This is a genomic window from Bacillus sp. FSL K6-2841 (assembly GCF_037976435.1).
Lineage (GTDB): Bacteria > Bacillota > Bacilli > Bacillales > Bacillaceae > Bacillus > Bacillus pumilus.
In genome coordinates, this window is the sequence record NZ_CP150266.1 from 3,276,810 (window position 1) to 3,334,480 (window position 57,671).

The 57,671-nt window shown below is 41.4% G+C and carries 56 protein-coding genes and 2 pseudogenes (2 of these 58 cut by a window edge); 10 read left to right on the plus strand and 48 right to left on the minus strand.

Going from position 1 to position 57,671, the window contains the following annotated elements; genetic code table 11:
• The 3 genes from MHH68_RS16805 to prfA all read right to left on the minus strand — a co-directional run.
• Positions 1–363 carry the 5' portion of a hypothetical protein gene (locus MHH68_RS16805; protein ID WP_058013472.1) on the minus strand. 117 nt of this gene lie to the left of the window's left edge, so 363 of the gene's 480 nt are visible here — the first part of the coding sequence; the start codon lies at positions 361–363; its stop codon lies off the left edge, out of view.
• A gap of 142 nt (positions 364–505) precedes the next feature.
• Positions 506–1,390 (minus strand): peptide chain release factor N(5)-glutamine methyltransferase, encoded by an 885-nt coding sequence (gene prmC / locus MHH68_RS16810; protein WP_058013471.1) that lies wholly within the window; start codon positions 1,388–1,390, stop codon positions 506–508.
• Positions 1,380–2,447 carry a peptide chain release factor 1 gene (prfA, locus tag MHH68_RS16815; protein ID WP_012011562.1) on the minus strand — a complete coding sequence of 356 codons (1,068 nt, stop codon included), beginning with the start codon at positions 2,445–2,447 and terminating at the stop codon, positions 1,380–1,382. Before prfA ends, prmC begins: the two co-directional genes overlap by 11 nt.
• Positions 2,448–2,657: 210 nt before the next feature.
• On the opposite strand from prfA, the gene racA reads away from it, so the two are divergent.
• A complete protein-coding gene (gene racA, locus MHH68_RS16820; protein ID WP_061409860.1) occupies positions 2,658–3,206 on the plus strand; it encodes a chromosome-anchoring protein RacA in 549 nt (182 codons plus the stop codon).
• A gap of 34 nt (positions 3,207–3,240) precedes the next feature.
• Here the strand turns inward: racA and MHH68_RS16825 are convergent, their stop codons facing one another.
• The 10 genes from MHH68_RS16825 to MHH68_RS16870 all read right to left on the minus strand — a co-directional run bounded on the left by MHH68_RS16825 (position 3,241) and on the right by MHH68_RS16870 (position 13,636).
• Positions 3,241–4,197: an AEC family transporter gene (locus tag MHH68_RS16825; RefSeq protein ID WP_058013469.1), complete on the minus strand. Its 957-nt coding sequence runs from the start codon at positions 4,195–4,197 to the stop codon at positions 3,241–3,243.
• A 92-nt stretch (positions 4,198–4,289) separates the two neighbouring features.
• Entirely contained in the window at positions 4,290–5,990 is a 1,701-nt protein-coding gene (malS, locus tag MHH68_RS16830; RefSeq protein WP_058013468.1) for an oxaloacetate-decarboxylating malate dehydrogenase, read from the minus strand.
• 279 nt (positions 5,991–6,269) lie between these two features.
• A complete protein-coding gene (locus tag MHH68_RS16835) occupies positions 6,270–6,872 on the minus strand; it encodes a thymidine kinase (RefSeq protein WP_058013467.1) in 603 nt (200 codons plus the stop codon).
• A gap of 87 nt (positions 6,873–6,959) precedes the next feature.
• Entirely contained in the window at positions 6,960–7,160 is a 201-nt protein-coding gene (gene rpmE / locus MHH68_RS16840; protein WP_003215407.1) for a 50S ribosomal protein L31, read from the minus strand.
• A 130-nt stretch (positions 7,161–7,290) separates the two neighbouring features.
• Complete coding sequence (gene rho, locus MHH68_RS16845) at positions 7,291–8,574, minus strand: transcription termination factor Rho (RefSeq protein ID WP_003215202.1); 1,284 nt, start codon at positions 8,572–8,574, stop codon at positions 7,291–7,293.
• Between the two features lie 365 nt (positions 8,575–8,939).
• A complete protein-coding gene (gene glpX / locus MHH68_RS16850) occupies positions 8,940–9,905 on the minus strand; it encodes a class II fructose-bisphosphatase (protein WP_058013466.1) in 966 nt (321 codons plus the stop codon).
• A gap of 32 nt (positions 9,906–9,937) precedes the next feature.
• Positions 9,938–11,227, minus strand: a complete 1,290-nt coding sequence (locus tag MHH68_RS16855; protein WP_003214820.1) for a UDP-N-acetylglucosamine 1-carboxyvinyltransferase — start codon at positions 11,225–11,227, stop codon at positions 9,938–9,940.
• A 247-nt stretch (positions 11,228–11,474) separates the two neighbouring features.
• Complete coding sequence (fsa, locus tag MHH68_RS16860; RefSeq protein WP_003215343.1) at positions 11,475–12,113, minus strand: fructose-6-phosphate aldolase; 639 nt, start codon at positions 12,111–12,113, stop codon at positions 11,475–11,477.
• Between the two features lie 112 nt (positions 12,114–12,225).
• Positions 12,226–13,083, minus strand: coding sequence for a class II fructose-bisphosphate aldolase (locus MHH68_RS16865; protein ID WP_058013465.1), 858 nt, complete (start codon positions 13,081–13,083; stop codon positions 12,226–12,228).
• A 178-nt stretch (positions 13,084–13,261) separates the two neighbouring features.
• Positions 13,262–13,636 carry a response regulator gene (locus MHH68_RS16870; RefSeq protein WP_003214681.1) on the minus strand — a complete coding sequence of 125 codons (375 nt, stop codon included), beginning with the start codon at positions 13,634–13,636 and terminating at the stop codon, positions 13,262–13,264.
• A 180-nt stretch (positions 13,637–13,816) separates the two neighbouring features.
• Here MHH68_RS16870 and MHH68_RS16875 point away from each other — a divergent pair, with 180 nt between their 5' ends.
• The gene (locus MHH68_RS16875; RefSeq protein ID WP_339164244.1) at positions 13,817–14,347 is read left to right on the plus strand and encodes a DUF2529 domain-containing protein; all 531 of its coding nucleotides are present in this window, start codon (positions 13,817–13,819) and stop codon (positions 14,345–14,347) included.
• A gap of 41 nt (positions 14,348–14,388) precedes the next feature.
• Here MHH68_RS16875 and pyrG read toward each other — a convergent pair whose 3' ends face one another.
• The 12 genes from pyrG to MHH68_RS16935 all read right to left on the minus strand — a co-directional run bounded on the left by pyrG (position 14,389) and on the right by MHH68_RS16935 (position 28,809).
• On the minus strand, positions 14,389–15,996 hold the full coding sequence (pyrG, locus tag MHH68_RS16880; protein ID WP_003215143.1) for a CTP synthase (glutamine hydrolyzing): 1,608 nt from the start codon (positions 15,994–15,996) through the stop codon (positions 14,389–14,391).
• Between the two features lie 238 nt (positions 15,997–16,234).
• Positions 16,235–16,774: a DNA-directed RNA polymerase subunit delta gene (gene rpoE / locus MHH68_RS16885; protein ID WP_058013463.1), complete on the minus strand. Its 540-nt coding sequence runs from the start codon at positions 16,772–16,774 to the stop codon at positions 16,235–16,237.
• A gap of 490 nt (positions 16,775–17,264) precedes the next feature.
• Positions 17,265–17,768: a hypothetical protein gene (locus tag MHH68_RS16890; RefSeq protein WP_339164246.1), complete on the minus strand. Its 504-nt coding sequence runs from the start codon at positions 17,766–17,768 to the stop codon at positions 17,265–17,267.
• Complete coding sequence (locus MHH68_RS16895) at positions 17,747–18,361, minus strand: ATP-binding cassette domain-containing protein (protein WP_058013461.1); 615 nt, start codon at positions 18,359–18,361, stop codon at positions 17,747–17,749. The genes MHH68_RS16890 and MHH68_RS16895 overlap by 22 nt, the downstream gene beginning before the upstream one ends.
• 30 nt (positions 18,362–18,391) lie before the next feature.
• Positions 18,392–18,922: a stage II sporulation protein M gene (locus MHH68_RS16900; RefSeq protein WP_144461644.1), complete on the minus strand. Its 531-nt coding sequence runs from the start codon at positions 18,920–18,922 to the stop codon at positions 18,392–18,394.
• A gap of 1,155 nt (positions 18,923–20,077) precedes the next feature.
• On the minus strand, positions 20,078–20,254 hold the full coding sequence (locus MHH68_RS16905; RefSeq protein ID WP_339164249.1) for a hypothetical protein: 177 nt from the start codon (positions 20,252–20,254) through the stop codon (positions 20,078–20,080).
• A gap of 159 nt (positions 20,255–20,413) precedes the next feature.
• Positions 20,414–20,704: an uberolysin/carnocyclin family circular bacteriocin gene (locus MHH68_RS16910; protein ID WP_003214902.1), complete on the minus strand. Its 291-nt coding sequence runs from the start codon at positions 20,702–20,704 to the stop codon at positions 20,414–20,416.
• A 1,549-nt stretch (positions 20,705–22,253) separates the two neighbouring features.
• Positions 22,254–23,396: an acyl-CoA dehydrogenase gene (locus MHH68_RS16915; RefSeq protein ID WP_339164252.1), complete on the minus strand. Its 1,143-nt coding sequence runs from the start codon at positions 23,394–23,396 to the stop codon at positions 22,254–22,256.
• Positions 23,397–23,412: 16 nt separating this feature from the next.
• Positions 23,413–24,525: an acyl-CoA dehydrogenase family protein gene (locus MHH68_RS16920; protein WP_339164255.1), complete on the minus strand. Its 1,113-nt coding sequence runs from the start codon at positions 24,523–24,525 to the stop codon at positions 23,413–23,415.
• 11 nt (positions 24,526–24,536) lie between these two features.
• Positions 24,537–25,400: a 3-hydroxybutyryl-CoA dehydrogenase gene (locus tag MHH68_RS16925; protein ID WP_339164258.1), complete on the minus strand. Its 864-nt coding sequence runs from the start codon at positions 25,398–25,400 to the stop codon at positions 24,537–24,539.
• 19 nt (positions 25,401–25,419) lie between these two features.
• Positions 25,420–26,595 (minus strand): acetyl-CoA C-acetyltransferase, encoded by a 1,176-nt coding sequence (locus MHH68_RS16930; protein WP_339164261.1) that lies wholly within the window; start codon positions 26,593–26,595, stop codon positions 25,420–25,422.
• 102 nt (positions 26,596–26,697) lie between these two features.
• On the minus strand, positions 26,698–28,809 hold the full coding sequence (locus MHH68_RS16935; protein ID WP_339164264.1) for a heterodisulfide reductase-related iron-sulfur binding cluster: 2,112 nt from the start codon (positions 28,807–28,809) through the stop codon (positions 26,698–26,700).
• A 143-nt stretch (positions 28,810–28,952) separates the two neighbouring features.
• Here MHH68_RS16935 and cls (MHH68_RS16940) point away from each other — a divergent pair, with 143 nt between their 5' ends.
• The 3 genes from cls (MHH68_RS16940) to MHH68_RS16950 all read left to right on the plus strand — a co-directional run bounded on the left by cls (MHH68_RS16940) (position 28,953) and on the right by MHH68_RS16950 (position 31,452).
• Positions 28,953–30,149: a cardiolipin synthase gene (gene cls, locus MHH68_RS16940; protein WP_339164267.1), complete on the plus strand. Its 1,197-nt coding sequence runs from the start codon at positions 28,953–28,955 to the stop codon at positions 30,147–30,149.
• A gap of 12 nt (positions 30,150–30,161) precedes the next feature.
• Positions 30,162–31,124 carry a UV DNA damage repair endonuclease UvsE gene (uvsE, locus tag MHH68_RS16945; RefSeq protein WP_339164269.1) on the plus strand — a complete coding sequence of 321 codons (963 nt, stop codon included), beginning with the start codon at positions 30,162–30,164 and terminating at the stop codon, positions 31,122–31,124.
• A 73-nt stretch (positions 31,125–31,197) separates the two neighbouring features.
• On the plus strand, positions 31,198–31,452 hold the full coding sequence (locus tag MHH68_RS16950) for a hypothetical protein (RefSeq protein WP_003215306.1): 255 nt from the start codon (positions 31,198–31,200) through the stop codon (positions 31,450–31,452).
• 29 nt (positions 31,453–31,481) lie between these two features.
• On the opposite strand, the gene MHH68_RS16955 is transcribed toward MHH68_RS16950, so the two are convergent.
• The 3 genes from MHH68_RS16955 to cls (MHH68_RS16965) all read right to left on the minus strand — a co-directional run bounded on the left by MHH68_RS16955 (position 31,482) and on the right by cls (MHH68_RS16965) (position 35,876).
• Positions 31,482–32,480, minus strand: a complete 999-nt coding sequence (locus MHH68_RS16955) for a S66 peptidase family protein (RefSeq protein ID WP_339164272.1) — start codon at positions 32,478–32,480, stop codon at positions 31,482–31,484.
• A gap of 72 nt (positions 32,481–32,552) precedes the next feature.
• The gene (locus MHH68_RS16960; protein ID WP_339164275.1) at positions 32,553–34,268 is read right to left on the minus strand and encodes an ABC transporter ATP-binding protein; all 1,716 of its coding nucleotides are present in this window, start codon (positions 34,266–34,268) and stop codon (positions 32,553–32,555) included.
• Positions 34,269–34,373: 105 nt separating this feature from the next.
• Entirely contained in the window at positions 34,374–35,876 is a 1,503-nt protein-coding gene (gene cls / locus MHH68_RS16965; RefSeq protein WP_339164277.1) for a cardiolipin synthase, read from the minus strand.
• 156 nt (positions 35,877–36,032) lie between these two features.
• On the opposite strand from cls (MHH68_RS16965), the gene MHH68_RS16970 reads away from it, so the two are divergent.
• Positions 36,033–37,004, plus strand: coding sequence for a S66 peptidase family protein (locus MHH68_RS16970; protein ID WP_339164280.1), 972 nt, complete (start codon positions 36,033–36,035; stop codon positions 37,002–37,004).
• Positions 37,005–37,298: 294 nt separating this feature from the next.
• Here MHH68_RS16970 and argS read toward each other — a convergent pair whose 3' ends face one another.
• The 5 genes from argS to speE all read right to left on the minus strand — a co-directional run bounded on the left by argS (position 37,299) and on the right by speE (position 41,716).
• Positions 37,299–38,972: an arginine--tRNA ligase gene (argS, locus tag MHH68_RS16975; RefSeq protein ID WP_339164283.1), complete on the minus strand. Its 1,674-nt coding sequence runs from the start codon at positions 38,970–38,972 to the stop codon at positions 37,299–37,301.
• Positions 38,969–39,391 carry a DUF1934 family protein gene (locus MHH68_RS16980; protein WP_058013446.1) on the minus strand — a complete coding sequence of 141 codons (423 nt, stop codon included), beginning with the start codon at positions 39,389–39,391 and terminating at the stop codon, positions 38,969–38,971. Before MHH68_RS16980 ends, argS begins: the two co-directional genes overlap by 4 nt.
• Before the next feature lie 124 nt (positions 39,392–39,515).
• Entirely contained in the window at positions 39,516–39,863 is a 348-nt protein-coding gene (locus MHH68_RS16985) for a hypothetical protein (RefSeq protein ID WP_058013445.1), read from the minus strand.
• Between the two features lie 80 nt (positions 39,864–39,943).
• Positions 39,944–40,816 carry an agmatinase gene (gene speB / locus MHH68_RS16990; protein WP_003214818.1) on the minus strand — a complete coding sequence of 291 codons (873 nt, stop codon included), beginning with the start codon at positions 40,814–40,816 and terminating at the stop codon, positions 39,944–39,946.
• A 69-nt stretch (positions 40,817–40,885) separates the two neighbouring features.
• Positions 40,886–41,716 (minus strand): spermidine synthase, encoded by an 831-nt coding sequence (gene speE / locus MHH68_RS16995; RefSeq protein WP_339164288.1) that lies wholly within the window; start codon positions 41,714–41,716, stop codon positions 40,886–40,888.
• 223 nt (positions 41,717–41,939) lie between these two features.
• On the opposite strand from speE, the gene MHH68_RS17000 reads away from it, so the two are divergent.
• Complete coding sequence (locus MHH68_RS17000; protein WP_339164291.1) at positions 41,940–44,009, plus strand: transglycosylase domain-containing protein; 2,070 nt, start codon at positions 41,940–41,942, stop codon at positions 44,007–44,009.
• A gap of 125 nt (positions 44,010–44,134) precedes the next feature.
• Here the strand turns inward: MHH68_RS17000 and MHH68_RS17005 are convergent, their stop codons facing one another.
• Together MHH68_RS17005 and MHH68_RS17010 are read right to left on the minus strand one after the other, a co-directional pair.
• Positions 44,135–44,653: a YwhD family protein gene (locus MHH68_RS17005; RefSeq protein ID WP_339164294.1), complete on the minus strand. Its 519-nt coding sequence runs from the start codon at positions 44,651–44,653 to the stop codon at positions 44,135–44,137.
• A gap of 12 nt (positions 44,654–44,665) precedes the next feature.
• Entirely contained in the window at positions 44,666–45,328 is a 663-nt protein-coding gene (locus MHH68_RS17010) for a site-2 protease family protein (RefSeq protein WP_058013441.1), read from the minus strand.
• Between the two features lie 107 nt (positions 45,329–45,435).
• Here MHH68_RS17010 and MHH68_RS17015 point away from each other — a divergent pair, with 107 nt between their 5' ends.
• Entirely contained in the window at positions 45,436–45,621 is a 186-nt protein-coding gene (locus MHH68_RS17015) for a 2-hydroxymuconate tautomerase (RefSeq protein WP_003214939.1), read from the plus strand.
• Positions 45,622–45,670: 49 nt separating this feature from the next.
• On the opposite strand, the gene MHH68_RS17020 is transcribed toward MHH68_RS17015, so the two are convergent.
• The 4 genes from MHH68_RS17020 to MHH68_RS17035 all read right to left on the minus strand — a co-directional run bounded on the left by MHH68_RS17020 (position 45,671) and on the right by MHH68_RS17035 (position 48,932).
• Positions 45,671–46,483, minus strand: coding sequence for a zinc-dependent metalloprotease (locus MHH68_RS17020; RefSeq protein WP_339164298.1), 813 nt, complete (start codon positions 46,481–46,483; stop codon positions 45,671–45,673).
• Positions 46,484–46,707: 224 nt separating this feature from the next.
• The gene (locus MHH68_RS17025) at positions 46,708–47,208 is read right to left on the minus strand and encodes a YwgA family protein (RefSeq protein ID WP_058013439.1); all 501 of its coding nucleotides are present in this window, start codon (positions 47,206–47,208) and stop codon (positions 46,708–46,710) included.
• Between the two features lie 30 nt (positions 47,209–47,238).
• Complete coding sequence (locus MHH68_RS17030) at positions 47,239–48,540, minus strand: HD domain-containing protein (RefSeq protein WP_007497716.1); 1,302 nt, start codon at positions 48,538–48,540, stop codon at positions 47,239–47,241.
• A 170-nt stretch (positions 48,541–48,710) separates the two neighbouring features.
• Positions 48,711–48,932 (minus strand): DUF1450 domain-containing protein, encoded by a 222-nt coding sequence (locus MHH68_RS17035; protein WP_003215259.1) that lies wholly within the window; start codon positions 48,930–48,932, stop codon positions 48,711–48,713.
• Between the two features lie 238 nt (positions 48,933–49,170).
• Here MHH68_RS17035 and MHH68_RS17040 point away from each other — a divergent pair, with 238 nt between their 5' ends.
• On the plus strand, positions 49,171–49,971 hold the full coding sequence (locus tag MHH68_RS17040; protein WP_339164300.1) for an RsfA family transcriptional regulator: 801 nt from the start codon (positions 49,171–49,173) through the stop codon (positions 49,969–49,971).
• Between the two features lie 34 nt (positions 49,972–50,005).
• Here MHH68_RS17040 and MHH68_RS17045 read toward each other — a convergent pair whose 3' ends face one another.
• The 3 genes and pseudogenes from MHH68_RS17045 to MHH68_RS17055 all read right to left on the minus strand — a co-directional run.
• A complete protein-coding gene (locus MHH68_RS17045; RefSeq protein ID WP_058013437.1) occupies positions 50,006–50,239 on the minus strand; it encodes a DUF5970 family protein in 234 nt (77 codons plus the stop codon).
• The gene (locus MHH68_RS17050; protein WP_339164303.1) at positions 50,236–52,512 is read right to left on the minus strand and encodes a glycosyltransferase; all 2,277 of its coding nucleotides are present in this window, start codon (positions 52,510–52,512) and stop codon (positions 50,236–50,238) included. Before MHH68_RS17050 ends, MHH68_RS17045 begins: the two co-directional genes overlap by 4 nt.
• Positions 52,513–52,631: 119 nt before the next feature.
• Positions 52,632–52,928: pseudogene (locus MHH68_RS17055) on the minus strand (hypothetical protein); the annotation flags it as partial.
• Positions 52,929–53,403: 475 nt separating this feature from the next.
• Here MHH68_RS17055 and MHH68_RS17060 point away from each other — a divergent pair.
• A complete protein-coding gene (locus tag MHH68_RS17060; protein ID WP_339164306.1) occupies positions 53,404–54,249 on the plus strand; it encodes a hypothetical protein in 846 nt (281 codons plus the stop codon).
• 73 nt (positions 54,250–54,322) lie between these two features.
• Here MHH68_RS17060 and MHH68_RS17065 read toward each other — a convergent pair whose 3' ends face one another.
• The 6 genes and pseudogenes from MHH68_RS17065 to MHH68_RS17090 all read right to left on the minus strand — a co-directional run.
• Entirely contained in the window at positions 54,323–55,168 is an 846-nt protein-coding gene (locus tag MHH68_RS17065) for a lipoate--protein ligase family protein (protein ID WP_339164308.1), read from the minus strand.
• Between the two features lie 167 nt (positions 55,169–55,335).
• Complete coding sequence (locus MHH68_RS17070) at positions 55,336–55,728, minus strand: SMI1/KNR4 family protein (RefSeq protein ID WP_339164311.1); 393 nt, start codon at positions 55,726–55,728, stop codon at positions 55,336–55,338.
• Between the two features lie 160 nt (positions 55,729–55,888).
• Positions 55,889–56,332, minus strand: coding sequence for an SMI1/KNR4 family protein (locus MHH68_RS17075; protein WP_339164315.1), 444 nt, complete (start codon positions 56,330–56,332; stop codon positions 55,889–55,891).
• Positions 56,332–56,529: pseudogene (locus MHH68_RS17080) on the minus strand (transposase); the annotation flags it as partial. The pseudogene MHH68_RS17080 and the gene MHH68_RS17075, both read right to left, overlap by 1 nt.
• A gap of 84 nt (positions 56,530–56,613) precedes the next feature.
• Positions 56,614–57,009 (minus strand): hypothetical protein, encoded by a 396-nt coding sequence (locus tag MHH68_RS17085; protein WP_339164318.1) that lies wholly within the window; start codon positions 57,007–57,009, stop codon positions 56,614–56,616.
• Positions 57,010–57,020: 11 nt separating this feature from the next.
• Positions 57,021–57,671, minus strand: the 3' end of a protein-coding gene (locus tag MHH68_RS17090; protein ID WP_339164321.1) for a T7SS effector LXG polymorphic toxin. It continues 885 nt past the right edge of the window; 651 of the gene's 1,536 nt are visible here — the last part of the coding sequence; the start codon falls outside the window, past its right edge; its stop codon occupies positions 57,021–57,023.

Below are 57,671 nucleotides of genomic sequence, written 5' to 3' on the forward strand. Positions count from 1 at the left end.
GATTTCTTTTTTGACTTTTCCTTTTTGATTAATAAATTGAATCACCATTTCATAATTAAATTCAATTCTGTCATCGCTTTCATCTGAAGGCGTAAATGTAATTTTCTTCAGCTTAATTTGACAATCTTGGTCCTTTGCTGCTTCTAACACGCTCGGGAACATGCTGTCTTGTGTATATTCTTGATATTCATGCTCGGTTAAATAAGACTTCAGCTTCTCCTTCATATCAGTTAGGTCATCTGTTCGATTCACTGTGTATTGTGCTTTTTTATAGCTTTCTCCAAATGCTGCTGCTTCTTTTTTAAAGCTCGGTTTGCCACAAGCACTCACAATCAATAGTACACTGACGATGACCAACACCATCGCATACCTTCTGTTCACACCATTCGCTCCTTCAAAACAAATTTATGTAAAAAAATCATGATCAGAATGTTCATTCTTCTATATATACGTTTCTCTTTTACCATAAGTTTCATCTTTACATAATAAAATAGTCCGACTTTATTCAGCCGGACTTTCCGTTTTGAATGTGTGCGCAAACAGCTCGGTCTTTCCCGTTAATATCCTTGACGATGCGGACATCTGCCGCGGGAAATGACTGCAAGAGAAGTGCTTTTACATCTTGCCCTTGCGTATGTCCAATTTCAAAGACAACGACCGCCTGCTCATGAAGTACATGGTGAAGATCACGAATGAGGCGCTTATAAAACCACAGGCCATCACGTCCATCTGTCAGTGCATTGACTGGCTCATGCTTCGTAACCACCTCTGACAAACTGTCCATTTCTTCTGCCGCAATATAAGGCGGATTGGAAATAAACAGATCCACTTTGATGCCTTGATCCTTGATAGGTTCGAGTAAGTCCCCTTGTAAAAAATGGACATCTGCACCTAGCGCTTGTTGATTCCGCTTTGCTACCTCAAGTGCTTCATGTGAAATATCCGTTGCTGTGACAGATAGTGTTTCTTTTTCAAGAGCGAGCGTAATCGCAATTGCCCCGCTTCCGGTGCCAACGTCCACTGCTTTGAGCGGCGGATCGTGCGGGAAGATGTCACTCATCAAATTCAGCGCCGCCAAAACGACTTCTTCCGTTTCAGGGCGAGGGATGAGAACATGTTTGTTCACCTCGAAGGGACGGCCGTAAAAGAATTCAATACCTGTTAGATGTTGAACAGGCACGCCTTTCTTGTGCTGCGTGACAAACTCGCTGAATAACCGATCTTTCTCCTCTGGCAGCTGATCATGAAAACGTGCAAGAAGTTCACTTCTGCTTAGGTCCAGTACATGCATCAAAAGGAGCTCTGCTGCGTTTTGGTCTCTACCGGCTTCTGTTAACAAAGAAGAAGCCCATTTAAGGGCTTCAAAGATGGTTCGCTGATTATTTTGCATTTTGAAGCTTTCTTGCTTGGTCTTCCATAATTAATGCATCAATGACCTCGTCAAGTTTTCCTTCTAAAATTTGATCAAGCTTTTGAATCGTTAATCCGATGCGGTGGTCTGTTACACGGTTTTGTGGGAAGTTGTACGTACGGATACGCTCTGAACGATCCCCTGTTCCAACAGCAGATTTACGCGTTTGATCATACTCAGCCTGTGCTTCACGCTGGAATTTATCATAAATTCTCGCACGTAATACTTTCATGGCTTTTTCTTTGTTTTTGATTTGTGATTTCTCATCCTGACAGGAAACAACCACCCCTGTTGGAAGGTGAGTTAATCGAACAGCAGACATGGTTGTGTTAACACTTTGTCCACCAGGTCCGCTCGATGTGAAAGTATCTACACGAATATCTTTTTCGTGGATATCAATTTCAACTTCTTCAGCCTCAGGCAAGACAGCAACTGTCGCTGTTGATGTATGAATCCGTCCGCCTGATTCCGTTTCTGGAACACGCTGCACGCGGTGTGCACCGTTTTCAAACTTTAGTTTGGAATATGCGCCTTTCCCGCTGATCATAAAGATAATCTCTTTATAACCGCCAGTTCCAGTCACACTCGCTTCCATTACTTCTGTTTTCCAGCCCTGCATTTCAGCATAACGGCTGTACATACGATAAAGGTTTCCAGCAAAAAGCGCAGCCTCTTCTCCTCCTGCTGCACCACGAACCTCCACAATAACGTTTTTGTTGTCATTCGGATCTTTCGGGATCAGCAAGATTTTCAGCTCGTCTTCTAAACGTTCTGTTTCCTCTGTGAGCTCTGAAATTTCTTCTTTGACCATGTCGCGCATCTCGGCATCCAGCTTATCTTCCAGCATTGCTTTCGCTTCGCTTAACTGGTCGTATGCCGCACGATATTGTCTATATACCTCAACAGTTTCTTGAATATCAGATTGTTCCTTCGAATATTCACGAAGCTTCGTAGGGTCGTTCACCACTTCAGGGTCACTTAAATATTCATTTAGCTTTTCATAGCGTTCTTCAATTGATTTTAAACGGTCTAACATGGTCTTCACCTCTGTTTTGTGCGTAACAGTCTAATTATAGTATAGCGGGGTATGACAGTCAAAAAAATTTCCAAAACAATTGATTTTCTGCAATTTTCCGCTAGAAAACACGATCTTTGGCGATTAATTACTTGTTTTGTCTAACGTGAAGGAACAGTTCCTCCTTGAAGAGAATGGTACTTATAATTGAAAAAAGGGAGGGCATTTGGTTTGAATACAAATGAGGTTGCAAAAGAAATTGGCGTTTCTTCAAAAACGATTCAGCGTTGGGTCAAACAGCTCAACATCCCTGTCGCCCGGAATGAACTTGGACATTATGAATTTCATGAAGATATTGTACAGCTGCTCAAAGAAGTCAAACACCAAATGAGTGAGGGTGTGATCCTTCAAGACATTCGACTGCCAATCCACGCAGAAACCGTTCAACAGTTATCGCCTGCTGCAGAAACTGATGCCTCCACAAAGCGGATTGAAGCATTAGAAGAGCAAGTGAATCAGCTCATTCAGCAGCAATTGCACAGCACTGATGTAGAAAAACGACTGCAAGAACTCGAACGGAAACTGGCTAAAAAAGCAGATGAAGGTGTATCATACCAGCTGCTCCAGCACCGCAGAGAAATTGAAGATCTCAACACTAAACTTGAGCGTCTTACCGAAAGATTAAAACAACCCTCTCAAATAGAAGAAAAAAAGGAAATCACGCACACTGACATCAAAAAAAAGCGTGCGCTCTTTCCTCTATTTCATTCATTTCGTTAAGAAAGGCTGCCTCATGAGGCAGCCTTCTACTATATTATACGGTAAGCGCAATAATGATCGGTAATGTAATGAGTGACATGATGGCACTGATCACAAATGCGGATGCAGTTTCTGCCTCTTGTTTCTCAAATCGTGTGGCGATCATCGCTGCAACAGCTGAACCTGGGAAGGCAACAAGTAATACAGCTTTTGTAATTTCATCCGCCGAAAGACCCATAAGAATGGCGATAAGATACATAAGCAACGGTTGAACAGCTACTTTTAATAGTGCAATACTGAAAGCTGGTAAGCTCAGTTTAATTTTTCGAATACCTACAGTGACACCGACTGCGAATAATGCAACCCCTGACGTCACACTTCCGATTTCCTCTAGCATTTCATGTCCAATTGCAGGAAGTTTAAATCCTAAAAGAACAAGAATGATACTTGCTAGCGGTGCAAGTGCAAGTGGCTCTGATAAACCGTGCAAAATTGCTTTTGTCGTCATTTTTAGGAAACTTTCGCCGTCTTTGGCTTTTCCTTTTGTTTTTTCACCGACAGTTGACACAATTATAGCAATTGGATCAAGCAATGCATTTACAACTATTCCGGTAATAGCAATCGGAATTGCAACTTCTTGAGCCCCAAATAAACTGCCCAAGACCGGAATCCCCATAAATGCAAAGGTCGGTTGTGCTGAGTTTAATGAAAAAACAGATGAATCTGTTAAATCATATTTAAAAGCAAATTTCGTAACTAAAAGGATAATGATATAAAAACCAACGATTCCGAAAATCAATGCAACGAAAAATGGAATTTGACTATAGAATTTATCTTTTGGTGTTGACAGAATGCTGGCGATAAAGTGCGCTGGCAAAGCATACTTTGTAACAAGTGTACTTACACCTTTTGCAGATTTAGCGTCATAGCTGCCGAAGTTCCCTGCGAACCAACCCAGCGCGATAACGAAAAAAATCGGTGCTAGGAGGATCAAAATATTTAAAAAGTCCATCTTACTATTCCTCCTTGAATCCTTTACATGTTTCTTTATTTGATTGCGGCATTGCTTAGATTACCCGAAACAATGCCGCGTTACACATTTTATTATGCTCTTACAATTTTTTTATATTCAGGAATCCACATTGCATCTTTCACAGCTTGTTCGATGTCGTCAGGTGTTTTTCTTGCGACACCATCTTTAATTGCTGCTTTAGCCACTTCAATAGCCACTTTGATAGAAACTTCTTGTAACTTATCAATGCTTGGAAGTAGACCAGCACCTGGTTTATCATGATCAACCATTTCAGCAATCGCATCTGCAGAAGCAACGAACATGCCTTTTGTGATGATTTTTGATTCCGTTACGATTGAGCCAAGACCAAGTCCAGGGAAAACGAACGCATTGTTTGATTGTCCAATTTCATGTTCAATTCCGTTATACTCAACATTTTCGAACGGGCTTCCTGTTGCAACAAGTGCACGGCCGTCTGTCCATTTGAATAGATCTTCTGGAACTGCTTCCGCAAGTGGTGTTGGGTTAGACATTGGCATGATCACTGGACGCTCTGTATGAGCTGCGATTTCTTTAATGATTTCTTCAGTGAATGCGCCGCCTTGACCTGATGTACCAATCAGAATCGTTGGCTTCACCCTGCGAACAGCTTCAGCAAATGAGATTTGTCCTTTGTCATCACGTGCCCAGCCTTCTACTTCATCAGAAGAACGAAGGTATGGTTTTTGGAAATCAAATACTTCATCTTCAAATTGATCTGTCAGTAGACCTCTGTAGTCTAATGTCCAGAAAGCATTGTTTGCTTCTTCTTCACTTAGACCTTCAAGAACCATTGTGTCACGCATTTGATCTGCGATTCCGATTCCAGCTGATCCAGCTCCGAAGATCATCACACGGTGATCTTTCAATTGAGTACCAGTTTTCTTGACAGCTGCAAGAACACCCGCTAAAGTAATGGCACCAGTACCTTGGATATCATCATTGAATGTTAAGATGTTATCATTGTATTTTTTCATGATGTTACGCGCGTTTTTGTTTCCAAGGTCTTCCCAGTGAAGCAATGCTTTAGGGAAGAATTTAAGCGCTGCTTTTACATAAGCATCAATGAATTCCTCGTATTTTTCACCTTGTACACGTTTGTGATGGTTTCCGATGTATAATGGATCATTCAATAATTTTTCATTGTTTGTTCCAACATCTAATACGACTGGAATCACGCGGCTTGGATCAATACCTGCAGCAGCCGTGTAAACAGCTAATTTACCGATTGCGATGTTGATACCACCGACACCCCAGTCACCAATTCCTAGAATGCTCTCAGAGTCAGTTGCTACGATAAGATCAATATCGCCTGCTGTTGCATGTAAGTTTTCAAATGCTTTCTCAATGCCGTCAATGTTGTCGATTGAAAGATAGACACCATGAGGTCTTCTGTATTCATGGCTGTATTCCTGAATCGCTTCACCAACAGTTGGTGTGTACACAACAGGAAGCATTTCGCGAAGCTTGTCTGATATAAGCTTATAGAACAATACTTCGTTACGGTTTTGCAAATCACTTAAGTATACGTTTTGACGAAGACGATCTGGCTGTGCTAGGAACTGCTTGTACGCTCTCTCCGCTTGTTGTTCTAAAGTGAGAACAGTTGGAGGAAGTAAGCCTTCTAGTCCAAGCTCTTGTCTTTCTTCTTCAGAGAAAGCAACGCCTTTGTTCAACGTTGGAATCGATAATACATCTTTACCTGTCAAAGTGGTTTCGAGGTACCCTTCTTTTGTTTTCTTCACGTTGTTCATCAAAAACTACCCTCTTTCTAAAATATAAATAAAGTGAACTATTAATTTAAAGAACGATTAAGGAGAATAATCCTTAATCAAAAAAATTATGACAAGAAATCGAACTTTTCGTAAAAATGCTTTACACTACAGTTAGTCATTTTATGCCTGCTTATGCTAAAACGCAAGCGTTGAAAATTAGATAATTTTTTCGTATCGTTATTTAATTTATTTAAGTACAAATGATGGGTGTTCAGCCAAAATCTCGAAAAACGAAACACAGCGGCATTTGCTATTTTTTTAATTGTCAAGTGTTGTACCAACGTCAAGTCTTGGTACTTCATGGTGATGTCTGCATCGTGCTTCGTATGATTCCTGCGCACCTACTAAAATAATGGGATCATCATAGGAGGCGGGTTTACCGTCGATCAAGCGTTGTGTTCTACTCGCTGGGGAGCCGCATACCGAACAAACTGCTTGAAGTTTTGTTACAAGCTCTGCACATGCCATTAAATGCGGAACAACACCAAATGGCTCTCCTCTGAAGTCTTGATCAAGGCCTGCAACAATGACTCGGTAACCTTTATCAGCCAATTGAGTGACAATGTCAATGATTGTCTCATCAAAAAATTGCACCTCATCAATGCCAATGACATCGGTTCTTTCTGATATGTGCGTTATTATGTCTTTTGGTGAGGCTACTGCAATCCCATCGACCGATGAACCGTTATGTGAAACAACTGAGTTTGTATGATATCGGTTATCAATCGCTGGTTTGAATATTTTTACTTCTTGTTTGGCAAAGGTGGCCCTTTTGGCTCTCCGAATCAATTCTTCCGACTTTCCAGAAAACATACTTCCGCAGATGACTTCAAGCCAACCGCTTTGTTTCATCACATACATAAGGTCTTCTCCCCCGTTTTAAAGTTCCATCAATCCACGTAAAAAAACAGGCAAGAACGGATTCCTGCCTGTTTATTGTATCTATTATTACTTAAGACCGTATTTTTTGTTAAAGCGGTCAACACGTCCATCAGCAGAAGCGAATTTTTGACGGCCTGTATAGAAAGGATGGCACTCAGAGCAAATCTCGATGCGTACCTCTTCTTTTACTGATCCAGTTTCAAACTCATTTCCACAAGCGCATTTGACTGTAGCTTTTTTGTAGTTAGGATGAATTCCTGTTTTCATCTACTGTCATCTCCTTCCGCCCTGAATCCAATTCGGAAACAGAGTTAATATCTCAGAATAAATTCTGAAACGCACATGATGAAATTATAACAGTGTGAGTCTATGATTGCAAATGTATTTTTTCAACAAGCTATCTTCTTGATGCAGACATGTTCGCTTGTTTCCATTCTTGCGTTAAAATATCGAAAAATTCTTGGTTTGTCTTTGTTTTTCTCATTTTGCGCATGAACTTCTCAGCAAAATCAGGTGTATCTGACATCGATTTTCTCATCGCCCATAAACGATCAAGATGCTCTTTTGGTACAAGCAATTCTTCTTTTCTCGTACCAGAACGACGAATGTCGATTGCTGGGAAAATTCTTCTTTCTGCAAGAGAGCGGTCTAAATGAAGCTCCATGTTCCCCGTTCCCTTAAATTCTTCATAAATCACATCATCCATACGTGATCCCGTATCAACAAGCGCAGTGGCCAAAATCGTCAAGCTTCCGCCTTCTTCAATGTTACGCGCAGCACCAAAGAAGCGTTTTGGACGGTGGAAAGCCGCTGGATCAATACCGCCAGATAGCGTTCGGCCGCTTGGCGGGATGACAAGGTTGTATGCACGAGCAAGCCTTGTGATGCTGTCCATTAAGATGATGACATCTTTCTTATGTTCAACAAGACGCATGGCACGCTCTAATACAAGCTCTGCTACTTTAATGTGGTTTTCCGGTACTTCGTCAAAGGTTGAACTAACAACATCCCCTGCAACAGAACGTTCGATATCTGTTACTTCCTCTGGACGTTCGTCAATTAAAAGGACAATCAGCTCTGACTCCGGGTGATTTTCAGAGATGCTGTTGGCAATTTCTTTGAGCAAAATGGTTTTCCCAGCCTTAGGCGGTGCAACAATTAAACCACGCTGCCCAAACCCAACTGGCGCCATCATATCCATAATTCTAGTAGACAGGTGATTAGGCTGTGTTTCAAGAATCATTTGACGATCAGGGAATAGCGGCGTGAGTGCAGGAAAGTGAACACGTTCCTTAGCTGATTCTGGGTCGTCCCCATTTACCGCTTCGACATGAAGGAGGCCATAGTAGCGTTCATTCTCTTTTGGAGGTCGTACCTTTCCAGACACCTTATCTCCGTTTCGCAAATCAAAGCGTCTGATTTGTGAAGCTGAAATATAAATGTCTTCAGAACTTGGGGAGTAGTTAATTGGTCTTAAGAAACCAAATCCCTCAGACTGAATTATTTCAAGAACCCCTTCCATAAATAAGAGATCCTCTTGCTCAGCATTCGCCTTTAAGATGGCAAAAATTAATTCTTTTTTTGTTAGTTTGCTGTAATAAGAGATTTTGTACTTTTTTGCTAACTCATACAGCTCTTTTAATTTCATATTTTCCAAAGATGAAATCGAAACATCTTTCAATATGGACACCACACTTTTCTAGTCAATGTATTTTCATTACAAATGCATGACCATTGTATTTGATTAGCTTTTAATTCCGTTTTTGTTGGAATGACCTCGCTCTCATGGTAACGCTCCCACTCGTTTTATCGTAAAGATAGGAACAATGTGAAATTGAGCTTTGTCAACATAGAGAAGGATAATGAGTATATCGTCATGATGCGGCAGTATTTAAACTTGTTGAAGCTTAAAAGAAGTAAATTCGCAGAAAATTTCGCAGCACTCTTTAGTTTTACCTCATTTGCAGAGAATATTCAACTTTAAAAAGAAAATGATATACATTTGACACCTATATGAAAAGCGGGTAATGAATACCCGCTTTCAGATTACGGACGAATGACAAGATTCGGTTTTTTCTTTAAGCTGTGTCTGCCGTCTACGAAACGAACTGTACCTGATTTCGCACGCATAACAACACTATGTGTTGTTCCAACAGAGCCTTTGAATTGAACACCTTTTAATAGTTCACCGTCTGTTACACCAGTTGCTGCAAAAATGGCGTCGTCGCCTTTCACGAGGTCTTCCATTCTTAAGACTTTGCCAACATCCAGCCCCATTTTCTCACAGCGTCTCAGTTCTTCTTCACTTTGAGGAAGAAGCTTTCCGTGGATTTCACCACCAAGTGCCTTTAACGCAACAGCAGAAAGGACACCTTCTGGCGCGCCGCCTGAACCAAATAGAATATCAACACCTGTATGATCAAATGCTGTATTAATGGCTCCCGCAACGTCACCATCATCGATCAGTTTGATTCTTGCTCCTGCTGCTCTCAGTTCAGCAATGATTTTCTCATGTCGATCTCTGTTTAAAATCGTTGCAACCACATCTTCAATATCTTTGTTTTTTGCTTTTGCTACAGCACGAAGATTGTCAATGACAGGCGCTTCAATGTCGATGCAGCCTACCGCTTCTGGACCTACTGCGATCTTATCCATGTACATATCAGGTGCATTCAGCAAGTTGCCATGATCTGCAACCGCAATAACAGCTAAGGCATTCCAGCCGCCGCTTGCCACAATGTTTGTTCCTTCTAATGGATCAACAGCTACATCCACGCGAGGTCCGTATCCATTCCCAAGCTTTTCCCCAATATAAAGCATTGGTGCTTCGTCCATTTCCCCCTCGCCAATGACCACTGTTCCTTTCATCGGAATGGTATCAAATACATCACGCATTGCACTTGTTGCAGCATCATCCGCTTCGTCTTTTAGTCCTCTTCCCATCCAACGAGCAGATTTTAATGCGGCTGCTTCTGTCACCCGTACTAGTTCCATCGATAAACTTCTTTCCATTTTTGTCCAAATCTCCTCTCACAGTCAAAGCCTTATGAATTTTGAAGTTCTTCTATTTCTTGGTCACTCAGCTTTTCACGCCAGATGGTTGCACCCAAGCCTTCAAGCTTCTTCTCAAGCAAACTATATCCTCTGTCTATATGTTCAAGCCCTGTGATTTCGGTCACACCGTCTGCCATTAGCCCTGCAACAACGAGACAAGCACCTGCACGCAGGTCACTCGCTTTCACCTTTGCTCCTTGAAGCTGCGTTTGTCCAGTGATAATGGCAGATCTTCCTTCGACCTTCATGTTTGCACCCATTCGACGCAATTCGTCAATGTGCTTAAAGCGGGCAGAGTAGATCGTATCTGTGACCACACTCGTGCCTTTCGCCTTTGTTAACAGCGCCGTCATCGGCTGCTGAAGGTCCGTCGGAAAGCCCGGATACACAAGGGTTTTGATATCGACAGGCTTGAGTCCTTCGTTTCTGCCAACGATCAGCATTTGATCGTTGCTCGTTTCAATGGTGAACCCCATCTCTCTAAGTTTCGCCGTAATTGATTCTAAATGAGTTGGGATCACATTATCAAGTACAACTTCATCTCCCATCGCAGCACCAGCAATTAAAAATGTGCCTGCTTCTATACGGTCAGGGATGATGGAATGCTTACAGCCATGAAGAGATTCTACACCTTCGATTCGAATCACATCAGTACCCGCACCTTTGATTTTGGCTCCCATGCTTGCAAGCAGTGTCGCTACATCAATAATTTCGGGTTCTTTTGCGGCATTTTCAATGACCGTTTTTCCTTCAGCCAGTACCGCTGCCAGCATGATATTGATGGTCGCACCTACACTGACCACGTCAAGGTAAATACGGGCTCCGACTAATTTTTCAGCGCGCAAATAAATGGCACCCTGCTCGTTTGTCACCTCGGCTCCGAGTGCTTCAAAGCCTTTGATATGCTGATCGATCGGCCTAGGTCCTAAGTGGCATCCTCCTGGCAGCCCAATGACAGCCTGCTTGAATCTTCCTAGCATAGCGCCCATTAAATAATAAGACGCACGCAGTTTCTTCACTTTTCCATTAGGAAGCGGCATACTGATCATGGAAGCAGGATTGACGACCATTTCACCTTTTTCAAACGTGACCTTTCCGCCAATCTCTTCTAACAGATCTCGTAATGTGTCAATATCTGAAATATGCGGAAGGCCCTCAATCGTTACTGGAGAATCAGCGAGAATCGTGGCAGGAATCAGTGCCACTGCACTATTTTTCGCACCACTAATATGTACGGTCCCGCGTAAGGGGTCACCGCCGGCAATGTTTAACTTTTCCATATTTGTCTCCCTTCTTAAAGAAGATCACTGTTGGAGTTATACTGTTTGTGGATGTCGCGCTTTAAAAGGTCTTGTCCAAAATTTAGCCAATATCAAGAGAAAGAATACAGGTTAAACGAAATTTGTCGGAAGAAAAATAATCGAAGCTTTGCGAGGCTGTGATGTTCTCTTCTTTGCACAAAACATTTCTTAGCGTTTTTAAGGAAAACTGCGGCAAACAGGAGACAATCCCGCCTGCCACAATCACTTATTTATTCCAGTCTGCTAAAAATTGCTCAATGCCCGCATCCGTTAATGGGTGTTTCGTCAGCTGCTTGATGACTTTCAGCGGCATTGTGCCGATATGAGCACCTCTAAGCGCAGCTTCTGTCACGTGCTGCGGATGACGAATAGATGCAGCAATGATTTGTGTATCTAAGCCATGAACATCAAAAATGGTTTTAACTTCGCTGATGAGATCGAGACCATTTTGGCCAATGTCATCTAAGCGGCCGAGGAATGGAGAAACATACGTTGCACCAGCTCTAGCTGCAAGCAATGCCTGGTTTGCACTAAAAATCAAAGTGACGTTTGTTTTAATTCCAAGGTCTGTTAACGCTTTGACAGCTTTAAGACCATCTGTTGTCATTGGAATTTTAACCGTGATATTTGGTGCAATAGCAGCAAGCTCTTTTCCTTCTTCAATCATTTCTTCAGCTTTGAGGGAAATGACCTCTGCACTGACAGAACCTGATACCACGTCAGTGATTTCGCGAAGACGGTCGTGGAATGATACGTCCTTTTCTTTCGCTACTAAACTAGGGTTTGTTGTGACGCCTGCTAAAATGCCAAGCTCGTGCGCCTCTTTGATGTCTGCGATATTCGCTGTATCTACGAAAAATAACATAATCGTGCCACTCTCCTATCAATAAATTGTCTGAAATGTAAATTTTGATTGCGCTTTCTCAAGATATGGAGAAAACCGCCTGTGACTCAGGCGGCTTTCGGTTCTCATCAAATTATCCTTGGTTAGAAGAACCAAATTCACGCATTTTGCCGATAACAGTCGCTTTAATTGCGTCACGAGCTGGTCCAAGATATTTACGTGGATCATACTCTTCTGTTTTTGCAGCAAGTGTTTCGCGTACTGCTTTCGCAGAAGCAATTTGGTTTTCAGTGTTTACATTGATTTTTGCTGTACCAAGTGAAATTGAGCGCTTGATGTCAGCAGTTGGGATACCTGTTCCGCCATGAAGAACAAGTGGAAGACCTGTCATTTTACCAATTTCTTCCATTTCAGCGAAACCAAGGTTTGGTTCACCTTTGTATGGACCATGAACTGAACCTAATGCAGGTGCAAGGCAGTCAATACCAGTGCGTTCTACAAGCTCTTGGCACTCTTTTGGATCAGCATAAATAACGCCCTCAGCGATGACGTCATCTTCTTGTCCGCCAACAGTTCCAAGCTCAGCTTCAACAGATACACCGTGGAAATGTGCAAGCTCAACTACTTTCGCAGTTGTTGCTACGTTCTCTTCGAATGGATGGTGAGAAGCGTCGATCATGACAGAAGTAAATCCTGCATGGATTGCTTTTGCACAAGATTCAAAGCTTGAACCGTGATCTAAATGAATCGCAACAGGAACTGTTACATTATATTCTTCGATTAACGCTTTAACCATTGCGACAACTGTTTTGAAGCCGCCCATGTAGCGTCCTGCTCCTTCAGATACTCCCAAGATAACTGGAGATTTCTCTTCTTCAGCAGCTTGTAAAATCGCTTGCGTGAATTCTAAATTATTTAAGTTAAACTGTCCAACAGCGTAACCTTTTTCCTTTGCGTCTTTCAACATTTCTGTCATTGAAACTAAAGGCATGATGAAAAATCCTCCCTATGTAGCTAATTTGCTTACTAAAAAAAGCTCTCCACCCTAGCATGACCAGAATTTCTCGCCATATGTAAACTTTCAAAGTCAGATCGCTTTCTTCTTCTTATCTAGGATACCAATTATTCGACAAATCGGCAACAGAATGACTCGATTCAATCATTTCCATCTAACCGTTTGTTTCGAGCGGTAAGTATTCTTTGACAGCATCTCGGATCTCATCAATATCAAAAGGTTTTGCAAAGTGCGTCAAAGCACCGAGTTCTTTGGATTCTTGAATCATGTCTAATTCGCCATAGGCTGTCATAATGATGACACGGATGTCTTCATCAATTAATTTCATGCGTTTTAAAATTTCAATTCCATCCATTCCGGGAATCTTCATATCAAGCAACACAAGGTTTGGTCTATGATTTTTCACAATATCTAACGCCTGTAGTCCATTGGCTGCTTGGAAGGTTTGATAGCCTTCTTTATGAAACACTTCATTCAATAATATTCTAATACCATATTGATCATCGACAATTAATATTTTCTCATTCATCTGTTACACCCCATTGCTTTCATTTTTCGCCATAAAAAGAGCTGTTGTTAAATAATTCTGTTTGATTTTCACATTTCCTTTATTTATAATAGTTTACTTTACGACATTTTCTGAGCATTTTTCCTAATATTCTCTTTATATTCTATTATAAAATGATCTGACCGAAGGAGGAAATCCGTCTTGTTAAAAATTTTCACGACCCAGTTATCAGGTATTTTTTCACGTATTGGAGAAAAGCAGGCTGAAGCAATCGAAGATGGTGCACGCCTTCTTGCACAAGCCGTTGTCAGTGGACATGGTGTTTATTTTCACGGAAAGAATGAACTGGCTGCTGTAGCCTTAGAGGCAACTGAAAGCAAGGAGCCATTTCCAGGTTCGAAAGTACTGCAGCTTGATCAAACGGAGCGCAGCTTGCTTCATCCAAGCGATAGAGTGCTGCTATTTTATTCAGACCCAGAAGACGAGGAGATTCAATCTCTTGTAAAAGAGCTGCACGCGCAAGGGACGCCCGTTGTAGGTGTCGGGCCGGCACAAAAGGAGCCGTCTATGATTGAAGAGCATTGTGATGTCCATATTGATTTTCAGCTCAAAAAACCGCTTGTGCCTGCTGATGACGGAACAAGGTTCGGTTATCCTGCTTTAATGACATGCTTATACGTCTACCACGCTCTATCGTTTACGGTGAAAGAAATCGTTGAGGAATATGAATAAAAAAACTGCCGAGAAGATGATATTCTCGGCAGTTTTTTGTTTTATTTTGATTCAGATGCTTGCAGTGAAGCACCAACGAAATCTCTAAATAATGGCTGAGGTCTTGTCGGTCTTGAGACGAATTCTGGGTGGAATTGAGAAGCAAGGAACCAAGGATGATCCTTCAGCTCGATAATTTCAACAAGACGTCCGTCTGGGCTTGTACCAGAGAAGACAAATCCTGCAGCTTCCATTTGCTGTCTGAATTCATTATTAAACTCATAGCGATGGCGGTGGCGTTCGTAGACCACTTCATCGTTGTATGCAGCAAATGCTTTGGAGTCTTCATTTAATTTACATGGATAAAGACCAAGACGAAGTGTTCCGCCAAGATCATCTACATCCTTCTGTTCTGGAAGAAGGTCAATAATTGGGAATGCTGTTTCAGGATCAATTTCCGCTGAATGAGCTCCTTCAAGGCCTAGGACGTTTCGTGCATATTCGATTGACGCAACTTGCATTCCTAAGCAAATTCCGAAGAATGGCACTTTGTTTTCACGGGCATATTGTGTAGCAATGATTTTCCCTTCCACTCCGCGGTCTCCGAAGCCTCCAGGAACGATGATGCCATCGACATCTTGCGCGAAATCAGCCATATTTTCTGCTGTCACTTCTTCTGCATTGATCCATTTGATTTGAACGTCTGCATCAAATGCATAACCAGCATGGCGAAGTGATTCAACGACAGAAATGTATGCATCTTGCAATTCAACATATTTTCCTACTAGACCAATTGTGACTTGTTTTGAGAGGTTTTGCACTTTATCGACTAGCGCTGTCCACTCTGTCATGTCTGCATCTTGGCAATCAAGTTTCATATGTTCACATACAAGCTTGTCCAGTCCTTGTTTTTGTAAATCAAGCGGAATAGAGTACAGCGTGTCTGCATCCTGACATTCGATAACAGCTTTTGTATCAATATCACAGAATAACGCAATTTTGTCCTTCATGTCCTGGGTCATTGGCATTTCAGTTCTGACCACAATAACGTTTGGCTGAATACCAAGGCTGCGAAGTTCTTTTACACTATGCTGTGTTGGTTTTGTTTTCAGTTCACCTGCTGCCCGGATGTAAGGAACAAGGGTACAATGAATGTACATGACGTTTTCACGGCCAATGTCACTCTTCATTTGACGAATCGCTTCTAGGAATGGAAGGGATTCGATGTCTCCTACTGTTCCGCCGATTTCTGTGATGACCACATCTGCACCTGTTTCTTTTCCGGCACGGTACACGCGGTCTTTAATTTCATTTGTAATATGGGGAATAACCTGTACAGTTCCGCCTAAATAGTCGCCGCGGCGCTCTTTCTTCAGAACAGTAGAGTAGATTTTACCTGTTGTGACGTTGCTGTACTTATTTAAGTTAATATCAATGAAGCGCTCATAGTGACCTAAATCAAGGTCTGTTTCAGCACCGTCATCTGTGACGAAAACCTCACCGTGCTGATATGGACTCATCGTCCCTGGGTCTACGTTGATATATGGATCGAATTTTTGAATGGTGACATCCATCCCTCTATTTTTCAGAAGGCGGCCTAACGAGGCAGCCGTGATCCCTTTTCCAAGTGAGGAAACAACTCCTCCTGTTACAAAAATATACTTTGTCATTTCGTATGCTCCTCTCTTTTTTACCCTTGCATGTCTAGCCATGCACAGCTTCATCCTTTTTAGAGTGTATCCCTAAATCTCTTGAAAAATAAGAAAGCTCCCTTTCAAATAAATGAAAGGGAGCGTAAATGAACGTATCTTTACGTACTCTTTTTAGAGAGCCCAAAATACATACTACATAGTTCGCTCTCGAAAGTCAAGACGGTTTTGTCCTGTTTTGAGGACCGGTTTGTGAGGGTTATTTCTCTTCCTCATTATCGTCTAAATCGTCTTCGGCAATTTCTGTTAAGCCGTCATCATCTTCGTCATCATCTTCGTCGAAGTCTTCTATATCTTCCTCGATTTCCTCATCATCGTCTAGGTCGAGATCATCGTCGTCTTCAACAAGATCAAGGTCTTCTTCAAGCTCTTCGATTTCCTCTTCCTCTTCAATTTCATCGAAGTCTTCTTCAACGACAGCTGCTTTTGTTTTTTTCTTTTTCGCTTTTGTTTTCACAGCTGGCTGAACTTCTTCTTCGATTTGATCAACTGGATACCAGCTGCGAAGTCCCCATCTCTGATCACCTAACGAAATAAAGCGGCCATCTATATTTAAGTCTGTATAAAATTGAGCAAGGCGATCATCAAGATCAGATTTTTGTATTCCTTGTAAACGGACCATTTCATCTATTAACTCGGAAAACGTAATTGGTGTTTTGCTGTCTCTGAAAATTTCATAAGCAAGTTCAACTAAAGACATGTGCTTGAGCTGCTCCTGTGAGTATTCTTTCAAACTCAAGGTCAGACACTCCCTTTCTATTACATGTATGTATCCATTTATCAGTGAAATAATAAGTGTTTACCCCTTATTTTTACGACAAACCATACCTCTCATTATAAACAAATTAGGGGAGTTTATGCCACCTTTAATCATGTTAATTTTTGATTTTTTCTCAAGGGGAGCAACTATTGGTTCATCATTTAGGTGAAATAGGTCTAGCTTTTGTGTCCAGCATGCATTTTGTAAACCGTTTTATTTATTCCAAACGGAAAAATGGGAACAATCAGAGGCAGCAATGGTGAATGAATAAATTTTGGCTATCATTCGAACGAAGTGATTGTCCATTTTTTATAAAGCGTATAAAAAGGTACACGTCAACGGGTTCGGTTTACGTGTACCTATAATGAAATAAATTGTATAACTCCTTTTTTCTCGAGTAACCTTGAATTCACTTTTATGTGAATACCGTTACTTCTTTTCGCAAGAGTTCATGCTCTATTATTATTCATTACAGTACAGCGACTATTTCTTTTCCTAAGGAAATGAAAGCATCTATAATAAATGGTGCCGCAAAGAGAATCGATGCTTTCCAGTTCGCTTTTTTGTATTGAAAAAAGAACAAGATCAACACTGCTCCTATGAGTGCCGTGAAAAGGTACAGCCATAAGCTTTGTATTTGCAAGATCCCCATACATATGACATTAATAAACATAATGACAATCTTAGGAATTAGAGCATAAAACAAATGACCCTTAACCTCTGGAGCAAAGATGATTAATAGGAATTTTGCGATGAGATACTGAACTAATAGGCTGATGGTGGTTAGAATTGTTGTAATGACAACAATTAGATTCAGCATCGTTTCATAGGACATATCCTCTAACAAAGCTTTTAAATCATCTAGTTGCGAAATGTAGCCATTCAACTCAATAGCAAAAGTAACGAAATAATAATTGGCCATAATAAAAATGACCAATGATATCAATGATGTTATTCTTGGACGTTGTTCCATAATAGCCTCCCATCCCCTATACTCACAATGCTTGAATGATCGTTTAAGCGTTTATTCACCATGCTATGGGATACATATATGATGGTTGAAATTTTTTTAATAGAGAGATTCACTAGCCTCTCAGATAGCATCTCTATACTCTCTGAATCTAGAGATGACATGGTTTCATCAATTAGTATGGTTTCCCAATCCTTTACGAATAATAAAGATAGTCCTACCTTCGCTTTCATACCCGTAGATGCTCTGCTATACGAACCATCTAGGTTACCATCGAAAAATTCATTCACTTTCCCCATTTGTTCTTCAGTCGGCACAATTTTAAACGTATTCCACAGAATCTCTAGATTTTCTCTAATTGTAAATGGGTGAATACCAATAGGATCCACATTTAAATAAAGAGTCGATTCTTTGTTTGCCTCTATATCTCCAGAGTATCTCTTATCTAAACCAGCTATCATTTTAAGGAGAGTGCTTTTACCTGCACCATTTCTCCCCACTAAATGAAAGAGACCTGTTGGAATTGAAAAATTCACTTTATCTAGTATGGTATTGTTTTTGAACTTCTTCGTACATTCTACAAATTCTAATCCCACTTGAATCCCCTTCTCTGTCTTATAGAGTCTTCAATAAAACCATCTATGATTGATCATGATAGAAAATAATAAAGAATCATACCCTTCAATAAAAGCAGCGATTATTAGGATGACTAACGATAGTAGATAATAAGGAATCATTTTTTTCATGACACCTAAAGCGGCTTTAATTGATTTCGTATAAATTAGTGTAAAAAGCACATACTGGCTTATTCCTTGATAAAACAACATATTTGGGAATTCTAATAGCCCATGAGGAATTAGTTTACCTAAAGCTTCTTGTGCTCCTAGCGTTCTAAAACCCATCGTAATGACGAAGGACGAACCTCCAAAATCCATTATTTGAAATAAAGGCGACAACAAGAACCCTAGTAAATACATTGCAAAGTTCGTTAAGTTATGTGTTAGGACTACAGACATAAATTCCTGGCCCGATGTTGGTGGTGCTGCTTCAAATAAATCTTTGTTGACGATATTCCCTAGATAAATCCCTGTACCTATCAGCAATATACAGTAGATAGCGTAATACCACAGAAAATATTTCAATCTTTTATGTATCATTTTCCTCCTCTTTTCATGAAGTAATCGTGAAAATTGTAATGCATATGAGTAATAAAATCGGCAAAGATAGCTTCAGTAACTTATGTTCATAATCGTTGATTAATAGTTCAGTTTTTCTGAAATATACGACCCCAATAAAGATGATTAAAGGCAGCGATAACGTATTTTTAAGAATAATTGAGATATCGGACGTGTTTATCATTACTCCGACTATTCCACACACACTGACAAAAATCAGTACGAGACATAGTAAATAAATCGTACTGGATTTAAACCTCTCGTACGGACTCACAATCAAAGAGGCTTGCAACGTCTCGATTCTTGCCCTATCAAGCACAATCTCTTCCTTCTTCGACCCTATTAAGATTTCTAAGATCGTAATAAAGTTGATATAGACTAAAATGAGGGCAGGCAGATTTTCTATTTTCGTTAAAAAGGATTGGGCGAAATAAGTAAGTACTGATACTAAGGCGCCTATTAAAATGATTAATATTTTATTACTAGTGATATAAGACAAAAATAAATACAGAATATTTCCAGACCTATATTGCTTATTCGCACTTTTTAAGAAGGAAAGTCCAGTTGTCAAAGGTATCCTATGAGAATTACTTATGTAAATGTAAATAAGAAGAAACTGTACTATTTGCAGTAGCAAAACTGCTTCAAAAACGGACGTTATAATATACCAAAATTGCAACAAAAGGAGTATTCTGTTGATGATATTGAATAGACCTGACAATAATTGAGATGCAAAAGAAAGCAGCACGACAATAAATGCTAGTATCATAATGAAATATTGATTTTCTACTAACAAAAAGGTTAAAGCAATGAAACAAGCCAAAAGTAATTGAACTGAATATCCTTTTTTAATCGTAAAGAATAAATGTTTCAACAACAATTGTTTGGAGACAAAGACCACGCCTGGCTGCTGTCTTCTATACGGTAATACACAACGATTAATATTAGCTGTGGCTACAATGTATATTGAAATAAAAACAAAGCTGTTTAGGTACGTGCCGGGAATCTCACCCCGATAGAAAATCAACGCTACCATTACAATGAAAGAAAAAAGAATCATCCCAATATAATTGAGGTACCCCATTATACTTTGATCATATATTTTAAATAGTTTATTAGTTTTATGCATAAGTCATTTTAAAAAGCAGCTGCTTTGGCTTTTCCTTGTTTTTTAATTACAAACAAAATAGCAGCAACTCCAGTACTAACACCTAGATTGGCTACTGCCAAAGAACCATTTCCAACGATTAAAGATGCCATTGTAATTGCAAATAACAATAGTGAGAATAAGCCAAGATTTTTTGCTTTTATCATAAAATTTCCTCCTAATTAATGTTTTATTACAAGCCACATGGGCATAAAACGTTAAATTAGTTTTTAAGACACTGTCTATAGAAAGTTGTTTCATCTGATATCAATACACTTTTGGAAAAAAAATCATCTCAATAAAGATTGAGATGATTTTTTTTTAGATTAAAAAGCAGCAGCTTTCGCTTTTCCTTCTTTTTTAAGAATAGCCAAGATAGCAGCAGCTACACCTGAACTAATTGTGCCTACGCCAGTGAAAACACCAACAATTGTAATGACAGTCGCTACTGAGGACCAAGTATCTAAGAAATTCACTACTGTTGCCGCAGTTGCAGTACTAACACCCAGATTTGCTGCAATCAAAGAACCATTACCAATCACTAAAGCTACTAATGTTACCGCAAGAAGTGACAGCGATAATAAAGCATAAAACTTAGAATCTGTTGCTTTCGTCATAATATGACCTCCTTCGATTATTTACTACTTCTTTAGTCTAGCAAGAAGTAAATGACATTTCAATATTTTTTTGGAAAATTTGTAATATTTATTTAATTAACGGTATTTGTAATCAGTTTTTATCAGGATTTACGTTCATTTTCCATTTTTACAGGGAACTTATGTAATAGCATAAAATGCTCTGATTCATTTAAATCTAGTCAGAATTTCTGATAAACACTATCAAAAAATCAATTCGTTTCAAATCTTCAGTGCCTTCTCTTAGAGGCAGGTAAGCTTTTATGATGAATTTTTTAAGAGATGCTCGTTTCCTGCTTGTAGTACTTCAATTATTACTGAGGTATTCATCAACAATCGGATATCATCCCGTTAAAAACAGAGCCCTAGATCAAAAATTCTCTGAATGATCATGTTATGGATGTGAAAAAAGAGTGGATTTTATTTTGAATTCAAGAGAAATGATGGATGGAATGGGAAGTACAGTTATACACATTGACCCTAAGGAGAGAAGAACCGTATCCTGTATTAGGAAGCGATTCATTTTTGGAAATATATCAGGTATCTTTATACATTTCAGTTCCTATCATAGCTTTTGAAAAATTGTAACATTTAGAAAATGTGATAAACATACTATTCTCTAAAACACAACATAAGTCCCTGCAAATCGGAGTCAAAAAAGGGGTAAATGGATTAAATTACCTAGTTAAATTGAATCAATTTCCTCAAATCCAAAAAAAATCGAGACACTCATATTGAGTTGTCTCGACTTCGATTTGATATCAAAATAGATACCCATTATTCAAATCTTTGAACGTATGATGAAAAATAATGGCTGCTTTTTGCATGAATCGTCTGTATAGTCATTTCTTTATTTTCTTTAGATCCAGATATTTATGTAGGCAGAATCATAACCATCACGTTAGAAATGAAGCTGAGCCCTGACATTTCTGCAAAGTTTAAACACATTGGTGAATGAGATGAACTTGTTATATAGTTCTCAAGCATTGAAATATGCTCTCATAACGATACACTTTTATCGTTTATTTTAAGGCTAGAGATTCTGAAGTAATGAGATGACTACTGCTATGGTCAATATGATGCCTGCAAGCATTAAAACAATTAATTTTCTACGGCTATTTTCTTTTTCGTTGTGATCTTTCTTTGAAGACTTCGAAAGTTCTGCGGAAACCATGATCCATATCACCAAAGTTACAATTGCTAAAATGGTAGTAGTTGTGGTCATAATAACCTCCCATATTTTTATTTTCTCAATTTTAACATAATGCTAATATAATATGGCTCTATACTGGAAATCATCTTAAATTCAGGAAAACCTGACTATTACCTTGTATGTGGGTTATCGCTATATTATTCTTGAGGTCTAATTCTTTAGTAGGTATATTGCCAATTCACATGTACCAATAATCACTACTTCATCAGTTACAAATCACTCATACGTTAATGTGAAATTTGGATGATGCTGTGCAAAAACACTTCATGAACCAAACCAAAACAGACCACCTCACATCAAGTGGTCTTTGCTTTGGTTCTAAATATCTATCAGTTTGCGCGAGATGACTAGGCGCTGGATTTCCTGTGTGCCTTCATAAATTTGGGTGATTTTCGCATCACGCATGTATCGTTCGACTGGGTAATCCTTTGTATACCCGTAGCCGCCGAAGATTTGGACGGCTTCTGTTGTTACCTTCATGGCTGTATCTCCAGCAAAGAGCTTGGACATAGCTGATTCCTTTCCATACGGGAGCCCTTTCGTTTCGAGCCATGCTGCCTGATAAGTGAGCAGCCTGGATGCTTCAATTGCGGTTGCCATATCTGCGAGCTTAAAAGCAATTCCTTGCTGCTGAATGATTGGTTTGCCGAATTGCTTGCGCTCCTTCGCATAATCGACTGCCGCATCAAGAGCGCCTTGTGCAATCCCAACAGCCTGTGCAGCAATACCGTTTCTGCCGCCATCGAGGGTCATCATCGCTATTTTAAAGCCTTCTCCTTCTTTTCCGAGACGGTTCCTTTCATGTATCCGGCAATCTTCAAATCGAATTTCAGTCGTTGGCGATGAGCGAATGCCCAGTTTGCTTTCCTTTTTGCCAACAAAGAATCCCGGTGTCTCTTTTTCTACAATAAAGGCGGTCGTATTTCGAGATGCAGCTTCTTGGTCTGTCACAGCAAACACAATATAATAATCCGCAATACCTCCATTTGTAATAAAGATTTTCGCACCGTTCAGGACGTATTCACTGCCAGCCTTTACTGCCGTTGTCTTCATTCCGCCGGCATCTGAACCCGAACCGCTCTCAGTGAGTGCATATGCCCCTACCTTCTGTCCTTCTGCAAGTGGCTTTAAATAGGTTTCCTTTTGTTCATCTGTTCCGAAGGTATAGATGGGCCACGAGGCGAGAGAGGTGTGGGCGGAGAGGGTGACGCCTGTAGAGGCGCACACTCTTGAAAGCTCCTCCACTGCGATGACGTAGGCTAAATAATCACTACCGATTCCGCCCACCTCTTCCGGCCAAGGAATGCCCGTTAAACCGAGCTCCGCCATTTGGCGAAAAATAGCTGGATCATACGTTTCTGTCTCGTCCCGCTCTGCTGCTGTTGGCTCTACTTCATTTTTCGCAAAATCTCTCACCATTTTTTGAATCATTTCATGTTCATCACTTAATTGAAATTGCATCATGAGCCACCTCGTTTCATATTAGCTGTTTACAAATGACCAGCCTTTGAATTTCACTTGTTCCTTCATAGATCTCACAAACTTTCGCATCACGAAAGTAACGTTCTGCTCGATAGCGATTCGTATAACCGTCCATGCCGAGTAAATGGATCGCTTCTGTACTGATCTCAACCGCCGTTTTTGACGCAAATAGCTTTGCCATGGATGCTTCCTTTGTCACCGGACGATTCGCCTCTTTATAAAAAGCCGCTTGATAGACTAATAGCTTGGCAGCTTCAAGCTTCGCCGCCAAATCACCCAGCCGAATGGTCGTTTCTAGACCTGCCGGGTGCTGCTTTAAATACGTCACTGCCTCCGTTAAAGCAGCTTCAGCTATACCGAGACTTTGAGCCGCGATACCGATTCTCCCCGCATTTAAACTAGACATGGCTATGTGAAAGCCCTCTCCTTCTGCACCGAGCAGCTGCTGTTTTGGAATCCGTACAGCATCAAAATGAAGCGTGACAGTTTTTGAGCCGTGCAGTCCCATCTTTTTCTCATCTTTTCCGATCGTAAATCCTGGTGTACCTTTCTCAACAATGAATGCCGATATATTTTTTTTCGCAGAAGCAGGATCTGTCACGGCAAAGACAAGATACAGTTCTGCTTCCCCGCCGCTTGTGATAAACATTTTTGTACCATTTAACACATAGTGGTCGTCTGCCCGCTTTGCCCTTAACTGAATACTGGAGGCATCTGAGCCTGCCTTCGGTTCAGTCAGGCAAAATGCTCCCAGTTTCTGCCCAGATGCAAGCAGCGGAACATAGGACTCTTTTTGCTCTTTCGTTCCAAAAGCCAAAATAGGCATCGTCACAACAGATGTATGAACGGACACAATGACACCGATGGTCGCACTCACTTTGGATAACTCATGGATAGTGATGATATACGTTGTAAAATCTGCTCCTAAGCCTTGATACGCAGCTGGTATTGGAATCCCCAGAAAGCCTTGTCGTCCCATTTCAGTTAAAAGTGCTCTTGGGAACTGACCTTGTTCCATGGCTTCCACTTCAGGGAATACACGCTGTCTTGCAAATTCTGCTGCCTGTTCTCTCCAGAGACGCTGTTGATCCGTAAGCAAAACATCCATCTTGACTCCCCCTATGAGTGGTCGTGGTATGTGTAAAAACCTCTCTTTGTCTTTTTGCCCAGCCAGCCTGCATTCACGTATTTTTTCAAAAGAGGACAAGGCCGATATTTGCTATCCCCAAGTCCCTCATGAAGGGTATTCATAATAAATAAACATGTATCTAGTCCGATGAAATCAGCGAGACGAAGCGGCCCCATTGGGTGATTCATTCCAAGCGTCATAACACCATCAATGCTTTCTGCATCTGCCACACCTTCATAAAGGGTGTAAATGGCTTCATTGATCATTGGCATCAATATGCGGTTTGATACAAACCCTGGGAAGTCTTCCACTTCAATTGGGGTTTTGTTTAAATTCTTTGCTGTTTCACAAACGATTTGATACGTGTCGTCACTCGTTTGCAGCGCTCGAATGACCTCAACGAGTTTCATAACAGGGACAGGATTCATAAAGTGCATGCCAATCACTTGCTCCGGTCTCCCCGTAACTGCTGCTAATTCTGTGATTGACAAGGAAGATGTGTTTGTTGCAAATATCGTTTTCGCCTCTGCAAATTGATCAAGTGTTTCAAAGATTTGTTTTTTTACACTCATTTGTTCAGATGCAGCTTCAATCACTAAGTGAGCCTGCTGCACGTCCTTTAAATCTGTAGATACAGCAAGCCGCTGCGTAATATCTCGGACTGCCTGATGGGCTAGCTTTCCTTTTTCTGCCCGTTTCGTCAGTTGTTTGGTCATGGAGGAAATGGCCCGATGAATCTGCTTTTCAGATGCATCACGCAGCAGGACTGTGTAGCCAGACTGAGCAAAAACTTGGGCAATGCCTGATCCCATTTGACCAGCTCCAACGACCATGACGGTTTCTTCTGTACTCATGACGATGAACGCCTCCCTTTTAATCTACCTTTATCATGATGGCATCTCCTTGACCGCCTCCACTGCAAATCGCCGCAATGCCAATACCGCCGCCTCTTTGTTTCAATGCATGAATCAAGGTCAATATGATTCGTGTTCCGCTTGCCCCAATGGGATGACCAAGCGCCACTGCCCCACCGTTGATATTCATTTTGCGCCGGTCCAGCCCGGTTATTTTTTCACATGCTAGCGCCACTGCTGAGAAGGCTTCATTGATTTCAAATAGATCGATATCCTCTAGATGCTTACCTGTTTTTTGTAAAATTTTCTCGATAGCAAAGGCTGGTGTTTTCGGAAAATCCTTTGCCTCTACAGCTACCTGCGTATGACCAAGCACGACTGCCAATGGCTTGACGTCATGCTGCTCCGCATATGTGTCTTTCATTAAAAGAAGCGCACTTGCTCCATCATTGACACCTGGTGCATTCCCAGCGGTAATGGTACCCGTTTGATCAAACACAGGCATGAGCTTTGACAGCCGTTCATATGACGTATCACGCCGCGGAGATTCATCTTCTGTGATCAGCCGCTTTCCCGTTTTCGTCTTGACGGGGACGGGGGTGATTTCATGCTGGAAAAAGCCGTTTTTCTGCGCTTCGATCGCCCGTTCATGACTTCTTAATGCCCAAAGGTCTTGCTCTTCCCTCGTGATACCGAGCTCCTTCGCAGCCATGCTCCCATACTCACCCATATGAACGCCTGTAAATGAACAGGTTAATCCATCTAAAATCATCGCATCTTGTACCGCACCATCTCCCATTTTGTAGCCCCATCGCGCTTTTTTTAGCAAATAAGGGGCGTGTGACATGGATTCCATACCGCCCGCTACGATGACCTCAGCATCTCCAGCTCGGATGATTTGATCTGCTGTGCTCACACTGCGCATTCCTGATGCACAGACTTTATTGATGGTTTGCGTCGGAACGGACCACGGAAGATCAGCATGTCTTGCTGCTTGTCTTGAAGGAATCTGACCTTGTCCTCCCTGCAAAACACTTCCCATGATGACCTCATCCACATGATGTGAACCCGGCACTCTTTCAAGCGCAGCCTTGATTGCCACTCCGCCTAGTTCTGCGGCAGTCAGCCCACTGAAAGCACCGCCTAGTTTTCCAAATGGTGTTCTTGCTCCAGATACAATGACCGTCTTACTCATGTATGTCCCCTCCTGTTTGTTACCGCTTACATATTATCTAATCAACTGATGTACAGCGCCATGTATAAGCCGATGAACATTCTATTCATCGGCCTGTTTTGTTTACGAAACCTGCTTTCCAGCCTCGCCAAACACTGATTTTTCAAGAAGCTCTGCGACATCAAATGTACCTACCTGCTCCTCTACTTCCTTCGCCTTCGTCCCATCTCCCAGCATCGTTAAGCAATAAGGACACCCTGAGCTGATGATGGACGGCTGCACCTGTAACGCCTGCTCCGTTCGGGCAGTGTTAATTCTGGTACCTGTCTCTTCTTCCATCCACATTAAGCCCCCGCCTGCTCCGCAGCACATGCCGGTTTCACGATGACGTTCCATTTCTTTCAGCGTCACACCAGGGATGGCTTTTAAAATGTCTCTCGGCGGATCATATACTTCGTTATATCTGCCTAGGTAGCAAGAGTCGTGGAAGGTGATGATCTCGTTTACTTCATGTACAGGCGTTAGTTTCCCTTCTTTCACTAGCTCTGCCAGTAATTCTGTATGATGATACACTTCTGCCTCAAGTCCGAAGTCTGGATACTCATTTTTAAACAAATTGTAGGCGTGCGGATCAATCGTGACGATCTTTGTGACATCGTTTTTCTGGAATTCTTCAATGTTTTTTGCAGCAAGCTCTTGGAATAAAAATTCGTTTCCAAGCCTTCTTGGTGTATCGCCAGAGTTTTTCTCCTTATTGCCTAGGATGGCAAAGGAGACTCCTGCTTCGTTGAGAAGTTTTGCAAAGGCAAGCGCAATTTTTTGACTTCGATTGTCGTATGCCCCCATTGAACCAACCCAGAATAAATAATCGAAGGTTTGCTCTGCTTTTTTCAGCTCTTTTACTGTCGGCACGTGCACATCTTCTCTCAATTCACGCCAATTTTCTCTTTCTTTCCGGTTCAATCCCCACGGGTTCCCTTGGCGCTCTATACTTGTCATGGCACGCTGTGCATCTGCATCCATTTTCCCTTCAGTCAGCACAAGATATCTGCGCATATCAATAATTTTGTCGACGTGTTCATTCATGACAGGGCATTGGTCTTCACAGTTTCGGCACGTCGTACATGCCCAAATTTCTTCCTCTGTAATGACTTCACCAATAAGAGAAGGATGATACATCGAGCTGGCAGCCGATTCCTCTGCACCTGCTCCTCTCGCCTGAAGCGCCAGCTGATTTCCTGTTGTCTGCCTGAAGGCAAGCTGCGGTACCCACGGCGTCTTCGAAGTAATGGCGGCCCCTTTATTGGTTAAATGATCCCTTAACCTTAAAATCAAATCCATAGGAGACAGCATTTTCCCTGTCCCTGTTGCTGGGCACATATTTGTGCAGCGCCCGCATTCCACACAAGCGTAAAGGTCGATCAGCTGTGACTGACGAAAGTCTTCAATTTTCCCCACACCGAACGTCTCTTGTGTCTCATCTTCAAAATCAATTTTTTGCAGCTTGCCTGGCGGGTCTAATCTGCTGGCAAATACGTTCACTGGTCCTGCAATGAGGTGAGCATGCTTTGACTGCGGGACATACACTAAGAATGTCAGCAAAATCAGAAGATGCACCCACCATGCGACATAAAAAACGACTGTTGCCGCAAGAGGTGAAATACCGCCCAGCAAGAAAGCAATACTGGATGCGATTGGCTCAGTTGGTGATAAAGAGTGTCCATGCCAGATGATATTCATCCCGTTCCCAAGTAAAACGGTCAGCATCAAGCCGCCAATAAATAAAAGCACTAGACCTGATTTAAAGCCACGCTTTAAACGGACAAGCTTCTCCACATACCTTCTATGGAACGCCCAAACAACGGCTACTAAAATGAGAAGTGTGACCACCTCTTGGAAAAAGGTAAAGACACCATAAAGCGGACCTAAAGGGAGTCCGCTATCTGGAACGAGTCCCTTCATAATAAAATCAAGGGCTCCAAACTGTACAAGGATAAATCCGTAGAAAAACAGCACATGAATGATGCCGCTCTTCTTGTCCTTTAACAGCTTCTTTTGGCCAAATACATTGACCCAAACACGCTCTAAGCGTTTTTTCATGTCTTGTTGAAACTCTTCTTTTTTACCAAGACGAATATAAGCTGCTCGTGTTCGAATGAGATAAATAAACAAATACACAGCGTAAGCGGTCACCGCCGCAAATGCAATCATGTTCATGATAAAAAGGCTATTCATCTTGCTCCCCCTTTCATTCCCCAAAACCTACTTTGTTCCGTTTCCATGTTGTACCTCTATCATAAATAATGAATGAGTGTTCAGTCAATATTTTTTACTCGTTTGGGTACACTATTGAAATATGCAAAAAAGGAGGAAGATTCATGATCGCATTGATCATCCTACTCGTACTCATTGTCATCGTTTGTCTCATATTGTTAGACCTTTATATGGGAAAGAAATATTTTTCTACCCGCGCTTTTGAACGATCTTTTGACCAAACAAGCGGTGATGCCGTCTTTTATCATGATGGCGAACCATTTTTTGATCAGCTGCTCGCGGATATTCAACAGGCCTCTTCTTCTATTCATATGATGTTCTTTATTGTAAAGAACGACAAGATTGGTCAAAGGGTCTTACAAGCACTGAAAGCCAAAGCGGAACAAGGGGTTTCAGTCTTTTTGCTGACCGATCGACTAGGGTCCTATCCGTTTGATCAAAATTCAATTGATATGCTGGAAAAAAGCGGCATCCAATTTTACTTTTTAAATAAGCCTCGTTTCCCTTTTTTGATTTATCGGTTAAACATGAGAAATCATCGTAAAATCACAGTGATTGATGGAAAGATTGGCTATATTGGCGGGTTTAATGTCGGTGATGAATATGTTGGGAAAAAGGGTCGGTTTGGCATTTGGAAGGATTATCATTTGCGCATGACGGGGCAAGTTGTCGCAGATCTTCAGCATGTGTTTTTGAATGATTTATACCGGACATCTGGCATTCATCAGCTGCAATATGAAGTTTTTCCTGCTTTGGAACCGGGTACACTACAATGCACAACACGTGCGACTGCTGGTTTTTCTTTAGAAGCTTTGTTCCTCAAAGATATTCAGCAGGCGAGGAAACAGATCATCATCTGTACACCTTACTTTATTCCATCTGCTCCTCTTCTGAGTGCACTGCTTGATGCACGAAAGCGAGGCGTCACGGTTGAAATCATCATCCCAATGAAAGCAGATCATCCACTTGTCAAAGAGGCTGGATTTCATTATTTGAAGGACCTCATTGCCTCTGGCTGCCTTATTTATCGTTTTTATAAAGGATTTTATCATGCGAAAGCCATTCTAATTGACCAGAGACGCTGTATGATCAGTACGGCAAATTTTGATAAACGCAGCTTGTTTCTAAACGAGGAAGTTGATGTCGCCATTGACGATGCCGCCTTTACTGCACACGTAGAGGAAAAGATTCGGGAGCACATGGAAGTGTCTGAGCTTATGACAGAGGAGAAATTGGCACAGCGTTCGCTTCTGTCACGTCCGCTGGAATGGCTTGGCGCCATGTTCTCGTACTTTTTATAAAGGAGATGACCTATGCGTTATCGATTTGGTTATGTATCCAATGCCGTCACCTTGTGGGAGGCTTCTCCTGCCAAGTCGCTGACCTTTGCAAGATACAGCAAGCTCTCAAAGGAAGAGAGAAAAGAGGCGTTATTACGAACAACAAAGGCCAATCTCATGAATACATTAAGAACGCTTTATTTCGCCATTGCTCATGATATCCCGCTTTACCGTTTTTCGAGTTCGATCGTCCCGCTTGCGACCCACCCCGAGGTACGCTGGGACTTTGTGACACCTTTTCAAAAGGAGTTTCTTGAAATTGGCGAGTTGGTAAAACGGCATGGGCTTCGTGTGAGCTTTCACCCAAATCAATTCACCTTGTTTACTAGCCCTAAGCCTTCAATCACAGAAAATGCCGTGATCGATATGACGTACCATTATCAAATGCTTGAGGCGATGAAGCTCGAAAAGGAAGGCTATATGAACATTCATGTGGGCGGCGCGTATGGTGATAAGGAATCGGCACTTCAACGTTTTGATGAAAATATCAAACAGCTTCCGGCGCATATCAAGGCGAGGATGACGCTTGAGAATGATGACAAAACGTATACGTCGTTAGAAACGCTTGGTGTATGTGAAAAGCACGGTATTCCCTTTGTTTTTGATTACCATCATCACGTAGCCAATAAAGATGACGATGCCGTGCTTGAAGACATCCTGCCAAGAATGTTCGACACTTGGACGAGCACTGGCATTCCGCCTAAAATTCATTTATCCTCACCGAAATCAGAAAAAGCCATACGCAGTCATGCGGATGGTGTAGATATGTCCTTTGTCTTACCGCTTTTTCATGCATTAAAACCGTATGGGCGTAACGTAGATTTTATGATTGAGGCGAAGTTAAAGGATCAGGCCCTGCTCAGACTCGTCGAAGAGCTGTCTGCAATAAGAGGCAACAAGCGAACGGGCGGAGGAACCATTGAGTGGAAATCATAGAGAAAGGTTTATCTCTGTGCAAACGGGGGTAACAAAGCTATTGTGAGAAAGTAATCAACAGGAGGATATGAAGATGTCTCAGATCTATTCAATCCAAATCGCTGCGAAAGCATTGAATTTACATAAGCTTATTTCTCTTTATGAAAAATGCCACCAGGCTCAACATCGTCTATATGTGTATTCTAAAAAAACAATGTGTAACATCAAGAACATCGTAGAGCTTGAAACCTTCAGGCTCACTCATTTAGAATCTGACTACTTAATTGTCGTAGAGGGGAAAAAAGCACAAGACCTCTTGCAGCCATTTGAAAAAGAGAAGGTTTCATAAAAAAGAGCAGCTGCTGGCTGCTCTTTTTGTTAGATCCACTCTTTCGTCAACCACACTTGTTTTGAAGCTGCATCCATTTTCACTTGTGCACCGATCGGCATCGTGAGCATCGGATGTGTATGGGCACAGTCAAAATCTGCGATAAGCGGTCTCTTTGTCTCTCCAAGCACTTCAAGTAAAATCTCGTAAGGTTCTTTGCCCGTTCCCTCATCATCAAACAGCTCATGTTTCCCCAATAGAATTCCTGATACCCGCTCAAACACTCCATTTACTTTCAATAAAGAGAAGTTTTTTTCTACAACTGAAGCGGTTTTCATGCAATCTTCAATGAGGAGAATATCTCCTGTTTGGATTGCAGGCATGAATTCACTGCCCCATATGCCGTACATTGCATTCAGGTTCCCACCGATTAACCGGCCTTCTGCCTGTCCTTCTATGACGCAGAGCCAATCATTCGGACGCTGCTTTTTATCACGCGTCTTTTCTTCCCAATTGATTCGTTCATCCGTCCAAAAAGGTGGTTTTTTAATCTGATAAGGAATGGGTTGAGGCTGCATCAGGATGTCTTCGAACGACTGATATGTATAAGCAACGAACGGTTCAAACTCGCCAAAGGATGGGACAAGCGCCGGCCCGTAGAATACAGGCAGTCCTGTTTTTTCGTAAGCGGCTAAAAGAATTGCTGTTGCATCTGAATAACCGATCATGATTTTCGGATGATGATTCAGCAGCTCAAAATCGAGATAAGGCAGCAAACTATTTGAATTTGTCCCGCCAATCATTGACATGACGCACGCCAAGTCTTCTCGTGCCATTAGCTCATTCAACTCATTGGCTCGTTCTTGAATTGTACCTGAACGGTAGTGATCCTCTTTCCCTGTTAATAATCCTGGTACCACAATGAATCCTTTTTGCTCAAGCCACTTCTTCGCCCGCTCATACCTAAGTGGCGAGGTCGCTGATGCAGGACTTGAAGGTGAAAAAATACCGATCTTATCTCCCTTTTGTAATCGCCGAAGCCCCTTCATTCCATCAGATCCCTCCTACACGAGTTTTTTCTATCCTAACAAAAAAAGCCCTTGATCAAAAGGGCTTTCTCTTTAATGACCAAACTGCGCTTCATGCAGTCTGCTGTATACGCCGCCCATTTGAATTAAATCTTGGTGGCGGCCTTGTTCTTCAATGCCTTCCTCTGTCACGACAATGATACGGTCGGCGTGTTTAATTGTTGCAAGGCGGTGGGCGATGACGAGTGTTGTCCTGCCGACTGCCAGTTCACTCAGCGCATCCTGTATGGCTTTTTCTGTTTCTGTATCCAGTGCTGATGTGGCTTCATCTAGGATGAGTATAGAAGGGTTTTTCAGGAACATTCGTGCAATTGACAAGCGCTGCTTTTGACCGCCTGACAGTTTGACGCCGCGCTCACCTATCACCGTATTCAATCCTTCTGGGAAACGCTGGACAAGTTCCTCTAAATGCGCACGCCTGACAGCCTCCCAAACCTCTGCATCGTTGGCTTCTAGGTTGCCGTACGCAATGTTTTCACGAATGGTGCCTGAGAATAAAAAGACATCCTGCTGCACAATACCGATCTGCTGCCTTAAAGAAGACAATGTCATAGACTTTGTGCTTACACCGTCTATCGTGATCTCCCCTTCATCCACATCATAAAAACGAGGCAGCAGACTGCAAATCGTCGATTTCCCCGCTCCTGAAGGCCCGACAAACGCAACCGTTTCTCCTTGTTTGATCTTCAAATCGATATTCTTTAACACATGACTGTGTTCATCGTAGCCAAATGTTACGTTTCGATATTCAATCTCACCTTTCAATCCGTAAACATCACGTGCTTCCTCTGTATCCTTCACATCCGGCTCTGTTTCTAGCAAATCCACATAGCTTTTAAAGCCTGCAATGCCTTTTGGATACATTTCAATGACCGTGTTGATTTTATCAATTGGTCTAAATAAAACATTCGTAATCAGAACAAATGCGATAAAGCCACCTGCCGTTAATTGGCCTTGCAGGACAAACCATGTACCTGCGAGAAGGACAAACAGTGTCACAAGACGTGTCAGAATATAGCTGATCGATCCATTGACCGACATAATTTTATAGGAAAGAAGCTTCGCTTTCCGAAAACGGTTGTTGTTTTCAGCAAAACGCTTTTTCTCAAAATGCTCATTGGCAAAGGCTTGAACAAGACGTATGCCGCCGATATTGTTTTCAACCCTTGCATGAAAGTCTCCAATGTCATTGTTGAGCTGTGTAATCGCCTTCGTCATCTTCTTATTAAAATGAAGGGCGAGCCAAATGATGACAGGCATGATGAGGAAGGTTAAAATAGCCAGCTGCCAGTTAATCATCAGCATGACTGCAAAGGCACCAAGAATCGTCATAATCGCTATAAACAAATCTTCAGGACCATGATGCGCCACCTCTCCAATGTACATGAGGTCGTTTGTCATCCGTGACATAAGCTTACCCGTTTTGTTGTTGTCAAAAAACTTAAAGGATAGGCGCTGAAAGTGATCAAACAGCTTTTTCCTCATATCTGTTTCAATATTGATGCCAAGCATGTGCCCCCAATATGACACAATAAATTGCATCACCGAGCTGAGGGCATAAATGACAAACAGCGCAAGTGCTGTCCAGACAATGACCGTCCAGTTCCCTGTTGGCAACAAAGTATCAATGAAGTAGTTCACGATAAGCGGAAATCCCAGTTCCATCAATCCAACGGCAACAGCACAAAAGAAATCTAAAAAGAAAAGACCTCGATAAGGCCTGTAATAGGCGAAAAAGCGTTTTAGCATATGTAAAAGAACCTCATTTCCTCTATAATTGATAATCATTTTCAATTATAGAGGAATCCTCTTCAAAATACTAGATGAGGAAATGATTTCTTCGACTGGAAAGCCTCATAGCACGCCAGAAAATAACCGAGCAAATGATTCCTTTAAGCGCTCTTTTAAGCCTCTTTTATAAAAATGAACAGGCCCCATTTGCTCACATTCTTTCATATCCTCTTCATAATGGGTCATCAGCTGCTCAATGGGCTTTTTCGCGGCCGTAAAGACATTGACCTCAAAATTGAGCTGAAAGCTTCTCATATCCACATTTGCGGTACCGACAGAGGCAAGTTCTCCATCTGCGATCATCACTTTTTGATGCATGAAGCCTTTTTGATAGTGATACACTTTGATGCCCTCTTTTAGGAGCTCAGAAAAATACGATCGTGTGGCGTATTGTGTGAGAAAGCCATCATTGATCTCCGGAACCATCACCCGGACATCCACCCCTCTTGTCGCAGCAATTTTCAACGCCGTACGAATGGATTCATTTGGGACAAAATAAGGTGTCGCAATCCAGACAAATTGTTTCGCATTTGAGATGAGTGCATCATATAAATCACTCATACTTTCTTTCATATCAGGTCCAGTTGGTACAACCTGAATGACATCCTCTCCCGTCACAGGATGCGGCATATGATATTTCGGATCATCAATTAATACTTCATCTGATACATACTCCCAGTCGAGCATAAAAACAGAGTGAAGGGTTTGGACAGCCTCACCCTTTAACATGGTATGCGTATCACGCCAAAACCCGATATTTTCATCACGTCCTACATATTCTTTTCCGACATTTAAGCCGCCGACAAATCCTGTCTTCCCATCAATGATCACGATTTTTCGGTGATTACGGAAATTGAATTTTTGATTAAAGAAACCATATTTTAAAGGCAGAAAAGGAGCAACCTTGACACCCGCCTGCTTCAAGCGTTTAATATCTTTCCGAGAAAAGCGAATGCTGCCAGCCGCATCATAGATGAAGCGAACCTCTACCCCTTCTTTCACTTTTTCTATCAGAATCTCCATCATCCGGTGCCCGAGGAAATCTGATTTGAACATGTAGTATTCTATATGGATGAACGATTTTGCCTTTTTTAATTCTTCAAAAATACGAGGAAACGTCTCCTCCCCATTTTTTAAAATGTCCATGTCACTATTTGTGTTCACATGCATGCCTGTTGCTTTTTCTGTGTAATGAAAAAAAGTCCGCTGATTTTCGGTTAGACTTGATTCATCCGGCTTGCTCTCAAGCTCAGATATTCTGCGTAGTTTTTCACGGTTGTACATTCTCTTTGATTTGAATAAATGACCTTTCACATAGAGCTGTCCCGAGAACAAATAAAACATATAGCCAATGATCGGGAAAAAGATCAGCACATACATCCATAAGAGTGTGTGCTGTGATGTACGGTTCTCTAGCATGAGTGAGATGATACTAAATAAAATAATGGCGATATAAACTGCTGCGTACAGCTGAACACTCCACGCTGGCACCGGCCACCAATACACCACATATGCCCCGAATATCATAAAATATAAAAATAAAAATTCCAGTCTCCTCTTTTTCACATTCTCCGCCCTCATTCGTTTCTGTCTTTTCTCTTCCATACCCTTTGCACAGCTTGTATGAAACGCACGATCCTTTCCTTTTTCCTAGCCTTTACAGACTTGCGCTATTTGATCCGATATAATGGAGAAATATGTGATGGAAAGGAAGATTTGTTTATGCGTACACCCTCTCCTTTAAAAAAAGGCAGCCATCTTCGTGTCATTGCTCCAAGCCGAAGTGCCAGCATTTTATCAAAAGAAGGAATCGCTCAAGCAAAAAAGCGTTTAGAGATGTTAGGTTTCACTGTTTCTTTTGGACAGCACGTGTTTGAATGTGATCTTCATTCCTCATCATCTATTGAACACCGCTTGTCTGATCTGCATGAGGCGTTCGTAGATGATGAGGTCGATGGTATTTTGACATCCATCGGAGGCTTTAACTGCAATGAGCTTCTGCCTTATATTGATTACGACTTGATCCGTCAGCATCCTAAAGTCCTTTGCGGCTATAGTGACATTACTGCACTTGCCAGCGCCATTACAGCGAAATGTGATATGGTGACATATTCTGGTCCCCATTTCTCAAGCTTTCAAATGGAGCAGGGACAGGAGGAGCAGACCGCTATGTTTCAAGCTTGCTTGATGAACGGCGGCGAACCGTTTGATGTGATTCCTTCGACGAAATGGAGTGATGATGCGTGGTATCTTGATCAAGCGAACAGGCAATTTCATCCGGCAAAATGGGGAATCTATCAGGAGGGAACAGCCGAAGGCACCTTGTATGGTGGAAACCTTTGTACACTGAACTTACTACAAGGGACATCGTTTATGCCTCAAATCAAAGATGCCATCTTATTTGTGGAGGATGATGAGTTGGTGTTCCCTGAAATGTTCGCCAGAGACCTTACCTCCCTCTTGCAGCATGCACAATCAATTAAAGGATTGATCATCGGACGCTTTCAGAAGAAATCCAAGATGACAGAGGAACATTTGGGGTTCATTTTAGATAAACACCCGATGCTTAAACACATTCCCGTGATCTACGATGTCGATATCGGACATACGCAACCGGTTTTCACCTTACCGATTGGCGGAAACGTTCAGTTAGCGTGTGAAAATGGAGACGTGAAGCTGCGCATTCATTCATAACTAATAAAGGCAAAAAAGCACCCGAATATGTGGTGCTTTTTTCTATGCCACCATCTTTTTTAAAATTTTTTTAGAAAAAGTGATCCAACCCTCCATCCCCTTCGTTAAGTAGATGTAAAAAGAAAAGAGAGGAGGCAAAAATATGTTCTCTGATGTACTTAGCCAATTATTTGATTCTATTTCTAACATTATTAATACGCTTGGGTAATGTTCAACATCCGCTGTCCTTAAAAGATAGCGGGTTTTTTTATATCAAAAAGCCCCACTCCTATAGTAGAGCGGGGCTTTTTTGTATTACATCTTTTCCGGAGCCGATACACCGATTAGTTTTAATGCATTCGCCAGCGTAATTTGTGTTGCTTTCATAAGTGAAAGACGTGCTGTTGTTTTTGTTTCGTTTTCTACATCAATGACCTTCTCGGCATTGTAGAAGCTGTGAAGGGCTGATGCAAGGTCATAAATATAGTTCGTCACGCGGTGCGGAATACGCTTTTCAGCTGCTTCTGCTACAACTTCTGGGAAGCTGCCAATGATTTTGAGAAGATCGTATTCTTTTTCCGATTGAATGTGAGAGAAATCTGCTTTTTCAAGGTTTGGCTCGTAGCCTTTTTCTTCACCTTGACGCAGCATGCTGCAAATTCTCGCATGGGCATATTGTGCGTAGTACACAGGGTTTTCGTTAGACGTAGAAATCGCTAAGTCTAGGTCAAAGTCCATATGTGTCGCCGCACTTCTCATCGCGAAGAAATAACGAGTGGCATCTAGGCCTACTTCTTCAATCAGATCACGCATGGTGACGGCTTTTCCTGTACGCTTACTCATCTTCATCTTTTCACCGTTTTTGTAAAGGTGAACGAGCTGAATGATTTCTACTTCAAGCTTGCCAGCAGGATATCCAAGTGCTTGGATCGCCGCCTTCATTCGAGGGATATAGCCATGATGGTCCGCTCCCCAAATGTTAATGAGTTGATCAAAGCCTCTGTCTAGCTTGTCTTTATGATATGCGATATCTGGAAGCAAGTAAGTGAAGCTGCCGTCTTTTTTAATGAGCACACGGTCCTTGTCATCACCAAAATCAGTTGAACGCAGCCATGTTGCGCCATCTTCTTCAAAGACATAGCCTTTAGCGCGAAGGGTTTCCAGCGCTGGTTCGATTTTTCCGTTTTCATATAAAGACGTTTCTGAATACCATACATCAAATGGGACACGGAAATTCTCAAGGTCTACGCGTAATTTCTCTAATTCGTATTTTAAGCCGTATTCACGGAAGAACTTCATACGCTCTTCTTCTGGCTCATGCACGAAACGGTCACCAAATTCATCTGCCAGCTTTTGCCCGATGCCTTTGATGTCTTCTCCTCTATAGCCGTCTTCAGGCATCTCTTTTTCAAGACCGAGCGCCTCAAAGTAACGTACCTCTACAGATAAAGCGAGGTTATTGATCTGATTTCCTGCATCGTTGATATAGTATTCACGGCTCACATCGAAGCCTGCTTTATCAAGGATGTTGCAAAGAGAATCACCTACAGCTGCTCCGCGGGCATGTCCAAGGTGAAGGTCACCTGTCGGGTTGGCTGAGACGAATTCAACTTGCACCTTTTGGCCACCGCCTGTATTCGTTTCACCATATGCCTCTTTTGCTTCAAGGACAGCTGGGATTAGCTTTGTTAAATACTGATTGTTCATATAAAAGTTAATAAATCCTGGACCTGCGATATCCAGTTTTTCAATAGATGCTTTCCCTTTATCAAACGCTTTGACAATGTCCTCTGCGATTTGACGAGGTGCTTTTTTTGCAATGCGGGCAAGCTGCATCGCCATGTTCGTGGAGTAATCACCGTGAGTTTTGTCTTTCGGCACTTCTAAAAGGACATCTGGTACCTGGCTTTCATCAGCAAGTCCTGCTTTGACGACTGCCGCGATAATTTCTTCTTTTAACGCATCTTTGACCTGTTCTGCGATATTCATGAACGTAAATCCTCCTTATACGAAATCGATAATGTATGTAAATGCTTTTGATCTTCCCCTGTCAGCATATCGTACGTAATGTGCAGCAGTCCCTTGTCCACATCGAGATCAATGCCATGTGTGTGTACATCAAGCTGTAGTGTACCGAATGGCATCGTGTAATGTGTAATGGTCGTTTCTCCGATGAGAAAGCGCTGCTTCATTTGAATGGCCCCTGATCTCATGACAAAAATTTCTTTTTCACTCATTTTCACAACGGTTTTTACTTGACCCATTTCATGTTCTTCATGGTAAGTGAGATACGTTTTGTCATTCTTTTCTTGATACGTTCCAGTCGTGCGGAATTCGATCGTTTCAGCCGGCTCCGTCTCTGGTTTCATCACTGACTTTACATGAATTGAAATTTGGTTTTGTGTCATTTTGCACTTCCTTTGCTAAGACCCGTTTAACTAAAATAGTATACCATATTCATGATCGCCTATCATCCCATCATTTCTCTTCTTCACGGTGATTAAACTTCGTTTTCGATCTTACGCCATCCCTTTAGAAAAAAAGAAACAGGAAACTCACTAATACTACCAATCCGGCCTTTACGCCCCTGTCTTTTCTTTTGATGAAATAAAAAAGAGCTTGTACGCCTGAACTTGTCAAAAATGCCTGAAAAAAATCAAATGGCACGATCTGCGACTGCTTAAATACCACCTGCATGAATAACGCAATGGCTGTCAGATAGAAAAAGCCTCGATCCTGAAACAGCCCCAACATCTCTTCCTTTGCTTCCTTTTTCGAAGCAAAAACAGGCGGCTCAGCTGCGAGCTCTCGTTTCAGTGTGAGAAAGCCTGCCCCTAACACACATAAAGCGAGAAGCACCATCAATAATGACGAAAACATGAGCTGCCTCCTTTATTTTTTGACCAATGTAAAAAAAAAGAGCTTGTCCACATGAGATGACAAGCTCCTCTATCAAGTTATTATTTCACAAACCCAAGCAGCATTTCACGTAAAAGCTTGCTCGCTGTATTCGCTGTTTGGTCGGAATGATCGTATACAGGTGCTACCTCTACAAGGTCTGCACCAACTACTTGAACCTCAGATCCTGCAATGGCATGAATGGAAGCAAGCAGCTCTTTTGATGTAATACCACCAGCATCCACCGTGCCTGTACCAGGTGCATGAGCTGGGTCGAGTACATCAATGTCGATCGTCACATAAACTGGACGCCCCTTCAGTTTTGGCAATACTTGCTTCAACGGCTCCAGCACTTCAAATTTAGAAATATGCATGCCCGCTTCTTTTGCCCATTCAAATTCTTCCTTCATCCCAGAACGAATCCCAAAAGAGAATACATTTTCAGGTCCAATAAGTCCTGCTACTTTACGAATCGGTGTTGAATGAGACAGCGGCTCACCCTCGTATTCCTCACGAAGATCCGTATGTGCGTCCATATGGATAATCGCCAAATCAGGATATTTCTTATGCATCGCGCGGAAAACAGGCCAAGACACAAGATGCTCGCCTCCCATTCCTAATGGAAACTTCCCTTTTTCTAAAATGCTGTCGACATACTCTTCAATTAAGTCTAAGCTTTTCTGTGCATTTCCAAAAGGAAGCGGTATGTCACCGGCATCAAAGAATGGTACCTCGTGCAGCTCACGATCTAAATAAGGGCTGTATTCCTCTAATCCAATCGACACTTCACGAATACGGTTTGGGCCAAAACGTGAGCCTGGTCTATAACTGACAGTCCAATCCATCGGCATCCCGTATAAAATGACTTTTGCATCTTCCCATGTCGGATGACTTCCAATAAACACTTTTCCTGAATAAGCCTCGTCGAATCTCATGCAAGATTCCTCCTTTTACGCTTCAAAAAATGCGCAAACTGTTATTTGCGCATTTCCACTTCGCTTGATTTATTTGATTAAGTCGCTCACAAATTTCGGCAGAACGAATGCCGCTTTGTGCAATTCTTTTGTGTAATATTTCGTGTCAATATCAAAGAAACGGCTGTCTTCTACAGCAAGTGGGTCATATTTTTTTGAACCGATGGTAAATGTCCAAAGACCACTTGGATACGTTGGAATATTTGCTGTGTAAAGCTTCGTGATTGGGAAAATCTCTTTCACATCACGCTGTACATTTGTAATCAGCTCAGGTGTGAACCAAGGGTTGTCCGTTTGTGCCACGAAAATACCGTCTTCTTTGAGTGCTTTTGAAATCCCTGCGTAAAAGCCTTTAGAGAACAGGTTCACAGCTGGCCCAACTGGTTCTGTTGAATCCACCATGATGACATCATACTCATCGTCAGCTTCAGCAATGTGCATAAAGCCATCTCCGACTTTGACATCTACACGAGGATCGTCTAGTTTTCCAGCAATCGAAGGAAGGAATTTCTTCGAGTATTCGATGACTTTGCCATCAATATCAACAAGTGTCGCTTTTTTCACACTTGGATGCTTCAGGATTTCACGAATGACACCGCCGTCTCCTCCGCCTACGACAAGAACATTTTCCGGGTTTGGATGAGTGAAAAGAGGAACATGTGCCACCATTTCGTGGTATACAAACTCATCTTTCTCTGATGTCATCACCATACCGTCTAAAAACAGCATATTGCCAAACTCTTCTGTTTCCACCATTTCTAAATGCTGAAAATCTGTTTGTTCTGTATGAAGGGTTTTGTTCACCTTCAATGTAATACCAAAATTCTTCGTTTGCTTCTCTGTATACCAAAGTTCGCTCATTGTCCATCTTCCTCTCATCCAATAATAAACAAACATCTATTGTTAGCGCCTTTACGGCTATGACTATATCGATTGTCCAAGAAAAAAGTATAGTGGATTCATATCAAATTGTAAAGAACCGCATGAGTTCTCTTCAATTTTCATGAATGCTCTTGCAATCATTTGTTTAAAACGGTTTTCTTTGTTCCATACTGATAAAAAACCGTCAAAATGGGGGCTTTGCATGGACACAATCATGAGTAATAAAAAAATCCGCATGACCGTGAAAACGATTCGAGCCTGTTTTTTTATTGGCTTGTTCGCTTTTCTATTTGCAGGCACTGTCTTTTTGACGATTCTTTTAATAGCCAAATGGCAAGGTGCCCCCTCTGTTCAAGTTCCCCAATCTACGACGATTTATGCAGCCGATGGTTCAAAGCTTGGAGAATCCAGCTTTGGAGAAAAGAGATATTGGGTGCCCTTAAAGGACATGTCCCCTCATATCAGACAGGCAGCTGTAGCTGTTGAGGATAAAACCTTTTATGAGCATCATGGCTTTGATGTGAAACGGATGGCGGGTGCTGCAGTGGCGGATATTCGTGCTATGGCTAAGGTACAAGGCGCCAGCACGATCACCCAGCAATATGCACGAAATCTGTATTTAGATCATGATAAAACGTGGAAGCGGAAGTGGAATGAAGCCTTTTACACGATCCGCTTAGAGCAAAACTATACAAAAGATGAGATTTTAGAAGGATACTTGAACACCATTTATTATGGTCACGGAGCTTACGGCGTGGAAGCGGCGTCCCGTCTGTATTTCGGGAAAAAAGCGAAGAATTTGACCCTCGCTGAATCTGCCTTACTTGCCGGTATCCCAAAGGGCCCTTCTCTCTACTCCCCTTATGTGAATGAAGAGAAAGCCGGCGCAAGAAAGAATATGATTTTGAGACACATGCAAGAGGACGGCATGATTACGAAAAAGGCAGCCGCTGAAGCCGCGAAAGGAAAACTGTCCTATCGCCCTTTGCAGAAGAAGCAGCTGCAAGCAAAGCAAGCCCCGTATTTTTATGATGATGTGATTCGTGAGTTGAAACAAAGCTTGGGGTTAACTGAGGAACAGATCGAAACTTATGGCCTTCATATCCAAACGACTTTAAATCCAGAGTTACAGAAAATGGCTGAGAAGATGTTACAAAACACAATCTATTCGAAATCAGACATCCAAATCGGCTTTACTGCTATCCATCCCCAAACAGGTCATGTACTCGCCCTCATCGGAGGAAGAGATTATGAGAAAAGTCCATTCAACCGGGTCACACAAGCGAAAAGACAGCCCGGTTCAACAATGAAGCCTCTTCTCTATTACATTGCCTTGCAAAATGGGTTTACACCAGCAACCGTCATGCGCAGTGAAGAAACGGTTTTTGAGCTCGATGATCAAGGAAGCGGTGCTGCTTATTCACCAAGCAATTATCATGGCTATTACGCCAATGACGGCATTACCATGCTTCAAGCCTTGGCGCTGTCTGATAATATTTATGCTGTGAAAACCCATCTTTTTTTAGGAATGGAGCAGCTCGTACGTGCCGGCAAAACATTTGGCATCAACGAAAAACTAGATCAAGTGCCGTCACTTGCTCTAGGCACGTCCCCTGTCAAACCAATTGAAATGACCAATGCTTACGCAATGCTTGTCAATGGCGGAAAACGAGTCAAACCCACCTTTATTACAAAAGTAACGGATGCAAAAGGTAACGTGCTTTTTGAAGAAAAACAAAAACGAGAGCAAGTCTTAGATGAAAAGGCAGCCTTTGTCACCACCGACATGATGTCAGGAATGTTCAATGATCAGTTAAACGGCTATACGAGTGTCACTGGCCGCACCATTATGAAGGATCTCACACGAACATACGGAGGGAAATCGGGAACGACAGGAGCCGACAGCTGGATGATCGGCTTCTCTCCCCAGCTCGTCACAGGTGTGTGGACTGGCTATGATAAAGGGCGTACCATTGACTCGGTCGAAGAAACAGCCTATGCAAAAAAGATATGGGCATCCTTTATGGAATCAGCCCTCTCCAAACAGCCAGCGTCCTCCTTCATGCCGCCAGACGGTGTAAAAGGTGTGTATATCAATCCAAAAACCGGCGATCTCGCGGGTCCAGGATGTGAATCAAAGGTATTCACCTATTTTATAGAAGGAACGGAGCCGACAGGTGTGTGCTACGGTGCTGAGGATAAATCTTCTGAGGAAGATCCGGTTCAAGATCAAAGGCCAAAGAAATGGTGGGAAAAGTGGCTGAAACGTTAAAAAAAGACATGAAAAACCCCGAGATTTGCATCTCGGGATTCTCCATGTCCTAGCTTTAACACCAGTTTACTCAAAAATCAGCTGGAATTGGTAGCAATTCGCCATTCTTCACAAAAATTTCACAATTATTCAGGGACAGACAATCCTTCTTTTAATTCTTCTGTAGATGCTTCCCATAGTGCTTCATTATGACTCTTCAAGAAATCAGCCAGTACCTTTTTCGATACATCATCCATATGACTGACGACGATTTTTCGCTTCATTGATTTATCCATTAAATTCACATGCTCTGGAAGCGACTTATACCCGCGGCGGATTGAACGGTCGACGGTCATTTCGCAAGCCGTCACACCCGCATAATAAGGACCTACTTCTCTGCGGTCAATGGTTACCCATACGAGCCAATACGGCTTTCCGTTCGGTACCTCTTCTTTGCTTTTCAAGAATTTAATCCCTTTTTCCACGGCACTTCTTGCATGCATTGCACCAATATCAATGACAGCTTCCTTTTCCTCTACATCAATGATCACTGGCGAAATGTTATCTAGGCTGAGTGCACCCGCACCAAAGCCTCCGTGTCCGTCAGTTGCGTCTGTTTTTTTAATGATATTAAAACCAATTGGTTTCTTCTTTTTACCTTCCATTCATTAAACCTCCTAAAGCAGCGGCTTCATAATAAGTTCAAACCATTGAATGATTTGATCCCGCATTCCGATCAATGGACCAAAAATAAATTGTCCAAGCGGAGTGATCACAAATATCAGAAAAATGATAATCCCATATTGTTCAAATTGCGTCATTTTCGCCCGGATACGGGGGCTGACGACGTCCTCAATAATACGATACCCATCCAGCGGCGGAATTGGCAATAGGTTAAATAGGAACAAAATGACGTTCAAGTTTATAAAGATTCGGAAGAAATAATCCACTCCAGGCTCAAAGCGCATGAGCGACTCCCCGCCAAATTTCTGAAGAAGCACGTACACGAAAAAGCCTAGAAACGCCAACACCAAGTTACTTAAAGGACCAGCAATCGAGACGCAGATTCCTGCTAAGCGCGGGTTTTTAAAATGGTATCGATTCACCGGCACAGGCCTCGCCCAGCCAAAACCAGCGACAAAGATCAAAATCGTCCCAAATACATCAAGATGCTTCAGTGGATTTAATGTGAGTCTCCCTTGGTTCTTAGCTGTCGGGTCTCCGAAACGATACGCAACATATGCATGCGCCAGCTCGTGCATCGTAAATGCAACAACAAGCGTAATGGCGACATATGGAATCAGTTCTAATGGATACACAAGAAATTGGTTCAAAGGCATGAATCCCTCTTTCTTTCTATACAATGATTTACTTCATTCAGTATACTATAAGAAGTCCCTTAAACTAAAGGGAAGCGTAGCATTAAAGGAAAAAGGAGGTTTTTGCATTGCCGATTGTTACCGTACAAATGCTTGAAGGAAGAACAGACGAGCAGAAACGAGCTCTTGTGGAGAAAGTCACTGATGCTGTTGTTGAAACAACAGGCGCAGGTGCAGAAAAAGTCTCTGTCATTATTGAAGAAATGAAAAAAGAACACTATGCCGTAGCAGGAAAACGCATGAGCGACCTGTAAGCATAAAAAAAGGACAAGCACATAGGTGTTTGTCCTTTTGTCTCTTATTTTATCTGTACCACGCTTTGTTACGGTTCACTTGATTTTTATGAGCCGCATCAAAGAAATCGACTGTGTAGGAATAATCATAGTTCATTAGGCAGACAATGCCGCTGCCTTGAGGGTCATGCGGTAAGCCAAAGTTATGACCATATTCATGCGTAGCCGCTTTTGCGGTGTTCGCTGTTCCTTGATCAAGGTTAACGGCGAATGCACTTCCGCTCGGTGCACTATTGTATACATAAGCGATTCCGCCTGCATCAAAGTTTGGATTTGCTGTAAATCCAGTGACAAAATCGTATCCTCTGCCATCAAAGCTGCGCTGAAGGTTGGACAGAATTTGCGATGAATTTGATCCAGAAGACGTCCAAGATCCTACTGCTTGTACGACAAAGTCCACATCATGATCACGGTTAAAGGTCACGTCCGCTTGCTCGATGATGCTGACAATTCGCGACTGCCAGTCACTATATTTCGCACGATACTGTGCATCTGCTACAGCATAGACCGTTACTTTTTGACTGCCTGTACTTGCCTTTGTTGAAATAGAATCTCCTGTATTCGCCTTAAAGGTTCTAGAGCCCACCTGCTTACCAGACTCATCTAATACCTTTGTTGTCACATCTCGTTCAATTGGAGGTGCTTTCGTCAAATCTTTAAAATCGTTTGCCTTTGGCAACCCCTCACTAATATGTGTTTCGAATGGCGCATGACCATGATCATGCCCATGACCAGCACTCGCGACTGGTGCTGAAGCTGAACTTACTCCCGGTAACAAACTACCTACCAATAAAAATGACAAAAAGACTGAACGCTTTTTCATTCCTATCCCTCCTTTGATTTTCACAAAGTTATATATTCACTGAAAATTCACCATTTTCCTTCTATTCAGTCAAAAACAGGAAATTAGATGCACGAGAAGAAAGTCGGAATATGTCATTTTCACTAATTTTCTGAATCGTTCAGTACACATTTCATTGAAAATTAGCGCTTTTGTTCCAGGTCTTACAAAATAAAAAAAGCCCTGAATACTGGGCTTTTGTGAAACTAGTTCAATTTCTTCAATTGATCAATATAAGCAAGAGCATCCTCAAATTCTTCGTCCGTATAGCGCTGCTTGCTTTTAATGGTGAAGACCTTTTCCTTTACCTCATCTTCTGGCAGATCATCAAAGTATAAAATCGTAGAGACGAGCTCTAGAAAACGTGACGACTGCTCGTTCATCTGCTGCGTCAGCACTTTGAGGTCAGGCATGTCCACTTCACACTGATCGAGAAACTCTTTCCCATTGTCCGTCAGCGAATAGCGATATTGATAGTATCCGCCTTTTTTTTCCTTCATTTCGTCCAAGAATCCAAGGTTGCACAGCTCTTCAATTCTGAGCGTCAACTCCTCTGAATAGGGGCCATAAAAGTGAAAATCGTATTTCTCGTAAAAAGGCAAATCTAGCTTTTTTGCTATGTAAATCATCTTTTGCAGCTTCTTCCGTCCAACGATTTCCCCAGATTCAGAGAATACCTTCATCAACTTTGCATGCTCTTTCAACAAATTCCCGACATCTCCTTTTTCAGTACTTCCTTATCCCAATCCAAGCAGCTTCATGATCGCCTTCTTTTCTTCAGCTTTTTCCGACATATCTACAATTAAGTCCATCGGGAAATAAAGTTTATGATCGGTTCTTCGTTTACCGGAAATGGCATCAACAATATCTGACTGTCTCGACAGCTCTTTAATATGACCACTTTGCGTCAAAAGATGGATCGGCAGTCTCTCTTCTTCCTCCCCTGGTCTGTAGAAGTCGTAGGGCAAGTCAGAAGAAGAGTCGACGACTAAATAATAGTCAGGATCAATGCCTGCCTCCTTGAACAAGGCGGTCAGCTTGAAATATTTCGTCATTTCTTCATTCGGATTAAACTCTGTATATTGGAACAATCGGCGGTTCATAAAACGGCGGCACAAATCAGCCAGCACGTGATCTTCTTCATCTTCCCACGCCTGAAAATAAAATAAGACAATGGATTCATCCAGTTTAATATAGTCCTCTGTGGTGACATTCCCCTCAAAAATCGAATAAAAATGAACAGGGGCATGTGTGAAAATATAGCCCGTTTCATGCAGCTCTTTTGCACGATGGAGAATTTTCGTTAAAATGACTTCCGCACTGCGTGTCACTGGGTGGAAATAGACTTGCCAGTACATTTGATAGCGGCTCATAATATAATCCTCGACCGCATGCATCCCGCTCTGCTTCATCACAATCTGATCTTCTCTAGGACGCATTACGCGCAAAATACGCTCCATATCAAAATGGCCATAGCTGACGCCTGTATAGTAGGCATCACGCTGCAAATAGTCCATACGGTCGGCATCAATTTGACTTGAGATCAAACTGACCACCTGTTTGTTTTGATACGTTTTGGCAATAACTTCTGCCACATGCTTCGGGAAATCATCACTCACCCGGCGAAGCACTTCATTGACTTCGGTTTGCCCTAAAATAATATCTCTTGTAAACGATTCATGATCTAAGTGGAAGACCTTTTCAAAGGAATGAGAAAATGGTCCATGTCCGAGGTCATGAAGCAAGGCCGCACTCAGGACAAGCTCGCGTTCTCCCTCATCCCATTCCGGCCGTCCTTTGAAAACATCATCTACAATCCGTCTCACAATCTCGTATACACCGAGTGAATGATTGAAACGGCTGTGTTCTGCACCATGAAACGTTAAGTAAGTGGTTCCTAGCTGTTTAATTCGGCGCAGGCGCTGAAATTCTCTTGTTCCTATTAAATCCCATATTAATGCGTCCCGTACGTGAACATAACGGTGCACAGGATCTTTAAATACCTTTTCCTCAGATAATTTCCCTTTTGGATACGCCATCGTTTCGTCCCTCTTTTTTTAAGACGTGTTTCTATTATATCGGGTAACTTTTCCCGAAAACATCCTTGAATTTGCTCGTGAATGTGTTCTCAAAGATTGCACGGACGTAAAAAGCCCGACCTGACAGGGACGGACCTCTTTTTAGGTCGACTGAACACATTCAGTGACATTTATTTGACTTTTTTTTGAACCTTTTCGAGTAACTCATCTTCTGTTGGTGCGGATAATGGGCGATTGTTCACAAACGCAAAAGCCTTTTTTCGTCCTGGACCACAATAGGATTGACAGCCGATTTCAATTTTTGCATCAGGGTCAACCGATTTGAGTCGAGGCAACAACGTCTTTAGGTTCGTCGCATCGCAATCGTCACATACGCGAAACTCATTAGCCATGGTCTTACGCTTCCTTTCAATGATGAACTTCATTTTATATAAAACAGTTGGACAACCAAGAGTCATAATATACCACCCAACATTGTACATCGAAGCGGCTGGACTTGCAAGACGCACGATAATCGCTGAGACGCGCTCATATAAAAGCTAGTATTTTCCACTATCCTTTTAGCAAACTTGTATAAACCTTCTTGAATTTGGCTAATCTAATACCATCAAATCATATGGGGGTTTAAACATGTCAAAACAAAGACAAGATGCTTGGTCAGAGGAAGATGATCTTCTTTTGGCAGAAACCGTCTTACGTCACGTGAGAGAGGGCAGCACACAGCTAAATGCGTTTGAAGAAGTAGGAGACAAGCTAAATCGCACCTCAGCGGCATGCGGTTTTAGATGGAATGCTGTTGTAAGGCATCAATATGAAAAAGCGCTAGCCCTTGCCAAAAAACAAAGAAAACAACGGATGCGTGCTCTTGGCAATGGCCAGCCTGCAAAGAAACGATTACTCTATCAGCCGCAAGTAGAAGAAACAGTCACGCAAGAGGAATTCTCACAGGAGCTGGAATCAGCGCAGGAAGAAACGTTTGCACCAGCATCTGAAACAGCCGAGCAGCTCCAGTTTGTAGACCAAAGCTACAATGAAGAGTTAGCTAGTTTATCACATTTATTGTCACAGGCTTCACATGTCGTAGAGAAAAAGCCAGAAGCCAATCCTTTTAGGCAGCAACAGGAGTTAACCATTGAAGATGTCATTCATTTCTTGCGCCGCTATGAAGGCGATGGACAGCAATCCTCTGCATTACGCATGGAAAACAGCCGGTTAAAACAAGAAAATAACGAACTTTCACATAAAGTCACGCAGCTAGAAGCAGAAGTGAAAAAGCTTGAGAAGGATCAGCTCACGATTCAAGAAGATTATGAAACACTCGTCAAAATCATGAACCGTGCAAGAAAACTAGTTTTGTTTGAAGAGGATGACACTGCCGCTCCAACCTTTAAAATGGACCGAAACGGCAACCTCGAAAAAATGGCAGAATAACAAAAAGTGCTCCCCATCTGCGGGAAGCACTTTTTTAAATGCCTAAAAATAGCATCACACTAAAAAGGACATTCATCAAAAAGACAAACATAAAAATATACCTGACTTGTCTCACCTGAAAATCACCAAATATAAAAATATAAAGACCTGCGATGCCAAGTGTCAGGACAGGCTGAAGAAACGGCACCAAAAGCGAAATGCCGTAGCCGGCTCCTATGATGACAGGAAGCCATAGTAAATAGAGGTAACTGCCGTTTTTTGATTTCAAGAAACCACTCCCTCTCTTTCTTCTATCTGCTTGATTTCAGGTTGAACAAATTTGAGTCCGACCATTGTACGTCCGCGTCTTTTTGAAGTCCAAACGGCAATCGCCGGCTGATCTGTCAGAGATTCTGCGTCAATGGTGATCCGCACTTTCTCATGTAATTCAATACCAGCTTCAGACTCGATTTTACACCCAGATACACTAATATCATGTATGACTAACGGCACCTTCTCTTCTAATCTGCCCTCATATGACAACGTGCCTGTCACACCTTTTAAAGGTTTTCTCATCCATTTGCGCCGTATAGCCTTTGGCACTTTCTCTGTCTCTCTTACAAAGCGGAGAAACGTCCGAACAGCATAGGATTTTTTCTCATAATCCGTAATGGCTACATGCTCTCGAGTGAATAGGAAGCGGATTAGTGATAGATACTCTGATTTTTGTGTGTCAGTAAAAGCAACACCCACCATCAGCTTGTCTTCCTCCGGATAGCTCCAGACCACGTTACACGCCACACGTTCATCCTCTGTAAAGAATAATTGCGTTTGTCCTTGATAAAGAGAAGATGCTTGATCCAATGGAATGGAGAGACGCGCACCTGAATCACTCATATCTAGCAGGAAACAAGCAATCGACTGATCTTGATGATCAGAACGAAGATGCCCCTCTTTTTCAATGATAAATCGCTCTGATTTCCGATAACGCGGACGGTCAAACGCCACAAGTAGTGCCATGAATAGGCCTGCACCGTTATACATCACCCAAAATATATTAATCAACGTGAGATCAGCATTCATCGTCCCATTTACCTTCACATCGTATCCTATTTTCACTAGGACAAGCAATGAGAGCAGCAAAAAGATCAAATGGGGAATCATCGTTTTCAAATGAAAATGTCTTTTGTCCGTTTGAATGCCCTTTGGTGTGACAAGAAATTCAACTCTCTTTTTGAAAAACAGCTCACTTAAAGCCACACCAGCTAGGTGGAACGCCATAGAGCTTTCATAAATATGACTCCAGAACATGCTTCTCTTTTGATTCGACACAAGTTTAAATGCTAAATAGGAACTAAAGAACGCCGGCAGCCAGAACATGAAAATGGACTGGAAATCTGCCCAGAAACTTTGAATACCAAACAATAAAAACAAAATCGGTGTGAGAATGTAAATCATTTTAAACAAACCGTTAAACCAATACACAATACCATCTAAATAAAGAACTCGCTGCATCAGCGTTAAGCCGCGAACCTTCAAAGGATTAAACTTACGGGCACACTGAATGTTCCCTCTCGACCACCGATCTCTCTGCTTTAATAGATCAAGCCAGCTTTCAGGTGCCAGCCCGACGGCTAATACTTCTCCGACAGACACAGATTTGAACTTTCCTTGGAGAAGCATGCCTGTCGCCATGTCTTCTGTAATCACCCCAGTAGCAAATCCTCCAATTTCATCTAAAGCTATTCTTCTAAAGACAGTATTACTACCGACATACATCACAGCATTAAACCGATCCTTCCCAGCTTGGAGGGTTTGCATGAAGAAGTCCTGCTCATTTGGAATTCGATCCTTCGAGAACATATTATATTGGAAAGGATCCTCGTTATAAAACGCCTGTGGAACTTGAACAAACGCCGTCGCTCCATCATGAAAGTAAGGCACTGTTTTTTCTAAAAATAAAGGAAGGGGGACCATATCCGCATCAAGTGTGAGAATCAGCTCCCCACATGTTTGAGACATCGCATGATTTAAGTTACCCGCCTTCGCAAACTTGTTATCTGTTCTTGTCAGATAATGAACACCAAACTCAGAAGCAAGCTGCTCTACAGATTCCCGCTTGCCATCATCACATAAATAGATGTGGACTTTGTCCTTTGGATAAGAGAGATTCACACAACCTGCAACAGTGCGTTTCAGCACTTCAATTGGTTCATTATATGTAGCTATGAAAATATCAACTGTTGGCAGCCTGTCAAGATCACTGATCGTGACTTGCTTCCGATTGGAAGGCTTCCAAACAAGTGTATAAAACACAAGCAGCTGTAAAAATCCAATGCATTCACAAGCAACAAGCAAAATACCCATCACAATATTAAAAGTACCTTCATGAGGCAGTGTAAAGAAAAGACGCCAGCAAATATAGGCGGCATTTGTTAACACACAGAGCACAATGATGATTTTTTTAACAGTAGAGGCCACCGGTTGAATACGATACATCACATACAACACAGACAAAACGCAAAGCATAAACAGCGGGTAATACGTGGTGAATAATGACAACAAATTTACCTTCTTTCTTATGCCACAAATGACTATTACATATAAAATTTCATAACAAAGGAGGGGATTTTTTTCATAACATTGCCCCTCCAATTCTATTCAAGTAGCCAAATCAACTATTATTTCCATAACCTATCTAACTGATTTGAATAAAAAACAATCGCTTTTCGATAACTCAAAATAGTAGGATCTGTTGTCGTTTCAGTTAAACAGTTCAGTAATATTTCCATTGCTTTGCTATGTTCTTTCAAATTATACAAAGTCATGGCATAGAACGTTTGAATGGCTTTGTTATCTGGATAAGTTTCTATCCCTCGTAGAAATATGTGCTTGGACTTTTCATATTCTCCTAAGGTTCTGTATGTACTTCCTAACCATGTACTTCCTAACCCTAGTAAAGCGTCTTCTAGTTCTTCCCCTAGCTGTTTAATTGATCAAAGGAGCTAAAATTCTATTAAATCCAATATTATATATGTCTCGCATAAACATAACGGCGTACTGGATCTTTAAATACTTTTTCCTTAATTTATTTCAAATTTTACGATTATCCATCGTTTCTTCTCTCTTTTTTAAGACTTGTTTTCTATTATATCGGATAATTTATTTGAAAACAGCTTTAAATTTGTAGATGAATGTCTCCATAAATAGCATCATACTTTAACCAAAATTACGAACATAAAAATATAAAGACCGACATTGGCCTAGCCCGCTCCCATAATGACAGGAAGTAATAGTAAATAAAGGTAACTGCTTTTTTGGGATTTCATCACAACTTCTCCATTTTAATTAGCTGCAACTAATAAACTAAAAATGAATTTATTTGAAATAATGTTAATTTCTAATGAGAAATTCCGATATACATATTAATACTTAAAAGGGAGTTGTTAAATATTGAGGAAAATACTATTTGGGTTAGTGATCATTATTTTATTAAGCACTATCCCCTTTAACGCACAAGCAGCAGATGAGCCAAGTAATTCAATTGAATTAAAAAGAAATAATAATTTTATAAAGCCAGAGGAAACTGAGACAACTATTACACATGCAGAGGATCGACGACTGTATAAAGTTTCCCTTGGCATGAATAAGACAGAAAAACTAACCCTTCGCTCTTCTAAAACATTTGATGTCATAATTACTAATCCTAATAGTGAAATCATTTCACAAAGTAGAGGAATAGGAAGAAGCACGATTAATGAAGAAGGTACAGCTCAAATTGAATTCCCTACGGATTTGGAAGGAGATTATTTAATTTACATTGAACCTTCTGATGATAAAAAAAATCAATTTCCCTATGAATTAAATGTTGCTGTAGGTGTGCCTGTTTTGTACCCTATTCCGACCTCCTCGGTTATGGAAAAAAGGATTACGCTTAACCAAGCTTCGATTACGTCATTTAATAAAACTAGCTCGCTACAATATTTCGACCTATCAAATGACAGTTCAATTCCAGATAATAGTTACTTAACAGAAGTTAGAACTGATGGTCCTGACAGCGGTCGAAATTCACTAAGTCTTTATACATTGAAACGAAGTATACGTCCAAATTCTAGTATGACCTGGATTGACACAAAATACCCTAATTTCAAAACATACCCATCATATTACCCTAATGGAACATGGAATCCGGTTAAACAAAAGTATGCCTTCAAAATAAATGCATTAACATTTAACCAGCCTGGAACATACACTTTTTATCCTAACATTTATATTGGCTATAAAGTTGAATTAAAATAATAGAGATAGATCGACAAAATGCCTTGATGGTTTTGTCGATCTAAAATATATTTTTAAAAAATTTACTTCCCCTTCACGAAAACACCTTTTCATTCCGCTCAATCATCCGCGTCATGTTTTTCTCAAAATCTAGCTGTTCCTCGGTGGTCAGTCCTGAAGCTGTCAGTTGTTCGCTCAGCTTTTGGAGTTCTTCTAGTAAAAGACGCATGAGAAGCGCACAGTCAATTGGTTCTCCAGTTAATTCTGATAGGGACGCCATCGTATCAGGCTGTATATCAGGGAATACCGCTTTCACCTCATGTCGTTTATCCTTTAAGGCCGCCTCATAAAAACGGCGAATCAAATCAGCTCGTTCCCGCCCGCTTCCATCTGCACACAAATAAATTTGCACAGCGACTCCACCGCGTAATCTACGCTGAGAAATGCCTGCAAATTTCTTTCCATTGATGCTGAGATCATAACTGCCCGGACAATAAGAGCCGACAATCTCATAAGCTTCAATGTCCACCTCATACTTAGACAGCATCCGGCGGACCAATTCCACCATCGCATCATACCCGCGATCAATATCAATGCCCTTCTTTTGTTCCGCAAAGATTAAAGACACATTCAGTACGCCTTCATCCAGCACAACAGCAAGACCGCCTGAATTGCGTACAATGACGCGATAGCCCTCTTCTTCGAGGAGCTTTACACCATCTTGGAGAAATGGAAGTCTTGTATCCTGAATCCCAAGCACAATTGTATTGTGATGCACCCAAGAACGCGCTGTCGCTGGTGAGAGTCCCTTCCCGACCGACGCACAAAGCGTATCATCCATCGCAAAGGATTGCTTTGGGTCCACATAAGGGCCGAGGCTCGATTGATCTATGATTCGCCATTTCGGCTGTGTCAGTAACTCAATAGGTTCATTTTTCATGTCCTGCATATCCTCTCGTTCATAAACTGTGTTTATTATAACATGGGATGAATGGAGGGAGAATCGGAGAGAGCATCAAAAAAGCTCCATGACATTTAACGTCACAGAGCGTTCAGTTGGATGATTCAGTTTTGCTTTTCAATGATTCATGCATTTCAATGCTGTGATCATTCAATGATACATCCCCCACTCACCCACTCCAGCAAGTCTTCAGTGACCAACTCCGCATGCTGAGGGTCCATTACACCAGCATCTACAACCCACACACGTTTCTCTTCTTTGGTCTGACGCATGAGAAATACTTGCCCTCCACCATCGTCGCCAATCGCTACATAGCCTCCTGCATACCGTTGAACCTCCCACGTTGCATTGCGTTCCGTAATGTCCTCAGTGCCGTATAGTAGAACATCGCCACCAATGGAACATCCATTTGTCTGTTTCAGCAAGTTTTTATAAGCATCGGGTATCACCATGTTTAATTGCATTTCTACCTCTTTGATCTTTAAATCCGTTTCTGGTTTGTTGATGATTAAACCTGGAATTTGGGGTACGTCGACCATGTGAATCCTCCTCGATGAGTGCTATGTTTATAAATTTGATTTATCTTTAAATTTTACTTAACAGGTCACTCAACCCACACTTATATTCCAAATTATGAATTTCCCCTTTTGCAATTCTCATATATTAGTTGATCAATGCAAGGTAACTTTTGAAAGGCTTTTAATAGTCTGCTAGTAAATCTAGATAATATTTATCATCCTCTTGTATTTTGGTTAAAAATTCTTCCAAAGAATTAGCGATTTGTATATCATAATAATATATTGCGCTTCTATCCTTTTCATTCAATTCAATTGACATTAAAGCTGTCTCATTTGCTTCAAAAAAGATTAATTTGTTATTCTCAAATTCATCATAGATTTCAATGTCAGGATAGAATTCAAAATCATTAGCCCTTAATCGAAAGTCTCTTACAGAATAAGGGTCCATAATGCGATTAATGTTAAACTCAGACCCATTAATAAAACCGTAACCTACCTCTATATAAAAACTAATTAACTCCTTAGGAAACTTTAAATCAAGTTCCTTTTCAACATCTAAAATTTCTTTTTCAGTTACTAAAAAAAAACTATTTTCTTTGTTTTTCTTAATAATTTCATATCCCATTATTTTTTAACTCCTTTAAATAATGTATTTGCTGGTGAACCTGCTCCATGTATACCTGCTTGATGCTCATTTGGAAATTTTGCAGGATGCATATTCCACCACTCATGCTCCCCTCCAAAAGTATTTTCAATTATATGGTGAGCATCATACTTATCTCCTTTTTTCCTAATTACTTTACCGGTTTTCCCTGAGATGATTGGTTATACGCAGTATTGGATAGCAAAAATATTTAAAAACCCTCAAAGAGAATCAAATTAATTCTTTTTGAGGGTTCATCAATGCTATTTTAATCCTACTTTTATTTCACCATCATGAAAAATTTCAATAACATATCCAGAAGATGGAGAAAAAATCCACGTATCAAAACTGACAGCTGTAACATCATCTATAGCTTCAAATACTTTATCTAAAGCAGATTGGATAATTGGCAATGTCCCTTCATCCCAAATTACATAAACAATATCACTGTAGTCATTCAGTTTTTGATTTAAAAAGGATCGTATTTCATCGAATGTATTCACTTGCTCATAAGAAGATATTTTCTTCCATTCAATTTGCCCCCAATCAGCAAATGGAAAGGAATTTTCAAAATCATTTAATATTTGCTCTCTATTACCTTTATATAAAATATGTACATCCTCACCTAGTGCCTCAATACACTCATCTAATAAACTCATCTAAAATCTCCTTATCTATTCAAATGTTTTAATAAAGATTTAAAAGTGTTTTCATTACCCTCAAATGGAATAGCAATCTTTCGGGCATTCGCCCCTTTACCATTACGAAAATCTTCAATATTTATATGTGGTCCCTTTTTAGGGTCATAATCTAATCTCCATCTTACTTTTCCGTCAGCGGACTGTCTACCAACAACTTTATCATATCCAGCACTCGACTTAAGCGTACCTGTATATGGTTGTGAATTGGGTCCTAGGTCTCCAACTATGTCCACTGTTTTATTTCTAGCTTGTTCATATGTTTTAACTTTATCTAATAATTGTTCTCCTTTTCCAATACCCTTTGCTGTCTTCTCAACCCTCTTAGCTACTTTCTCCCCTTTAATAATCTTAAAAACATATTTTCCCACTTTAACAATGTTGGTGCTTGGAACCATGTACACTCCTGATACCAAACGATCCATATCCGCGACTTTATCACCTGTTATCGGATCTCTTCCTGTAATAACCCGAATTGCGTCGTTTATTCCTGTAAATTCAACCGCTGTATTTAAGATATTTTGGGGTTGATCGCCTGTTTTTACATCAGAAATCGGTTTAACGCTCTCAATCGTTACTTTGTTTTTTTCTGATATTCGTAACCGATACAGCATTCCGTCTCG

What these genes read in the sequence shown, in the direction of transcription:
- MHH68_RS16955 (WP_339164272.1), bottom strand. Translation starts at nt 32,480, where the DNA reads ATGAAGGGGCTTCGGCGATTACAAAAGGGAGATAAGATCGGTATTTTT.
- MHH68_RS17020 (WP_339164298.1), bottom strand. Translation starts at nt 46,483, where the DNA reads ATGAAAAAGCGTTCAGTCTTTTTGTCATTTTTATTGGTAGGTAGTTTG.
- MHH68_RS16960 (WP_339164275.1), bottom strand. Translation starts at nt 34,268, where the DNA reads ATGCTAAAACGCTTTTTCGCCTATTACAGGCCTTATCGAGGTCTTTTC.
- MHH68_RS16890 (WP_339164246.1), bottom strand. Translation starts at nt 17,768, where the DNA reads ATGGAACAACGTCCAAGAATAACATCATTGATATCATTGGTCATTTTT.
- rpmE (WP_003215407.1), bottom strand. Translation starts at nt 7,160, where the DNA reads ATGAAAACAGGAATTCATCCTAACTACAAAAAAGCTACAGTCAAATGC.
- pyrG (WP_003215143.1), bottom strand. Translation starts at nt 15,996, where the DNA reads ATGACAAAGTATATTTTTGTAACAGGAGGAGTTGTTTCCTCACTTGGA.
- MHH68_RS16920 (WP_339164255.1), bottom strand. Translation starts at nt 24,525, where the DNA reads ATGGATGTTTTGCTTACGGATCAACAGCGTCTCTGGAGAGAACAGGCA.
- MHH68_RS16855 (WP_003214820.1), bottom strand. Translation starts at nt 11,227, where the DNA reads ATGGAAAAGTTAAACATTGCCGGCGGTGACCCCTTACGCGGGACCGTA.
- glpX (WP_058013466.1), bottom strand. Translation starts at nt 9,905, where the DNA reads ATGGAAAGAAGTTTATCGATGGAACTAGTACGGGTGACAGAAGCAGCC.
- uvsE (WP_339164269.1), top strand. Translation starts at nt 30,162, where the DNA reads ATGCGTTATCGATTTGGTTATGTATCCAATGCCGTCACCTTGTGGGAG.
- MHH68_RS16900 (WP_144461644.1), bottom strand. Translation starts at nt 18,922, where the DNA reads ATGATACATAAAAGATTGAAATATTTTCTGTGGTATTACGCTATCTAC.
- MHH68_RS17085 (WP_339164318.1), bottom strand. Translation starts at nt 57,009, where the DNA reads ATGAGTTTATTAGATGAGTGTATTGAGGCACTAGGTGAGGATGTACAT.
- MHH68_RS16950 (WP_003215306.1), top strand. Translation starts at nt 31,198, where the DNA reads ATGTCTCAGATCTATTCAATCCAAATCGCTGCGAAAGCATTGAATTTA.
- MHH68_RS16835 (WP_058013467.1), bottom strand. Translation starts at nt 6,872, where the DNA reads ATGTATGTGATGAAACAAAGCGGTTGGCTTGAAGTCATCTGCGGAAGT.
- malS (WP_058013468.1), bottom strand. Translation starts at nt 5,990, where the DNA reads ATGAACAACGTGAAGAAAACAAAAGAAGGGTACCTCGAAACCACTTTG.
- cls (WP_339164267.1), top strand. Translation starts at nt 28,953, where the DNA reads ATGATCGCATTGATCATCCTACTCGTACTCATTGTCATCGTTTGTCTC.
- MHH68_RS17040 (WP_339164300.1), top strand. Translation starts at nt 49,171, where the DNA reads ATGTCAAAACAAAGACAAGATGCTTGGTCAGAGGAAGATGATCTTCTT.
- speB (WP_003214818.1), bottom strand. Translation starts at nt 40,816, where the DNA reads ATGAGATTCGACGAGGCTTATTCAGGAAAAGTGTTTATTGGAAGTCAT.
- MHH68_RS17035 (WP_003215259.1), bottom strand. Translation starts at nt 48,932, where the DNA reads ATGGCTAATGAGTTTCGCGTATGTGACGATTGCGATGCGACGAACCTA.
- MHH68_RS16985 (WP_058013445.1), bottom strand. Translation starts at nt 39,863, where the DNA reads ATGTTTTCGTCATTATTGATGGTGCTTCTCGCTTTATGTGTGTTAGGG.
- MHH68_RS16980 (WP_058013446.1), bottom strand. Translation starts at nt 39,391, where the DNA reads ATGACACAAAACCAAATTTCAATTCATGTAAAGTCAGTGATGAAACCA.
- MHH68_RS16905 (WP_339164249.1), bottom strand. Translation starts at nt 20,254, where the DNA reads ATGATAAAAGCAAAAAATCTTGGCTTATTCTCACTATTGTTATTTGCA.
- MHH68_RS16970 (WP_339164280.1), top strand. Translation starts at nt 36,033, where the DNA reads ATGCGTACACCCTCTCCTTTAAAAAAAGGCAGCCATCTTCGTGTCATT.
- MHH68_RS16910 (WP_003214902.1), bottom strand. Translation starts at nt 20,704, where the DNA reads ATGACGAAAGCAACAGATTCTAAGTTTTATGCTTTATTATCGCTGTCA.
- MHH68_RS17000 (WP_339164291.1), top strand. Translation starts at nt 41,940, where the DNA reads ATGGACACAATCATGAGTAATAAAAAAATCCGCATGACCGTGAAAACG.
- MHH68_RS16930 (WP_339164261.1), bottom strand. Translation starts at nt 26,595, where the DNA reads ATGAGTAAGACGGTCATTGTATCTGGAGCAAGAACACCATTTGGAAAA.
- MHH68_RS16915 (WP_339164252.1), bottom strand. Translation starts at nt 23,396, where the DNA reads ATGCAATTTCAATTAAGTGATGAACATGAAATGATTCAAAAAATGGTG.
- prfA (WP_012011562.1), bottom strand. Translation starts at nt 2,447, where the DNA reads ATGTTAGACCGTTTAAAATCAATTGAAGAACGCTATGAAAAGCTAAAT.
- MHH68_RS16935 (WP_339164264.1), bottom strand. Translation starts at nt 28,809, where the DNA reads ATGAATAGCCTTTTTATCATGAACATGATTGCATTTGCGGCGGTGACC.
- MHH68_RS17075 (WP_339164315.1), bottom strand. Translation starts at nt 56,332, where the DNA reads ATGGGATATGAAATTATTAAGAAAAACAAAGAAAATAGTTTTTTTTTA.
- MHH68_RS17005 (WP_339164294.1), bottom strand. Translation starts at nt 44,653, where the DNA reads ATGGAAGGTAAAAAGAAGAAACCAATTGGTTTTAATATCATTAAAAAA.
- MHH68_RS17010 (WP_058013441.1), bottom strand. Translation starts at nt 45,328, where the DNA reads ATGCCTTTGAACCAATTTCTTGTGTATCCATTAGAACTGATTCCATAT.
- fsa (WP_003215343.1), bottom strand. Translation starts at nt 12,113, where the DNA reads ATGTTATTTTTCGTAGATACAGCGAATATCGCAGACATCAAAGAGGCG.
- argS (WP_339164283.1), bottom strand. Translation starts at nt 38,972, where the DNA reads ATGAATATCGCAGAACAGGTCAAAGATGCGTTAAAAGAAGAAATTATC.
- MHH68_RS17065 (WP_339164308.1), bottom strand. Translation starts at nt 55,168, where the DNA reads ATGAAAAATGAACCTATTGAGTTACTGACACAGCCGAAATGGCGAATC.
- MHH68_RS16865 (WP_058013465.1), bottom strand. Translation starts at nt 13,083, where the DNA reads ATGCCTTTAGTTTCAATGACAGAAATGTTGAAAGACGCAAAGGAAAAA.
- MHH68_RS16825 (WP_058013469.1), bottom strand. Translation starts at nt 4,197, where the DNA reads ATGGACTTTTTAAATATTTTGATCCTCCTAGCACCGATTTTTTTCGTT.
- prmC (WP_058013471.1), bottom strand. Translation starts at nt 1,390, where the DNA reads ATGCAAAATAATCAGCGAACCATCTTTGAAGCCCTTAAATGGGCTTCT.
- MHH68_RS17070 (WP_339164311.1), bottom strand. Translation starts at nt 55,728, where the DNA reads ATGGTCGACGTACCCCAAATTCCAGGTTTAATCATCAACAAACCAGAA.
- speE (WP_339164288.1), bottom strand. Translation starts at nt 41,716, where the DNA reads ATGAGCGAACTTTGGTATACAGAGAAGCAAACGAAGAATTTTGGTATT.
- MHH68_RS16925 (WP_339164258.1), bottom strand. Translation starts at nt 25,400, where the DNA reads ATGAGTACAGAAGAAACCGTCATGGTCGTTGGAGCTGGTCAAATGGGA.
- MHH68_RS16870 (WP_003214681.1), bottom strand. Translation starts at nt 13,636, where the DNA reads ATGAATGAGAAAATATTAATTGTCGATGATCAATATGGTATTAGAATA.
- MHH68_RS17030 (WP_007497716.1), bottom strand. Translation starts at nt 48,540, where the DNA reads ATGGCGTATCCAAAAGGGAAATTATCTGAGGAAAAGGTATTTAAAGAT.